36 protein-coding genes and 1 pseudogene are annotated in these 45935 nt (G+C 42.7%); 21 read left to right on the top strand and 16 right to left on the bottom strand.

The window, feature by feature from the left end; translation table 11 throughout:
• A pseudogene (locus I8748_RS07875) lies at positions 1–655 on the top strand (cobyrinate a,c-diamide synthase); the annotation flags it as partial.
• A 60-nt stretch (positions 656–715) separates the two neighbouring features.
• Here the strand turns inward: I8748_RS07875 and I8748_RS07870 are convergent.
• A complete protein-coding gene (locus I8748_RS07870) occupies positions 716–1159 on the bottom strand; it encodes a cyclic nucleotide-binding domain-containing protein (protein ID WP_198124070.1) in 444 nt (147 codons plus the stop codon).
• A gap of 148 nt (positions 1160–1307) precedes the next feature.
• On the opposite strand from I8748_RS07870, the gene I8748_RS07865 reads away from it, so the two are divergent.
• Complete coding sequence (locus I8748_RS07865; protein ID WP_198124069.1) at positions 1308–4322, top strand: UPF0182 family protein; 3015 nt, start codon at positions 1308–1310, stop codon at positions 4320–4322.
• A gap of 357 nt (positions 4323–4679) precedes the next feature.
• Positions 4680–5084 (top strand): fasciclin domain-containing protein, encoded by a 405-nt coding sequence (locus I8748_RS07860; protein WP_198124068.1) that lies wholly within the window; start codon positions 4680–4682, stop codon positions 5082–5084.
• Between the two features lie 146 nt (positions 5085–5230).
• Here I8748_RS07860 and I8748_RS07855 read toward each other — a convergent pair whose 3' ends face one another.
• The gene (locus tag I8748_RS07855) at positions 5231–7318 is read right to left on the bottom strand and encodes a PAS domain-containing sensor histidine kinase (protein ID WP_198124067.1); all 2088 of its coding nucleotides are present in this window, start codon (positions 7316–7318) and stop codon (positions 5231–5233) included.
• A gap of 102 nt (positions 7319–7420) precedes the next feature.
• Here I8748_RS07855 and I8748_RS07850 point away from each other — a divergent pair, with 102 nt between their 5' ends.
• A complete protein-coding gene (locus I8748_RS07850) occupies positions 7421–7780 on the top strand; it encodes a hypothetical protein (RefSeq protein WP_198124066.1) in 360 nt (119 codons plus the stop codon).
• A gap of 198 nt (positions 7781–7978) precedes the next feature.
• Here I8748_RS07850 and I8748_RS07845 read toward each other — a convergent pair whose 3' ends face one another.
• The gene (locus tag I8748_RS07845) at positions 7979–8728 is read right to left on the bottom strand and encodes a PEP-CTERM sorting domain-containing protein (RefSeq protein WP_225896353.1); all 750 of its coding nucleotides are present in this window, start codon (positions 8726–8728) and stop codon (positions 7979–7981) included.
• A 316-nt stretch (positions 8729–9044) separates the two neighbouring features.
• Between I8748_RS07845 and I8748_RS07840 the strand changes: the two genes are divergently transcribed.
• On the top strand, positions 9045–9452 hold the full coding sequence (locus tag I8748_RS07840) for a bifunctional diaminohydroxyphosphoribosylaminopyrimidine deaminase/5-amino-6-(5-phosphoribosylamino)uracil reductase RibD (RefSeq protein WP_198124064.1): 408 nt from the start codon (positions 9045–9047) through the stop codon (positions 9450–9452).
• 52 nt (positions 9453–9504) lie between these two features.
• Here I8748_RS07840 and I8748_RS07835 read toward each other — a convergent pair whose 3' ends face one another.
• Together I8748_RS07835 and I8748_RS07830 are read right to left on the bottom strand one after the other, a co-directional pair.
• Entirely contained in the window at positions 9505–10299 is a 795-nt protein-coding gene (locus I8748_RS07835) for an LmeA family phospholipid-binding protein (protein ID WP_198124063.1), read from the bottom strand.
• 350 nt (positions 10300–10649) lie between these two features.
• Positions 10650–10880 carry a helix-turn-helix domain-containing protein gene (locus tag I8748_RS07830; protein WP_198124062.1) on the bottom strand — a complete coding sequence of 77 codons (231 nt, stop codon included), beginning with the start codon at positions 10878–10880 and terminating at the stop codon, positions 10650–10652.
• Positions 10881–10993: 113 nt separating this feature from the next.
• Between I8748_RS07830 and I8748_RS07825 the strand changes: the two genes are divergently transcribed.
• The gene (locus I8748_RS07825; RefSeq protein WP_198124061.1) at positions 10994–11233 is read left to right on the top strand and encodes a hypothetical protein; all 240 of its coding nucleotides are present in this window, start codon (positions 10994–10996) and stop codon (positions 11231–11233) included.
• A gap of 114 nt (positions 11234–11347) precedes the next feature.
• Here I8748_RS07825 and I8748_RS07820 read toward each other — a convergent pair whose 3' ends face one another.
• Entirely contained in the window at positions 11348–12598 is a 1251-nt protein-coding gene (locus I8748_RS07820) for a competence/damage-inducible protein A (protein ID WP_198124060.1), read from the bottom strand.
• 217 nt (positions 12599–12815) lie between these two features.
• Positions 12816–14099 (bottom strand): serine hydroxymethyltransferase, encoded by a 1284-nt coding sequence (gene glyA, locus I8748_RS07815; protein WP_198124059.1) that lies wholly within the window; start codon positions 14097–14099, stop codon positions 12816–12818.
• 643 nt (positions 14100–14742) lie between these two features.
• Here glyA and I8748_RS07810 point away from each other — a divergent pair.
• Both I8748_RS07810 and I8748_RS07805 read left to right on the top strand, forming a co-directional pair.
• Positions 14743–14940, top strand: a complete 198-nt coding sequence (locus tag I8748_RS07810; RefSeq protein ID WP_198124058.1) for a hypothetical protein — start codon at positions 14743–14745, stop codon at positions 14938–14940.
• A gap of 187 nt (positions 14941–15127) precedes the next feature.
• Positions 15128–15604 (top strand): Tic20 family protein, encoded by a 477-nt coding sequence (locus I8748_RS07805; RefSeq protein WP_198124057.1) that lies wholly within the window; start codon positions 15128–15130, stop codon positions 15602–15604.
• A 2-nt stretch (positions 15605–15606) separates the two neighbouring features.
• Here I8748_RS07805 and I8748_RS07800 read toward each other — a convergent pair whose 3' ends face one another.
• A complete protein-coding gene (locus I8748_RS07800; RefSeq protein WP_198124056.1) occupies positions 15607–16380 on the bottom strand; it encodes a fumarylacetoacetate hydrolase family protein in 774 nt (257 codons plus the stop codon).
• Between the two features lie 713 nt (positions 16381–17093).
• Between I8748_RS07800 and rpsF the strand changes: the two genes are divergently transcribed.
• Together rpsF and I8748_RS07790 are read left to right on the top strand one after the other, a co-directional pair.
• Complete coding sequence (rpsF, locus tag I8748_RS07795) at positions 17094–17420, top strand: 30S ribosomal protein S6 (protein WP_198124055.1); 327 nt, start codon at positions 17094–17096, stop codon at positions 17418–17420.
• 202 nt (positions 17421–17622) lie between these two features.
• On the top strand, positions 17623–18183 hold the full coding sequence (locus tag I8748_RS07790; RefSeq protein ID WP_096558442.1) for an Npun_F5560 family protein: 561 nt from the start codon (positions 17623–17625) through the stop codon (positions 18181–18183).
• A gap of 701 nt (positions 18184–18884) precedes the next feature.
• On the opposite strand, the gene I8748_RS07785 is transcribed toward I8748_RS07790, so the two are convergent.
• Entirely contained in the window at positions 18885–19238 is a 354-nt protein-coding gene (locus tag I8748_RS07785) for an STAS domain-containing protein (RefSeq protein WP_096560279.1), read from the bottom strand.
• A gap of 472 nt (positions 19239–19710) precedes the next feature.
• On the opposite strand from I8748_RS07785, the gene I8748_RS07780 reads away from it, so the two are divergent.
• Positions 19711–20340 (top strand): DedA family protein, encoded by a 630-nt coding sequence (locus I8748_RS07780; RefSeq protein ID WP_096558443.1) that lies wholly within the window; start codon positions 19711–19713, stop codon positions 20338–20340.
• Positions 20341–20474: 134 nt separating this feature from the next.
• On the opposite strand, the gene I8748_RS07775 is transcribed toward I8748_RS07780, so the two are convergent.
• Complete coding sequence (locus tag I8748_RS07775; protein ID WP_198124054.1) at positions 20475–21677, bottom strand: argininosuccinate synthase; 1203 nt, start codon at positions 21675–21677, stop codon at positions 20475–20477.
• Between the two features lie 113 nt (positions 21678–21790).
• Here I8748_RS07775 and I8748_RS35630 point away from each other — a divergent pair, with 113 nt between their 5' ends.
• The 9 genes from I8748_RS35630 to I8748_RS07735 all read left to right on the top strand — a co-directional run bounded on the left by I8748_RS35630 (position 21791) and on the right by I8748_RS07735 (position 36203).
• The gene (locus tag I8748_RS35630; RefSeq protein WP_263975723.1) at positions 21791–21925 is read left to right on the top strand and encodes a hypothetical protein; all 135 of its coding nucleotides are present in this window, start codon (positions 21791–21793) and stop codon (positions 21923–21925) included.
• A gap of 630 nt (positions 21926–22555) precedes the next feature.
• Positions 22556–23920: an LLM class flavin-dependent oxidoreductase gene (locus I8748_RS07770; RefSeq protein WP_198124053.1), complete on the top strand. Its 1365-nt coding sequence runs from the start codon at positions 22556–22558 to the stop codon at positions 23918–23920.
• Between the two features lie 325 nt (positions 23921–24245).
• Positions 24246–25784 (top strand): amidohydrolase family protein, encoded by a 1539-nt coding sequence (locus I8748_RS07765; protein ID WP_198124052.1) that lies wholly within the window; start codon positions 24246–24248, stop codon positions 25782–25784.
• A 63-nt stretch (positions 25785–25847) separates the two neighbouring features.
• Complete coding sequence (locus I8748_RS07760) at positions 25848–26513, top strand: carboxylesterase family protein (protein WP_198124051.1); 666 nt, start codon at positions 25848–25850, stop codon at positions 26511–26513.
• Between the two features lie 75 nt (positions 26514–26588).
• Positions 26589–27587 carry an aldo/keto reductase gene (locus tag I8748_RS07755; RefSeq protein WP_198124050.1) on the top strand — a complete coding sequence of 333 codons (999 nt, stop codon included), beginning with the start codon at positions 26589–26591 and terminating at the stop codon, positions 27585–27587.
• Positions 27588–27764: 177 nt separating this feature from the next.
• Positions 27765–28817, top strand: coding sequence for an aliphatic sulfonate ABC transporter substrate-binding protein (locus tag I8748_RS07750; protein WP_198124080.1), 1053 nt, complete (start codon positions 27765–27767; stop codon positions 28815–28817).
• A 391-nt stretch (positions 28818–29208) separates the two neighbouring features.
• Complete coding sequence (locus tag I8748_RS07745) at positions 29209–31026, top strand: ABC transporter ATP-binding protein (RefSeq protein ID WP_198124049.1); 1818 nt, start codon at positions 29209–29211, stop codon at positions 31024–31026.
• A 520-nt stretch (positions 31027–31546) separates the two neighbouring features.
• Positions 31547–35158: a chromosome segregation protein SMC gene (smc, locus tag I8748_RS07740; protein ID WP_198124048.1), complete on the top strand. Its 3612-nt coding sequence runs from the start codon at positions 31547–31549 to the stop codon at positions 35156–35158.
• Positions 35159–35216: 58 nt separating this feature from the next.
• Positions 35217–36203 (top strand): PRC-barrel domain-containing protein, encoded by a 987-nt coding sequence (locus I8748_RS07735; RefSeq protein WP_198124047.1) that lies wholly within the window; start codon positions 35217–35219, stop codon positions 36201–36203.
• Between the two features lie 316 nt (positions 36204–36519).
• Here I8748_RS07735 and I8748_RS07730 read toward each other — a convergent pair whose 3' ends face one another.
• The 4 genes from I8748_RS07730 to I8748_RS07715 form a co-directional block, all read right to left on the bottom strand.
• A complete protein-coding gene (locus I8748_RS07730; RefSeq protein WP_198124046.1) occupies positions 36520–39987 on the bottom strand; it encodes a PAS domain S-box protein in 3468 nt (1155 codons plus the stop codon).
• 394 nt (positions 39988–40381) lie between these two features.
• A complete protein-coding gene (locus I8748_RS07725) occupies positions 40382–42013 on the bottom strand; it encodes a tetratricopeptide repeat protein (protein WP_198124045.1) in 1632 nt (543 codons plus the stop codon).
• Between the two features lie 241 nt (positions 42014–42254).
• The gene (locus I8748_RS07720) at positions 42255–42524 is read right to left on the bottom strand and encodes a hypothetical protein (protein ID WP_225896350.1); all 270 of its coding nucleotides are present in this window, start codon (positions 42522–42524) and stop codon (positions 42255–42257) included.
• 56 nt (positions 42525–42580) lie between these two features.
• A complete protein-coding gene (locus I8748_RS07715; protein WP_198124044.1) occupies positions 42581–43546 on the bottom strand; it encodes an RpnC/YadD family protein in 966 nt (321 codons plus the stop codon).
• Positions 43547–43559: 13 nt separating this feature from the next.
• Between I8748_RS07715 and I8748_RS07710 the strand changes: the two genes are divergently transcribed.
• Entirely contained in the window at positions 43560–43754 is a 195-nt protein-coding gene (locus tag I8748_RS07710) for a hypothetical protein (RefSeq protein WP_198124043.1), read from the top strand.
• Positions 43755–44342: 588 nt separating this feature from the next.
• Here I8748_RS07710 and I8748_RS07705 read toward each other — a convergent pair.
• Both I8748_RS07705 and I8748_RS07700 read right to left on the bottom strand, forming a co-directional pair.
• Complete coding sequence (locus I8748_RS07705) at positions 44343–44810, bottom strand: DUF4058 family protein (RefSeq protein WP_198124042.1); 468 nt, start codon at positions 44808–44810, stop codon at positions 44343–44345.
• A gap of 327 nt (positions 44811–45137) precedes the next feature.
• Positions 45138–45815, bottom strand: a complete 678-nt coding sequence (locus I8748_RS07700) for a response regulator transcription factor (RefSeq protein WP_017652699.1) — start codon at positions 45813–45815, stop codon at positions 45138–45140.
• Positions 45816–45935 lie beyond the last annotated feature (120 nt).

Genomic DNA, 45935 nt, shown 5'->3' with positions numbered 1-45935 from the left:
ATCCCCTCATCCCCCCATCTCCCCAGTCAAGATTGCCATTGCCCGCGATCGCGCTTTTAATTTTTATTACCAAGACAATCTCGATTTACTGCAACAATTGGGTGCAGAATTAGTTTTCTGGAGTCCGCTAGCAGATAATGAATTACCACCAGGTGTGCAGGGAATGTATTTTGGTGGTGGTTTTCCAGAAGTCTTTGCCCAGCAACTAGCAGAAAATACTAGCGCCCGTAATGCTATCAAAACAGCAATTCTTGCAGGAATGCCTACAATTGCCGAGTGTGGCGGATTAATGTATTTGTGTGAGCAAATTATCGATTTTGAGGGTAAACCTTGGCCGATGGTGGGAGTGCTACCGACATCTGCTGTCATGGATAAACGCTTAACTTTAGGTTATCGTCGTGCAGTAGCTTTGCAAAATAGTTTGTTAGTACCAACAGGTAGAAATATTTACGGCCATGAATTTCATCGTTCCCGATTAATCTCAACTTCTAATCAACCTCTGTTTGCAACTTACCGCTACGATTGTGACGAAAATATGGGATATGAAGGATGGGCATTACCTGTAAATGTTCACGCTTCTTATATTCATTTGCACTGGGGAGCAAGTGTAGAGATTCCACAGCGGTTTATTCAGCAATGTCTTAATAATTCGTAATTCGTAATTCGTAATTAAGATAGATGAAATGTAATTATTTGCAAGTCTTGTTAATAAAAATTAATGCTCTTGAGAGGTTGTCACATGAATGTTTTCATTCAATCTGCGAATCAAACGAGATAATTCACGAATGATATTTACCGCAATTTCAGGAGTTTCTTCAATTGCATCATAAAGTTGCTCTTGCGTCAGTTCCAAAAATTCGCAAGGTTCTAAAGTAGTGGCAGAGGCAGAACGAGGTTGAGTATCAAATACTGCCATTTCACCAAAGTATTTTCCACGGTCTACTTCTGCGAGTTTTTTATCCCCAATATGAACTTTAACTCGACCTGACACGACTATGTATAGCGATCGCCCTTCTTCTCCCTGTCTAAAGATGGTGTAGTTAGCAGGAAATGACAACTCATGCATCACTGAAGTCAGTCGTACAATAAAATCATCCCGCAATTCTTTAAAAATCGGGACTCGCCGCACAAATAATAAACGGTCAACGCTGCTGAGCATAATCTGTTAAAAGTTACACATTAACAATATCAAATATTTAAGTGAGCAAAAATCAACTATCAGATGAGTGAGAGCGCGATTAGCCATATTAACCGATAATTGGGGAATTCCCAATTCCCAATTCCCCATTCCCAATTCCCAAAGTATAATGTTCAGGAAATGGTACTTGCGACTATTTATAGTATTCCTGGGGCTGTGGCTAGTCTTAGATCTAGTTTCCCACCTAGGAGCAGAAATTTTCTGGTTTGAGGAAGTCGGCTACCTGCAAGTCTTTCTGCTGAGGGTAGTCTCTAAGGGTATTTTATGGGTAGTGGTAACTACTATAACTGCTGCCTATATGCTAGGAAACCTGGCTTTGGCACAACGGCTAAAGTATCCTAAGTCTTTGAAGATTGAGGAAGTTAGGCGTGAAGAAGTAGGATTTAGCAGGGAACTAAAAAAATTTCTCAGTCCTCGTTATTCACAACCCGATGATGTTCGTACACCTGATACCGCAGGTATTCAACCGTTAAAGTTGCACTGGCTGTCACCGCTAGTTTTGGTATTAAGCTTGTTGGTAGGGTTAATGCTGGCTCACTACGGTAGAATTTTCCTTTCATATTGGCATTCTCCAGTTAGTCAGGCTCATCTAGCTGTTCCCGTACTATTTCGACCGGAAGCTATTTGGCAACTTTTAATAGAGATTGTCTCACCAATTTGGTATTTGGGTTTGCTTGTGGGGATAGCGATCGCTATCCTAATTTATCCCCAATTTTTGCTCTTGGCGATCGCAATTTTGTTCTGCGTTGGGTTTGGGTTCATCTTCTCTCAATACTGGGCTAAGGTGCTGCTATACTTCCACCACCTTCCTTTCAATCAATCTGATCCTTTATTTAATCAAGATATCAGCTTTTACGTATTTTCATTGCCTTTTTGGCAACTATTAGAACTTTGGTTGATGGGATTATGTTTATATAGCTTCATTGCCGTTAGCCTCATCTATCTGTTGTCAGCAGACAGTCTCAGCCAGGGAATTTTTCCAGGGTTTTCGCAAGAACAGCAGCGCCATTTATACGGAATGGGGGGTTGTTTGATGCTGGTGGTAGCTTTGAGCTATTGCCTGAGTCGTTATGAGTTGGTTTATTCTACTCGTGGTGTGAGTTATGGCGCTAGTTATACCGACGTAACTGCACAATTGCCAGCTTACACCGTTTTGTGTGTTTTGGCAGTCGCGATCGCATTCTACCTGCTATGGCGAACATTACTCTGGCGACCCAAGTCTCAGTATCGACAATTAACATTTTATGGGTTAGGTATTTACTTACTACTGGTTGTAGCAGCTGGCTTGATTTTACCCGCTGCGGTGCAATATTTAATTGTCGAACCTAATGAATTGCAACGCGAGCAACCATATATTCAGCGTACTATTGCTTTAACTCGGCAGGCATTCGATTTAGATGCCATTGATGCTAAAATATTCAACCCGCAAGGAACACTGACTGAAGCTGATATTCAAAAAAATGATTTGACAATTCGCAATATTCGACTTTGGGATGAGCGACCGTTGTTAGAAACTAATCGACAACTGCAACAAATTCGACCATATTACCGCTTTCCCGATGCCGATATTGACCGCTACACTTTAGAAACAGAACAAACAGCACCCACACCAAGTACTCCCGAAAAGCTTTCACAACCGGCTAACGCCACAGAAAAACGGCAGGTATTGATTTCTGCACGAGAATTAGATTACACTGCCGTACCTCAACAGGCTCAGACTTGGGTAAACGGCCATCTCATTTATACTCACGGCTACGGTTTTACTATGAGTCCAGTGAATACAGTCGGGCCGGGAGGACTACCAGAATATTTTGTCAAAGACATTAGTGGCAATAATACCGCCCTAACTACCTCAAGTGTTGCCGTTCGTCAAAGCATTCCCATTGGGCAACCCCGACTTTATTATGGGGAAATTACTAATACATATGTAATGACTGGCACAAAAGCGAGGGAACTAGACTATCCCAGTGGCAGCGATAATGTTTACAATACCTACGATGGTCGCGGTGGTGTAAAAATCGATTTTCTGTGGCGACGATGGCTATTTGCCATGTATTTGAAAGATTGGCAAATGGCACTCACACGGGATTTTTTGCCAGAGACGAAAGTATTGTTTAGGCGGAATATCAAGCAAAGAATTCAAGCGATCGCACCTTTTCTACGCTACGATAGCGACCCCTATCTGGTAGCTGCCAATAGTAATTATGATACCAAGAATCAAGAATTTCCAGGCAGGAAAAACTATATCTACTGGATGATAGATGCTTACACCACAAGCGATCGCTATCCTTACTCAGACACTGGTAGCGAAGACATTAACTACATTAGGAACTCCGTAAAGGTAGTAATTGATGCATATAACGGCACTGTTAATTTTTATATTGCCGATGTCAGAGATCCCATCATTGCTACTTGGTCAGCCATCTTTCCTAATTTGTTCAAACCCCTCACTACCATGCCAGTTGCCCTCCGCAACCATATCCGCTATCCAGTAGACTTCTTCAATATTCAGTCTGAGCGGTTGATGACATACCACATGACCGACCCCCAAGTATTTTACAACCGGGAAGACCAATGGCAGATTCCCAATGAAATTTATGGCAGTGAAGCCCGTCCTGTAGAGCCATATTACATAATTACTAGCCTTCCCACCGTACCCTTTGAAGAATTTCTCCTACTTTTACCATACACACCCAAACAGCGGACTAATTTAATCGCTTGGTTAGCAGCGCGATCGGATGGCTATAACTACGGTAAGTTGTTGCTGTATATTTTTCCCAAGGAACGCCTAGTATATGGCCCAGAACAAATAGAAGCACGAATTAACCAAGACCCAGTGATTTCTCAGCAAATTTCCTTGTGGAATCGCCAAGGTTCAAGAGCAATTCAGGGCAATCTGTTGGTAATTCCTATTGAGCAATCCTTACTATATGTCGAGCCAATTTATCTAGAAGCCACCCAAAACAGTTTACCAACCTTAGTGCGGGTAGTCGTGGCTTACGAAAATCGCATCGTCATGGCCCAAACCTTAGAACAAGCATTGCAAGCAATCTTTAAACCAGAAGTGACACCAGCCCCGGCGATTATTCGCCCTGTGGAGGAAGATGGGGGGATAGGGAGATAGGGAGATAGGGGGATGAGGGAGTAAAAAAAGACTTATCCCATCCCTAGGGCAAGCTGGGGAAGTTGCAGGAGAAAGAGTCTATTCATCGTCTTCGATCTCCAAATAGCTTAATTAGCGTTCGTCGTTCGCGGTAGCGTCTTTGAACAAGAAGACGTTGGTGCAGCGATCGCCTGTTTTTGCTTATTTATTTTAATGCATTATTTGTGTATTTTGTCAATGCGTAAATTCTAGTCATGATTAAATTTGCTACTGTTCTCATCAAGTCATTAACAGAACTTAACCTATCTCAGGGTAGATAGTAATTATATGAACAAAAGTATATTTTTGTAATGAAATATACAGCAATTTTTCAAATATATGGCTGACATCGTTGATACTGCCGTTAGTGCTGGTTCCTTTAAGACCTTAGTGGCAGCAGTAAAAGCTGCTGGCTTAGTGGATACCCTCAAGAGTCCTGGGCCATTTACGGTCTTTGCACCCACTGATGAGGCATTTTCTAAGCTACCCGCAGGGACAGTAGACTCACTGCTTCAGGACATTCCACAACTGACGAAAATCCTGACTTATCATGTTGTTTCAGGTAAAGTCCGGGCAGCAGATGTGGTCAATTTGGACTCAGCTCCAACTGTTGAAGGAAGCAGCGTCAAAATTGACGCATCTAATGGTGGTGTGAAAGTAAATGACGCTACTGTTGTTACACCAGATGTTGAAGCTGATAACGGTGTGATTCATGTTATTGACACGGTATTGATTCCTGCCTAAGACAACCTCAAATAGTTAAGAGCGCATTTGTAGGACAGCGATTAAAATTAGTTGCTGTCCTACTACTTTTTAGATGCGTCCGTCAGGATCTAATATCGCCTACTGCTCACTTGACCCCATTCCCTATTCCCTATTTCCCATTCCCTTTACAGCTTGGGTAATGAAAAATAAAACGTGGCTCCACTGCCAACAACACCTTCTGCCCAAACTCGACCGTTATGTCGATAAATAATGCGCTGTACGTTTGCTAACCCAACGCCCGTTCCTTCAAATTGGGCATCGCTATGCAGGCGTTGAAATACTCCAAACAGCTTATGCACATATTGCATATTAAAACCAACGCCGTTATCTCGCACAAAAAAGACAACTTCGTCTTCATGGTCGATACTGCCAATGGTGATTTCTGTTAAAGTGCGAGTCTGAGTATATTTAACAGCATTAGACATCAAATTGCGAAGCACAAGCCGCAGCATGGAAGGGTCGCCCTGTACCTGGGGTAGTGATTGGATATGCCAATTGATTATGCGTCCTTTGGTTTCTGTGAGCAAATCACATTGCACTTCTTGCACGAGTTGTTCCATATTCAGGGTGACATAGCGCATTTCGGTGCGCCCCATACGGGAAAATGTCAGTAACTCCTCGATTAGTATGCCTGCCTGTTTTGCTGTTTGGGCGATCGCTTTTAAATATCGCTGGCTCGTTTCATCTAAGCTGGTTACGTTCAGCCGCTTGTGAAGCAATTCTACAAATCCGCTAATGTTGCGAAACGGTGCTATCAAGTCGTGAGAAACTGAATAGGAAAATGATTCTAGCTCTTTGTTAGCAGCTTCTAGCTGGGCTGTCCGCTCTTGTATCCGTTGCTCTAAAATCTCATTGAGTTGTTGCATGGCAGTTTCTGCTTGCTTGCGTTCATGAATGTCGCTAGCAATACCTACCCACTTGATAATTACTCCTGCGGCATCTTGAATCGGTAAACCCCTTGCAATATACCAATGATAGACACCATCGGCAGCACGGCGGTAGCGGAGTTCTACCTCGTAGTTGGTAGCTTGAATCACAGCTTGCTGCCAAGTGTGCAAAACCCGATCGCGATCATCGGGATGAATGACCGAGGTACAGCCTTCGCCAACGGTCTGTGCCATCGTCAGCCCAGTGTAGTCTAACCAGTACTGATTACAATACGTGATATGACCATCGCTGTTTGCCATCCAAATTACTAAGGGTGACACTTCGGTTAAAATCCGGTATTGTTCCTCGCTAGCACGTAGGGCATCTTCTGCTAGCTTGCGATCATGGATATCAACACACGAGCCGATATAGCCGAGAAACTCCCCTGTAAGTGTCAACCGAGGTACACCAGTATCGAAAATCCAACGGTATTCGCCATCAAAGCGTTTGAGGCGATATTCCATTTGAAAATTTTGTCGAGCATCGAAGGCGTTGGTGTAGGTGTCTAAGCAATGCTGAAAATCATCGGGGTAAACTCCCTCAGTCCACCCATTCCCCATCTCTTGCTCTAAAGTCCGCCCGGTAAAGTCTAGCCAAGGTTTATTAAAGTAGTAACAAAGCTTATCATTACCAGACATCCAGACTAGCACCGGAGCGGTATCAGTCATGTGGCGAAAGCAAGCTTCACTTTCACGCAACGCTGCTTGTGCCAACTGGTGATGCTGTTGGCTCATGTCACCAGTCTTTGCCGTATTTGCGCTCACCCCACGCAGCATTTCTATACGACGTTCACTCAACACCTGCGCTGTAGTTTCAATCACCGTCGCTAAAATGCCTCCTACTTTCCCTGTTTCATCGTGAATCGGACTGTAGGAAAAGGTAAAGTAACACTCTTGCAGATTGCCATTACGCTCCACGAACAACAGCTGATTTTCTTGGCAAATCGCCTCACCCTTTGACATCACCTGCTCAAAAATCGACCCAATGACCTGCCAAATTTCAGCGAAAGTCTCGCGCATACTTCTGCCTAAAGCTGTTGGGTGTTTGCATGGCCCTAAGATGGTACTGTAGGCATCGTTATAAATTTGAATGTAGTCTCTGCCCCAAGCAATGTACATGGGTAAAACCGCAGCTTGAACAATGCTAACGGCTGTTTTTAAGCTAGGCGACCAAGTTTTAACCGAGCCTAGAGGCGTTTGTGACCAATCGAGCGATCGCATCATTGCTACCATCTCGCCACTTTTAGCAAAGAAGTTGTTGCCAATTGTTGCTTTCGCTTCAGTCATCTCTATTTCGGCTCCGCTTCTTGGCACTCAACATCAAATCTTAAGTTTTGCCATTTGAGTCTATTAGCCAATACGGTTATACTCTATGATGGCAAATTTTTGATGTTACATGATCAAAAATTGTTGGTGTCTCAGTCGCAGGTGGCATCTGGAAATATAATTTGTCAAGTTCAACAAGCCATCGCTCCTGCTGTGAACTCGAAGATTGCACATTGTCAGATGACTTGTGGAGTTAGAAAGGCGATCGCTCCACCTCAAAGCCTCATTGTTCATGCTTTGAACTCGAAGCTTGCACTTGGGAACACAAATTGTGGAGTTAAAAGGGCGATCGCTCCACCTCAAAGCCTCATCATTCATGCTTTGAACTCAAAGCTTCCACTTGGGAACACAAATTGTCGAGTCCAAAGAGCGATCGCTCAACTCAGGAAGATATTGCAGCAGAAAAAATTCAGCAGATATTAGCTGAATTTGAGGAAGAACAAAAAAACAAATAAATCTTGAAAAGCTTGAAATTTTTATTATCTGTAAAAAATATTGCGAATGACTGGGAAGTATTACAGAATGTTTGATACTTCCCAGACATTATCTTATGAATAGTTATCTAAGTGCAGCAGATCATAATTGGGCTGTCATCTGAGGTAACAACCAAAGCCAATGTATTTACATTTCGGCTATGTTTATCGTATTATCCTGATTCTTACGACGGCGAGACATAGCCATTACTCCACCGACCATACCTAAGCCTAATAGTGTAGCTGGTTCAGGAATGGAAGTAGTAGTGAATAAACCACCAGAGAAAGCTAAATTCTTAACTGAACCGCCGCTACTGAGAATTGACTCAACATTAGCAACTTGGGCATTGTTGATTTGGAAAGTTAAGTTTCCGGCACCTTGTGATTTTGTTTCATCACCACTACTAAAGAATCCATCAAGTGCAACATCTACAGCTATGTTTTGACCGCTTTGTTTGAGTGCGTAACTTGCAGACTTCAAAGTAAATATATTAATCCCATCTGTGATTGAGGCAGTATCAGCTGAAGACTGAACAATACCAGGTATAAGAGTTTGACCAAAGTCAAGAAAAGGATTATCGGCAGATAAAGGAGAAAAACTGATAATATTACCTATATTAGCTGTGTTGAAAGCTAAGAAATTTCCTGTCTGAGCCGAAAGCGAAATTGGTGTGACTGGCTGCGGAGAGAAAATTAAGGATGTTGCTGATAATTCAACTAAGCTACTTGCTATAGAAGGCGAAGTAGTAAAACCATTACTTAGCTGAAAATCACCAATCAATGATTCTGCTTTTGCAGAATCAGCAAAGCTAAATATCCCAGTCACAGACAAAGGAATTACAACAGCGACAGCAAGAATTGCATCTAGTAACCTAGATGTTGAAGCAAACATTTTCATTTTTTGAACCTATAAAAATACCGCAGAACTAAGCTTGTTCTGTATAGTCTTCAGAAGATTTACGGTATGATTGATTTATTACTACGATAGGTTCTCATAAAGATTTACGAGAAACAATAAGCCACATTCCACACTGACAACTGGCACACTCAGTAAACTTCCCTGGCTTGAATTTACACTGTAATTGACTTTTAAGTTTTGACTTACCGAATTGGTCAGATTAAGGATTAAGGTTAAGTTGAGATTGATAATAGCGATCGCAGTTTAAAAAATTCCGCTACGGTAATTAATGTTCAACGATTTATTAAAGCATTTTATGGAGCAAGCTCTGATTGAAGGGCGAAAAGCCTTACCCCAATGCTTGCCCAATCCTCCTGTAGGCTGTGTTCCAGTGCAGGCTGGCAGTATAATTGCTCGCGGATATACTAATGCTCCTGGTAAACACCATGCGGAAGTCATGGCGCTGAGTCAGGTCGAAGGCGAACTGTCTGATGTTACAGCTTTTGTCACTCTGGAGCCTTGTTCGTTCCACGGAAGAACTCCTTCTTGTGCCCTAGCATTGGTTGAGAGAAAAATTGGGGCTGTGTACGTGGCATTAGTGGACTGCGATCCGCGAAATCAAGGCAGAGGCATAGATATATTAAAAGCGGCAGGAATACCTGTAACAGTAGGGCTGATGTCCGCACAAGCAGAACAAGACCTCAGTCCCTACCTCATTCATTAGAGATGATATTAAGTACACGACCCGAAGGAATTGCACTTAGGAAATTGTTATTTTAAGGAGTACGTGGAATACGCTCAATTTCAGCATATCCACTGAAAATTAATTTTTCACCCTCAGTTTCTAAACGATTGAGTCGCATTTTCACCCCATCCAGGTCAAAGCGATCCAAATCGACCATATTATCTAAAATTTCCGCCAGTGCCATACTCAAAGTTTGGGATATTTCTCGTTGGGCTTCTGGTACAAGATCTAGTTCAATTTGAGGGTCTTTGAAGGAAATCCGCCGCCGCCGTTCCACAGCTATGGTTAGGGTCATACTCAGCGGTATCAGTTCGCCATTGTCTAAATCTGCTTTTGCCAAAATCCGCAGACGATTTTCTGGCAAGAGTTGTACCTGAACCTCTGTAAAAGAGATTGGTTTACCACCCGATAATGCCGTCAATTCAGGTACAGTGAGGTTCACAAGGCGCTTTTTCACCAATTCCGCATTGAAGGCTTGGTTAATGCCTGCTTCTGATAAAATTACTTGAGCGATCGCTTGAGTGGGTTGCTTGAGACTCAGTTTGCCACTCAATACTGCTCCAAAGTCAATGGCAACTGCATCGGTTTCAAAAGACATCTCCTCCACTGCGAATTCTCTACGAATGACCAAGCCACGACCGCTCATTTTGAAGCTATCAATGCTGCCTTGCAACAGTTTGCTGGAGGGATAGCAGCGCACAAAGACTTCTACTGACTCGCTTTGGGTAAACAGGTGGCGAATCGTTTGGCTGGCGACTGTATTGAGCATCCGCTCCCCCCAGTCTGTGCCTTTTGGATCTGTTAAACCAGTAAGTCCGCCGAACATTTGGTTTGGGTCTCTAGAAGTTCTTTGTACTTTTGTAACAAATTGTGAATAATACAGCAAGCCTCTGAAGATTGATTGTCTTAATGGGCAAGCCTAGAATAGCTGATGATCAAACATCAACTGTGTCTTATTTTACTTAAAAATGAGTTATGGGAATACTTGAGTTGGGGACTGGGGATTGGGAGAATTATAGACGGGGATTCAAACCACGCTCATGGTGATCTAGTCTGGTTTACCCAACCGTTAATACTAGATCTTGCTATACCTATTGTCACAGCTAGCTGATTCTGGCTGATTTCGTAAGTTTCTCATACTTGCTTAAGTACTTTACCTGCTTTTTTTATGCTTGCTCAAGATTCATCTTCACTCAGGTAAAGCCTGATAAATTCCTCTGCGGCTTGTGAGTTAATTTTTTGTAAACCTTTGCGAATTTCTAATATTGCATCAGATGTTGGTGATCTAGTCTGGTTTACCCAACCGTTAATACTAGACCTTGCTATACCCATTGTCACAGCTAGCTGATTCTGGCTGATTTCGTAAGTTTCTAATACTTGCTTAAGTGCTTTACCTGCTTTTCCCATTATTTAGATTTTGTCAGGGAATTAAAAGCAAGTAAATGTACCTGATCGCGTACATGATGTACACTAAATATGTACGCAATCAGGTACATTATCTGAGAACAAGGTATACCTCAATGGCTGATGAATTTATCTCTAATACACCAGACTTTAATAATCCTTCCTCATCTTCACCAAACCGTGAAAGCGTAAAAATTTTGCTAATTGGTTCTAATCGAGGCATCAATAGCATTATTTACTGGCTGCATCGCCTTGGCTTTGCAGAAGTAACAGCTTGGAGTAAGCCACAAGTTGCACCCAACAGTGAACACAAAGAAGTGATGAGTATCACTGTCAAACAAGTTACCGTGGACTGAATACAAAGGGCGCGATCGCCCTTGGAGTTGGCGAAGCGATCGCTTTTTGAAGTGATAAAATTGCCTACCAAGAGCGATCGCAATCTTTCTTAAGCAAGCAGCATTGCAACTAAATTACCTAGTTAACAACCGCCGTCGGAGCAAATCCAAGGCTGCATTTGCGCTCACATGGCGAATTAAAGCACGTCCCCGCATTGTCCCAAACCGATACTCAAAACTTGCCACTTCGTCGTTTGGCCCAGCTAAACCGATGTAAACTAAACCCACCGGCTTGGTGTCTGTTCCCCCAGTTGGGCCAGCAATACCAGTTATACTCAATCCCCAAGTAGTTAACAGGCGCGTTTTCACTCCAACAGCCATTTGTTCTGCAACAGTAGCACTCACTGCCCCAAATTTATCTAGGTCTTCTGGGTTTACCCCTAATAGTCTGACTTTGACCGAGTTGTCATAAGAAATTACCCCACCCCAAAAGTAATCAGAACTACCAGAAATCTCGGTCAACATTTGTCCTAATCCGCCACCAGTGCAAGATTCTGCAACTGAAAGAGTTTCTTTTGATACTCGTAACAGTTGACCGACCACAGCAGCAAGAGTTTCATCATCTGCACCGTAATAATCCAATCCAGCAATATCTTTGATTTGTTTCTCAATCGGTGTAATTAAAGCTTCTGCTGCCTGTTCTGAACTAGCTTTAGCAGAAATTCGTAGTCTGACTTCACCCTTACCTGCATAAGGCGCTACCGTGGGGTTAGGCAAATTCAGATAGGCAGTAACTTTTTCTGCCAAAGCAGATTCACCAATACCCCAAAACCTTAAACTCCGGCTATAAATAATTTCTTTACCCCAGCCTTGATTTTGGAGAAAAGGTACTGCTGTTTCTTGCCACATCCGGTGCATTTCTGATGGAACACCGGGAAACGTGAAAATTGTGATTTCCGGACGCGGTTGCCAGATGATACCGGGTGCTGTGCCAGTGGGGTTAGGTAAAATTTCTGCACCTTGAGGAATCAAAGCTTGCTTGCGGTTACTGGGAGTCATCACCCGACCGCGCCCTGCAAATTTTTGAGCTATATCTTCAATAATTTCCGGACGTTCTACCAAAGGAACACCAAAAAAATCAGCGATGGTTTCGCAGGTGAGATCATCCGGCGTTGGCCCCAGACCACCAGTGAAAATGAGAATTTGCGCTCTTGATGTAGCAATTTCAATAACTTGCTTCAATCGTTCCACGTTATCCCCCACCACAGTTTGATAGTAGTGGGGAATGCCTAATTGCGCTAATTGTTGCGCCAGAAATTGAGCATTACTATTGAGGATATCTCCTAGCAGCAGTTCAGTACCAACACAAATAATTTCTGCACTCATTGGATTAGGGAATGGGGACTGGGGACTGGGGAACTCGGGCCCCCCACGACCGAAGGGAGTGGGGATTAGGGGCAATGGGGACTGGGGAACTCGGGCCCCCCACGACCGAAGGGAGTGGGGATTAGGGGCAATGGGGACTGGGAAAAATATTAATTCATCAAACGGTATTTTTTCCTAATACCCAATTCCCAATACCCAATACCTAATACCAAATTCCTTATGCTAACGCTGGTACTGGAATCTCTAGGTGAGGATACAAGGGGAAGCGATCGCACAATGCTGCGACTCTGCGCCGACAATCAGCTGCTACCGTATCAGAATCAGGAGAAAGCAGGCGATCGGCAATAATATTACCAATTTCGGTAAATTCTGCAACTCCTAGGCCTCTTGTGGTCATTGCCGGAGAACCCAACCTCAGACCGCTAGTCACAAATGGGGACTGTGGATCAAAGGGAACAGTATTTTTATTTGCTGTAATATTTACACCACTCACCAGTTGATCCGCTTGCTTACCAGTCAGTCCAATAGACCGTAAATCCACCAGCATTAAATGGTTATCAGTGCCATCAGATACCAATTTTAAACCGCGGTTTTGTAGTTGATTTGCCAAAGCACGGGCATTTTCAATCACTTGAGCAGAATAGGTCTTAAACTCTGGCTTGAGTGCTTCGCCAAAAGCTACTGCCTTGGCAGCAATCACATGTTCTAAAGGCCCACCTTGAGTACCAGGGAAAACTGATTTATCCAGCTTTTTACCAAGTTCACTATCACGGGTCAAAATTAAACCACCGCGAGGGCCGCGTAGAGTTTTATGGGTAGTTGTAGTGACTACATCACAATAGGGAATCGGGTCGGGATGAAGACCACTGGCAACTAAACCAGCGATGTGAGCAATATCTGCTAGTAAGTAAGCACCTACTTCATCAGCAATGCTACGAAACTTTTCAAAATCAATGATCCGAGGATAAGCCGAATAACCACAAATCAAAAGCTTAGGACGCTCCCTCAACGCCAGCTCCCGAATTTGGTCATAATCGAGTTGTTCTGTTTGTTGGCTAACACCGTAATGGCGAACTTGAAACCACTTACCTGATACATTTACAGGCGAACCGTGGGTGAGATGTCCTCCGTGAGACAAATCCATGCCCATGATGGTGTCACCTGGTTCTAGTAGTGTGAGAAACACTGCAAAATTAGCCTGTGCGCCAGAATGGGGTTGGACATTGGCATGAGCAGCACCAAATAGCTGTTTAGCACGGTCGATCGCTATTTGCTCTACTTTGTCGATAAATTCACAACCGCCATAGTAGCGTTTACCAGGCAATCCCTCAGCATATTTATTTGTTAGTACCGAACCTTGAGCAGCTAGTACAGCAGCAGAGGTAAAGTTTTCACTAGCAATTAACTCCAAGTGGTCGCGTTGACGCTGAAGTTCTTGGTTAAGTAATTCCGCGATCGCGCGATCGGAGTCGGCAAGAATGTCTGAGTTAGTCTTAGCCACTTAACTATCCTTGTAAAAATTTGTACAAATTTTGATTTGGACTGAATGCAGCATCTCAGTAATAGTTCAAAGTCAAACATTTTTTTGATTGCTGAGCATTGATGGTTACTGATGCTGATTTATTTATTATTAGATACCAGCCTGATTAATGTGTTAACCATCATAAACTTCTGTTGGGGAATTGGGAATTGAAAATTGGAAATTGGGCATGGGGGAGGTAGTGCATTGTGGAGGTTTCCTTCGTTGTAGCAATGCTGTCATTGAGCATTGAGGTAAAATCCGCCAGCTTCCCCTGCTTTGAAAGCTCCCCAGTCCTAGCCTATGAGGTACGCAATGGTTATTGTTGGTTATCCTTGCTAAATCTTGATGTAAAAATGTATGTATGAGTTTTTACTAAAGTACTCACTCATTAGATACACAACATACAATAAATTAAGGTTCATTAGTTGATTTTTTGATAACCCTCATTTTTGCCAAAGAAATTGCTAAGGATGCTTTTGAGCATCTTCCGCAATCAAAAATTACAATAGTTTATCATGCGCTGCGCGCCCACCCTGCCTTCAAACGCTCTTTGGGTGTCTACCAAACCTATCCTCTTTTGGACAAATGCGGGTAGCTAATGAGGATTTACAGGAGGGATTGGATGCTAGTCATTTTAACAGGCGATCAAATCATTGCCCCTGAGCAAGTATGCCAGTCTTGTTTACTCGCTGACAAAAGTGGTCATCCGCGTTGGCGTGGGGGACAACTTCGTTGTGGTCAAGCCATTGCTAAACTCACTGAACAACAGCCAGACCAGTACGAGTGTATCATGGGCTTTCGCATTGCGAACATCAAATAGCATGGGGTTCCCCACACGCCACACCCGTTACGCCGCACCCTTTTCATCGTTGAGTGTTAACCGTCAACACTCAGCAATCTGCTAAAGTCAACGTGCAATTTAAAAGCATAACAGTTTAGCAACACTAAGCAACTGCGTTATCCTAAGCTCAAGTAACTCTCGAAATTTAGCCACAGGAGAACGTACAATGACTTGGCGCGGGTCTACAACTATTTCTGACCGAATTTTTGCTTGTTTACCTTACCTGCTGCCTTTAGTAGAGGTAATCACTTTTGGCTTTTTTTTACTAGACCAGTTTCCTCCATTGGCAGTGATTTTTGCGCCAATTCTGATTTTGTGGTCATACTACAGGCGTGTGCGCTATGCAGGAATGATTATTTTCTTTGCTTTGTGGCTTTTAGTGGTGAGAAACGAAAAAATCAGTCACTTTATTCGTTTTAACACCATGCAAGCAATCTTATTGGACATAATTATCTTCTTGTTTAGTATCCTCACTGATGTTGTTGGACTGGTACCAGGTGGTGGTTTTGCTATCCAAACTCTATCCACAACGATTTTTCTGGGCATTGTAGTAGCAGTTGCATTTTCCGCCGTCCAGTCAATACTGGGGCGTTATGCAGAAATTCCGGCAATTTCTGATGCAGTGTATATGCAAGTGCGCTAGTTTTAACTGATTGCTACGGTGTTTTCTAGGCGACCGATACCTTCAATTTCGATACGGACGCGATCGCCTCGTTGCAATGAGCCAACACCTTCCGGCGTACCCGTTAGTACTACATCCCCTGGTAGCAAGGTCATAACTTGACTAATATAGGACACTAAAAGATCTGGAGAAAACACCATCTGATCGATACATGCAGATTGCATAGGGTTGGTATCGTCATTGACAAAAGTCTGCAACCTAGCTCCGGGATTTAATTCTCGGACAATCCAAGGCCCTAGAGGACAGAAAGTATCAAAACCTTTGGCTCTAGTCCATTGACCATCTTTTTGTTGTAAATCCCGTGCTGTCACATCATTGGCGATGGTGTAGCCCCAAATTTTAGTTTGAGCTTCTTCTGGCGTGCAGTTACAGGCGCGATCGCCAATTACTAGTGCTAACTCCCCTTCGTAGTCTACCCGTTGCGATTGGGGAGGATACTTAATTTCTGTTTCAGAGGCGATAATTGATGTCGGTGGCTTCAGAAAGATTAATGGTTCACTTGGCACAGGAGTTCCCATTTCTGCTGCATGGTCTGCATAGTTCTTGCCCACTGCCACAATTTTAGAGGGAGCGCAGGGAGGAAGAATTTGGTAGTTTTCTGGGGTTAAAATTAAATCTGTGGGTTGTCCTTGCAACCAGGGTGGAGCATCTAGCACCTGTACATTAAGGGATAGTTGTAGCAACCCATAGTAAACCTTTCCTTCTAGATTTTGAACTCGCACATAGCGCTGCGCCATAAGCTTGATTAATATCCTTTTGTCTGCGATGAAAAGCCGTTAGTGGGTAGCAATCTTCAGTCAGTGGTAGAGGTTTGAGCCAAAGAAACAGCAATAGGCTCTACTTGCAAGCATAGCCAAAAGCTATGCTAATAGATTTAGGAGTGACGTCAATAAGAGCCGAAATATTTATTTTCACCCAGCGGCAATTTATAAATTGCCGCTACAAAGTTTAGTTTTACGTAAGTTTTAAGCTTCATCAATTTGCCATTCACTAAAAACTATATTTTGACTTTTAAAACAAGTCCGTAGAAGCTTTTGCGGTGCTATTGATCAGGTTTCTGCTTTGGGTATTTGCCTTTGCTTGAGCTGATGCGTAGCGTCTCCAACAAAAGAAGACTCGCGGTTTGCTCTTGAAATTGGCAGTTCTTGGGGAACGGGAAACCGACTGATCCTTGGGGTAGGCTGTAGGCAGGGTGGGTTAGCTGCGTTCTTGGTTGCCCCTAAAGCAGCTGCTCATTGAAAGTGGCGCGAAACTCCATTCCTTTTTGGGTGGAGTTTTTCATTAAAGATGTGAGCGAATTTTGGCACATTTAGCTAATGATTCAAATTGAAAACTGGTAAGATTATAGTTCCTTGTTGCTTCAGATGTTGAGTAATACTAGTATTTCCTATCGAAATTTTTGTATAAACTAACATCAGCAGCCTCTCTGTCCATAAGGAGACTTAAAATCATGTCCACAGTTTACGAAACAATATACATTCTGCGTCCTGATTTAGGAGACGAACAGGTAGAGCAAGCAATTGCCAAATACCAGAACTTGCTCAAAGAACAAGGTGCCGAAGATATTCAAATTCAAAATCGCGGCAAGCGTCGTCTGGCTTATGAAATTAAAAAACAGCGGGACGGCATCTATATCCAGATGAACTACTCTGGCCCTGGATCTGCTATTGCTCCTATGGAACGTGCAATGCGTTTAAGCGAAGAAGTGATTCGCTATCTTACAATTAAGCAAGAACTACCTGAAGAAAAAACAGACAAAGTTGCCGTAACCGCTTAATTTGTAAGCAAATAGTGCTGAGTGTTGAGGTTTTAGAACTTCAACACTCAGTAATGAGTAAATTAGTCCAAAAAAATTTTTACCTTTGACTTTTTTTTGATTTGGTTGGGAATGCTAGATTAACAAGTACTTCCCTAAAGCAGTACTATCGCAGTCATACCTAAGATTTCACAAGATTCGTTAATGGGAGCTGTAAGCCACTGTGAGCCAAACTGACACACCCGACATCCAAGCTCTCTCTACAGAAGTCTCGCAACTGCGGCAAGAGTTGCAGCTTCGTGATCAATTAGTGCAACAGCTTTCTCAAGAACTCTTCCGGCTAGTGAAGGGCAATACTAATTTTATGCCCCAGCGAGCTGAGCCTGATATTGATCTAAGTCAGTTGCAGGCATTGCGAGAACAATTACAAGCTGTTGAGCAGCAAGTTACGTTCTATCAAGAACAAATTACTACTCGTGATGCTGAAATTTACCAACTACGGCAGTCAGTACAAGAACTAACGGATCGCAGTCGGATGTTGGAGCAAGTAGTACAGGAGTTACCTCAAATTTATCGCCGTAAGTTTGAGGAACGCATGATCCCTGTGAGAGAAAAAGTGGCAACACTACAACGGGAAAATCGCCAACTCCAGGCAGAACTACAGAGTGTGAGTTATCGTTTGGCACTAAAAACCCGTACTGCTAGTCATAGTGGTATTGACTTGCCAAACTTTCCTCGCCCAGCATCTGGCCAAAGTCATATTTCTACTGTACAAAATGCATAAAGCTACAAGTTGCTTAATGCTAAAAGCATAGTTTTAGCCATGAAGTTGGCAAACGCAAAAGATACTATCTATTTCTACAAATACAGCCTTAGCTAAATCAAAAACAAGCTCCACATCCGCGTTCGTTGCGGCGGTGTGGGATGAATTTTTGGGTGATGACGAATTGACTCACAACCAATTTAAACCTACGGTTTGACAGGCACAGAGAGGGTCGATATCGCGCTACCGACGCTCCTACGTCGCTATCGCGCTTCGCTAGCATCAATGCAGTGGCTGCAATCTGCGGCTTTTTGCAGAAGGTTTTACAGCACTCAGCACTTTGCTGTACAATAACAGTTAGGCAAAGGATATATGACTCTACCGAGCAGGGTAACACACTGGACATTAGCTGTAGTGAGTATTTTTGAATTCTGTCTGAATAGATACTTGGTGCAATTTAGGTTGCAAATAAATTAATTTTGCATTGACCTGCTTCGGCCATTTTTTATTGCACCAGCGCTTTACAGCCAGATTATTTATCTGTGATTCTTACTGCTGCACTACAAAGCTATTGTTGGATCTGAGACTATTATTTTTGCGATCACTAAATTGAGCCTGCTAGCACTAGAACGCCATTACTTTTAACAGTAAGTTAAGACTAGGTAAAAAACAGAAATGTTTTCTGCTTTTAGCAGTACAAACAATCTCTATCAACCCAAAAATTAGCTGGCTAGTACTAAATTGTTATCCTTAACCGTATTAACAATATCATCGTAAGTATTAAAAATTTCAAATACCGAGTCCAGTTGAGTGAGTTCTAAAATTAACCGTACAGGGGCTTTCACGTTGCAAAGAACTAAGCGACAACCACTTTGACGCGCAGTTGTTAAACCTTTAACCAGTGGAACTAATCCAGAACTATCCATAAAATCTACCTCTGCCAAATCAATAACCCAGAGTTGATGAGGCTGGGGTACTGTTTTAGCCATCTCTTCGCTCAAAGCTATACCACCCTCCAAGTCTATGCTTCCTTGGGGCTTGAATAAAACCACTTGCAATTCTTGTGAGATAGTCATGTATTTAACCAGGTAGTTGAAGCACTCAACAAAAACAAAAATTTGGCATATATATTGCCGCAATTAAACTGTCAAAACTACTGCATTATTCACATATTTGAGAATTAAAAGCGAAGTAGTTGAAACGGCTTGCTTCAGTATTTATGCCGTATAATTTATGTTAGCTTCCATAAATATAGGCATAAACGCCTAAGAATTTTAGTATCAAAGATATCTTTTACAAGATTTTTATATTTAACTGGCATTTTTATAAATTTTTTATAAAAACTTTTTGTATTGTTACTACAATTATGTGCATGTGGTATTAACTGTTGAGCAGTTAATAGTCAATACTCAATAGGTAATAAATAATAAATGTTAACTATAACTTAAGTTATAGACTATGATCTCTATGTAGCGGCTTGATTGACACCCTAGTCACAACCGAGTCAAGATATAAAAAAGTAAAAAATTGTAAAGGCGGCGGTGCGGGATGTCTCTCGATCTGATTTCACTAGAAAACATCCAGGATTTTGCCCATCAGTATGGTTACTGGGCAATTTTTTTGGGAATTTTGCTAGAAAACTTGGGCATTCCCCTTCCTGGTGAAACTGTGACGTTAGTAGGCGGATTTCTAGCTGGTAGTCATGAACTAAGTTACTGGTTAGTTCTGAGTGATGCCGTTGCAGGTGCTGTCATCGGCGGTGCTATCGGCTATTGGATTGGTAAACTTGGCGGCTGGTCTTTCTTGCTGCAAGTAGGCAAACTATTTCGGATTTCTGAAGAAAGATTGCTAAATATTAAAGAACAATTTAGTCAAAACGCTGCTAAAGCAGTATTTTTTGGTCGATTTTTCGCATTACTGCGAGTTTTTGCTGCCCCACTGGCTGGGATAGCTGAAATGCCCTTTAAAAAATTCTTTTTGTATAACTTAGCAGGAGCAGCCACTTGGGCTAGTGTGATGGTGACATTAGCTTTCTTTGCTGGCAGAGTAATCTCTTTAGAACAATTAGTTGCCTGGGTTAGTCAATTTGCGATCGCTGCCTTGCTAATCCTCGTGGTCTTGATTGTTGTTCCTCTGTGGTTAGAAGCCCGCCAAGTTAAGCGTACAGCAGGCGAGTAGTTGAGAGTTAGGAGTTAGGAGTTAGGAGTTAGGAGTTAGGAGTTAGGAGTTAAGCTGAAAATAACTTCCTGGAACTTTTACTGCTCGTATTTGTAACTATAAACTCCTAACTATAAACTCCTAACTATAAACATTTAATTTCCAGCTTGCTGTGCCCAAATACGAGTCGGTAGCCCCCAAACGTAGATAAAGCCTTCTGCTGCCTTATGGTCAAATTGGTCTTCGGCGCCGTAGGTTGCCAAATCAGGGCTATAAAGTGAATTGTCGCTCCAACGCCCGACTATGGAGGCGTTACCCTTAAAAAGTTTTACTCTTACGGTTCCTGATACTCGCTCTTGTGTCTTTTGAATAAAGGCATCCAGTGCGCTTTTGAGTGGACTGTACCATAGACCGTTGTAGACTATTTGGGTGTAAGTTTCTTCAATACCGCGCTTGTAATGGCTAACATCTGCTGTTAAAGTCAAACTTTCTAAATCCCGATGTGCTTGAATTAGCACTAACATAGCGGGCGATTCGTATATTTCCCGCGATTTGATTCCCACCAAGCGGTTTTCTATCATATCAATCCGCCCAATGCCATGATTTCCTACCACTTGATTGAGTTGTTCAATGAGTTCAACTGGGTTTTTGGCTATACCGTTGATTGTGGTGGGAATACCTCTATTGAAACCAATTTCGATATACTCTGGATCGTTGGGAGTATAAGCGATCGCTTTGGTCATCTGATAAATTTCTTCTGGTGGTTCTGCTGCTGGATCTTCTAGTACACCAGCTTCGATGCTACGACCAAGTAAATTCTTATCAATGCTGTAGGGAGAAGATTTTTTAACAGGCGCTGGAATGCCAAATTTTTCACCGTAGGCAATGGTTTCCTCACGACTCATCCCCCATTCTCGCGCTGGTGCGAGTATTTTGAGATGGGGATTTAGCGCGGCGCAGGACACGTCAAAGCGTACCTGATCGTTGCCTTTGCCAGTACAACCATGAGCAATGGCATCAGCACCGTATTTTTCGGCAGTTTCTACTAATATTTTGGCAATTAGCGGCCGGGCAAGGGCAGTTCCTAGGGGATAGCGATTTTCGTAGAGGGCATTAGCTTGAATCGCTCCAAAGGCGTAATCTTTAACGAAGCTATCTTTCACATCCGCCACCAGGGATTCACTTGCACCTGATTTGAGAGCTTTTTCTCGAATTGGCTCTAATTCATCTCCCTGACCTAAATCTGCTGCTAGTGTGATTACTTCTTCTACACCCCACTCATGTTTGAGGTAAGGAATACAAACTGAGGTATCTACACCGCCAGAATATGCCAGGACAACCTTTTTGGCGCGACCCATTGGTTTCTCCAGTTAGGAAAACAAAGAATGAGTCATTATTATATCTAACTAATACACTTCGTAAATAAACCCCAAACCCCCACCCCACAGGTTTTTTAGTTGAATTGACCAGTGTGTTTAATTATTTTTTGCAAAAAATAGCGATCGCTAGTGCTGTAGCGTTGTGGTGGAAACACCAGAAAAAAGCTAGCAGCTTGTTGTTAGACATCACTTGCTATCTGCTACTGTATATAGTACATTTTTACTAATAAGAGAAATCCTGATTGAATTATCCCCCACTGATCAGGTGGGGGTTTTTTTAATGAGGGGCATCCCCCAATAGTTAAAAATCAAGCTTTTTTGGACTATTAACTATTGACTATTGACTGCCTCAACTCAAAATTTATGACAATGTGCCTCAGTCCTAGAGAACTTAATAGGTTTTTTGCTTAAATCCTAATACTGTGTGACCAGCCATTATTTACTTTGTAATACTTAATATTTGAGAAACTAACAATTAGTACTACATGTAATTGTGATCTTCAGTACATCTTTTTTTGGATGTATTGTGTAAACTCGATCTACTGAAAAAGATTGCTACAAAATTTATGAAAATTCGAGTGCCAAGCACTAGGGATACTAGTAGCCTGCCAAAAAGATTTTGACAGGCACAGGGATTGGGTAAGGGGAAAAGGGGCGCATGTTTTTAATTTCTTTCCCTTTCCCCTTTTCCCTTTCCCCGGTCTCCAAGAGTCAAAATTTGCGTGGTGAACTACTAGTGCTGCTGTGGTATTGGCCTGACTGAAAATTTGGTTATTTCATTGCTTGTAAAGCAATTAGTTAGATTCCTACAAACAAGTTTAGTTGCCAGGAAAGCATTCCTATAGAGAAAAAAGCATATGAGCAAAAAAGGCAAGTTTCGTTTAGGTGCATTTATTCAAGCCACAGGACATCATGTTTCCGCCTGGCGTCACCCTGATTCACAAGCAGATGCGGGTCTGAATTTCGAGCATTACAAGGAAATTACCCAGACAGCCGAACGCGGCTTGTTCGATGCAGTTTTTTTGGCCGACAGCCCAGGAGTTTGGGGCGGCGCTCCAGAAACTCAGAAACGCAATGGTAAGCTTGCCCATTTTGAGCCAGTTACCCTCTTCTCAGCCTTGTCCTCAGTAACCCAAAACATTGGCTTTATTGCTACCGCCTCGACTACCTATGAACAACCCTACACCCTTGCACGTAAGTTTGCCTCCTTGGACTACCTAAGTAACGGTCGGGCCGGGTGGAATGTAGTCACTACAGGTAATGAGAATGCTGCTCTTAATTTCGGCTTAGAGCATCACCCAGAACATAGCCAACGTTACGAGCGAGCTGAAGAGTTTGTGGAAGTGGTAAAAGGACTATGGGATAGCTGGGAAGACGATGCCTTTATCCGTGATAAAGAATCTGGTATCTATTTCGACCCAAATAAATTGCACGTACTCAACCACAAAGGTAAACATTTTTCTGTCAAAGGGCCTTTGAACGTTGGTCGTCCGCCCCAGGGCTACCCAGTAATTGTTCAGGCTGGAGCTTCCGAAGCCGGACGGGACTTAGCTGCCCGTACTGCCGAAGTAATTTTCACTGCCAATCAAACCCTAGCTGATGCCCAAGAATTTTATGCTGATGTTAAAGGCAGGCTGGCGGAATATGGACGTTCCCCAGACGATCTCAAAATCATGCCTGGCGCTTTCCCTATCATTGGACGTACCGAAGAAGAAGCTCAAGAGAAGTATGAATTCCTGCAATCATTGATTCATCCCGATGTAGCCTGGGGTATTTTGAAGAACTATTACAAAGGTGTCGATCTGTCGAAATATTCTCTAGATGATGTTGCACCCGAATTACCCAGCGACACCAACACCAATAAGAGTCGCCTCAAACTAGTTAGAGATTTGGCAACTCGTGGTACTCTGACGCTGCGCCAGTTGTATCTGTCTCTTGCTACAGCCCGAGGTCATCGCACCATACTTGGTACTCCCGAAACCATTGCCGACCAGCTAGAGGACTGGTTTAACAACGATGCAGCAGACGGCTTTAATATCATGCCGCCAATTCTACCGACAGGATTAGATGACTTCGTTAACTTAGTCGTTCCCGTCCTCCAGAAACGTGGACTATTCCGTACCGAATATGAAGGCAGTACCTTGCGTGAAAACCTGGGGCTGCGCCGTCCAGGCAATCGCTTTGCCGCTAAACAAGTAGATGAGAGGTTGGTTTTGGCGTAAATAAACTTTTCATATCTGCCAAAGAGATATGCAGACATGAAAAATTATCAGCCATAACAAATCAGCAATGTGCCAGCCTGAAAAATTTTTCACGGATGCTTAATACATACCTGTTAAAGCCCACTTTCTGTAGATCACCGCCCTACAGAACTTGAAAATCGTTGTCATTAGTCATTTGTATTTACAAAGGACAAATGACCCTTCGGATTCGCCAGTTGTTCATGGAGGAAACGCCCAAGACCACACTGGCTCACCAATGACAAAGGATAACCACTAGCAGCATTAGATGCTTGGAAAAAAGTGTGATTTTTTAAAGGAAAAAAACATGACTGAATATAGCCGATTGAAGACCTCACCATCCGCCGCAGTCAGAGCAACCCTTGATTATCCAGTAATCGATACTGACGTTCACACCAACGATTTCACGCCGGCTCTTGAGGATTACATCGCTAACTATGGCGGTGCAAAACTCGTGGATGAATTACGTAAGACAGAAGCTTCTCGTCTGAACTCTAAAGTAGGGGGTAAGGACTGGTATCAACAAACTCCTGAAGAACGTCAATACAACCGCACAATTCGATCGCCTTGGTGGGCTAGAGTTACCCGTAACACCTTGGATCTTGCTACTTATACCCTTCCTGCACTACTCTATGAGCGTCAGGCAGAGCAAGGATCAGACTATTCGGTGCTGTTTCCCAACAATGTCCTAGCACCGACTGGAGCAAGCCCAGAGAACCGTCAAGCACTGCAACGTGCAGTTAATCACTATCATGCTGATATTTATCGTAAATATAGCGATCGCCTGACACCGGTAGCTGGCATCTTGATGAATACTCCTCAAGAAGCCATTGAAGAGTTAGAGTTTGCCGTGAAAGTACTGGGGCTAAAAGTAGCTAATATTCCTGGTGGCGTAAAACGTCCAATTAAAGCGATCGCGGAAAAATATCCAGCAGATAAATACTCTGAAATCGCCAAGTATGCTTCTTATATAGACTTCTACGGGTTGGATAGTGAATACGACTACGATCCTTTCTGGGCTAAGGCCGTCGAATTAGGCGTACCTATTACTACTCATTACGGCAGTCAAGGTTGGACTGGACGCTCTTCCATCAGTAACTACATGAACAACCACATCGGTCACTTCGCCGATGGTTCACAAGCATTTGCGAAAGCCTTGTTCTTTGGCGGTGTTACCAAGCGTTTTCCACAATTGCGTGTAGCCATGCTTGAAGGTGGTTCAGATTGGGGTGCCCACGTCTACATTCATTTAGTAGATCGCTTCTCCAAGCGCAATATCAAAGCACTGCAAAATTACAACCCAGCATTGACAAATTCTGATGAGTTGTTCGAGCTGTTTGAACGCTTCGGTGGCGAAATTACTCAAGGGTATTCCCTCGGCAAAGAAGAATTAACCAAGACTGTACTAGGTTCTTCATTTAGCCGTCATAGCCGTGCGCCTATTGGTAGCGAATTGGAAGATTTTGCAGCCGCAGGTATTGAAACAATCGAAGACATCCGCGATCGCTGGGTGAACAGTTTCTTCTTTGGTTCCGAGTCCGACGACCGCACTATCGCCGCAGCATTCAACGATAAAGCCAATCCGTTGGGTGTCAAGATCAACGCCATTTATTCTTCAGATGTTGGTCACTGGGATGTACCCGACCTCACCTCCCCCTTGGCTGAAAGTTGGGATCTAGTGAAAGAAGGCGTGATTTCCGAAGCGGACTTCAAGTCCTATGTATTCGCTAATCCTTACAAGTTTTATACCCAAGCCAACCCCGACTTCTTCAAGGGTACAGCCATTGAATCCAAGGTAGCTAACATCGAATCTTCACAAGTCGATAAGAGCTTAGTAGTAGCGTAAAAGTCTGGGGTAGGGGAGCAGAGGAAAATAAATTTCTATCCCCAATCTTTAGGAGTCACGATTATGCCCGTCGAACAACGCTCATACGACACCAGCAATGGTTCCTTGCCTTATCTTTTCTCGCTTGCTTCAGATGATGCTAATAAACCAGCGCCTCTAGTGCTGTTTCTGCACGGAGGACGCGATCGCGGTACTGATCTGAATGTGCTGTTGAAATGGGGCCTACCTCGTTTTGTAGATTCATCTAACTCGTTACCTTACTTCTTCGCTGCACCCCAGATTCTTGAAGGACAAACCTGGGTGGAGCGAGAGTCAGATGCGATCGCTTTACTCGATAATCTCATCGCCTCCCACCCTATCGATGCATCGCGTGTGATCTTGGCTGGGTTCAGCTTAGGTACGGCTGGGGCTTGGCATATCGCGGCTTCCCATCCTGGTCGCTTCGCTGGTCTAGTAGCAGTGTCGGGTCGTGTGCCCAAAACATTAGAACAAAACCAACTAGCTGCACTCAAGGAAATTCCCATCCAGATATTCCAAGGCGGACAGGATAAAAACCTTTCCCTTGAAGATGCACAGCATATTGTCGATACTTTGCGCGGACAAGGGGGGATAGTAGATTTGGCAGTGCTGCCTGAAGGCGATCATTTTATTGCAGATGAGGTATACGGCGATCCGAAATTGCAACAGTGGCTGGTTTCACAAAGCCGTCGCACTTCTGTAGCTGTTTAAGGGAAAGATGCGGGGACATCTTGATTCTCCGCGTCTTTGTGTCCTCTTACCCTTGCCCTTCTATTAACTAATAACATGACGTTACCAACTACTAAGCTCGGTAAAACCGGATTGACCGTTTCGCGCCTCTGTCTCGGTACCATGACCTTCGGATTGCAGACCGATGAAGAAACTTCCAGAGTCATCCTCGATACCGCCGCTGATGCTGGAATCAACTTTCTGGATACAGCCGATGTTTATCCCCTGGGCGGCGGGCTTAGCACTGTTGGACGTACCGAAGAAATTGTTGGGCGCTGGCTCAAAGGCAAACGCGAACATTTTATCCTGGCTACTAAGTGTGTAGGTCGAGTCGGCCCTGCCTCTTGGGATCAGGGTGCTTCGCGTAAACATATTCTTGATGCAATTGATGCTTCCCTCAAAAGGCTGGAAACCGATTATGTTGATCTGTACCAATTACACTCTGATGATGCATCAACGCCCCTTGATGAAACCTTAGAAGCACTGGATACGGTGGTTCATGCTGGCAAAGCACGCTACATCGGAGTTTCTAATTTCTTAGCCTACCGACTCAGCCGCGCCTTGGGTCGCGCTGATGTGCGAAATCTAACTCGCTTTGTCTCGATTCAGCCCCGCTACAATCTGTTGTTCCGCGAAATTGAGCGAGAACTATTACCACTGGCGCAAGAAGAAGGACTGGGTGTAATTCCATACAATCCTTTGGCGGGTGGTCTACTCACGGGTAAACATAGTCTAGCTCAAGGGCCTACATCAGGCACTCGTTTCACCCTGGGTGCTGCCGCAGAACACTATCAAGAACGCTACTGGCGCGATCGCGAATTTAATACTGTTGAGGAATTACGCACAGTGGCGGATCTGGCTGGATTGTCGCTCACTACCCTAGCAGTGGCTTGGGTTCTGGCCAATCCAATTGTCACTGCCCCCATCATTGGCGCTAGTCGCCCAGAACAACTTGCCGATACCCTCAAGGCTGTGGAAGTCAAACTTGACAACAATTTGAAACAAAAACTAGACGACCTCACCGCGGAATACCGCAGGGGAGATTCTCTGCGTTAGGGACTGGGAAGCAGGGGAGCAGGGGAAGCAGGGGAGCAGAGGAGCAGAACAATAATTCTTTCCCTTTTCCCAATACCCAATGCCCAATGACCCATGCTCCATGCCCAATACTTAAATTTTTTGTAAATGACAACCAGAATTAGTTCAAATCAGAAACATCTCATGGATAAATTAGCTATGATTAAACGCCGTCGTTTTCTCAATGTTGCTACATCAGGTCTGTGTGGTTTTTCTATGGCATATATGTTAGGAAGTTGTAGCCAACAAAGCCAACAGAATGTGTCAAATAGTGCTACTGCTAATCTAAATTCCCTCGCTATAAAAACTAAAGTTCTACGGATGGGATACCAAAGTGCGGGGGATTTGTTCAGAAATCGCAAAGTTTTAGAGAAACGCTTGGAACCACTGGGGATTAAGGTAGAATGGGCGCAATTTGTCCAAGGCCCCCAGCTGATGGAAGGAATGGCTGCGGGAAGAGTTGATGTGGGATCAGTGGGAGAAACGCCACCAATTTTTGCCCAAGTTGCTGGATCAAAGCTTGTTTATGTCGTCGGTACACAAAGAAACCAAAGGACAGGAAAAAGTAGTGTGATTGCCGTACCTCCAGAGTCTCCACTCAAAAAATTTGAGGATATCAAGGGGCAAGAAGTTTATTTTCAAAAAGGTTCGGCATCGCACTATTTTATTCTCAGAGCCTTGCAATCCATTGGCTTAACCATTAAAGATATCAAAATCAAAAGTATACCGACCATTGAGGCACGCGCTGCTTTTCTTGAAGGTAAAATTCCCGTTTGGATGACAGGCGATCCTCACTACGCGATCGCTGAAAAGATGGGCAGAATTCGAGTCCTTAGAGATTCTGTTGGGCTAGATTCTCCTGGTGGCTATTATATTGCTGAGAGAAAGTTTGCCCAAGAAAACCCAGGTTTGCTAAAAATTATCATTGAAGAGCTTCAAGACCTTGATAAGTGGGCAGAGACACATCGAGATGAAGTAGCTAAATTGATGATTACTGAACAAAAGCTTGATGAGGATGTGGTAGCAAGGGTGATGTCTCGTCGTACTTTTGTAGGACGCAGAGGTCTAAGTCCTGCACTGATCGCAGAACAACAACGTGTAGCAGATTTGTTCTTTGAAGCAGGTGTAATACCAAAGGAAATTAACATTCGAGATGCGTTACTACCACCTGATGTTTATGCTGCAATCACACCACCAGAAATTATGGTCTAGTAATGTATTGAGTGGTGAGAAAAAACAGATAAATTTAGCATTGTAATGAGGGATAAAACAAACCTAAGGTAGAAATTTAGATTTACTGAATTTCTACCTTAGCAATGATTTTTATGTCAATTTTTATTAAATTACAAATAGTATTAAAATTTAAACATAATGTTCGTTTGGTAGCTTGATCAAGTAAATAATAAAGAGATATCATAAAAGTTTTAAAACTGGAAATGCTAAGTATGCTATTAAAAAACTAATCATGAAAATTATATTAATCTTAAAAAAATGGATAATTTATTGTTTGGAGTTTCTTAATTACAAATTACAAATTGGTGTTACTCAGTCCTCTATTTTTATTTTGCCCAGAAGCTAAAATTATGCTACGAGATCGACTTTCATGAGGAAAAAGGCTAGCCAATCCAAACCCTTTAAACGTGCTACTGATGCGCCCAATTTACCAGCTACTCCATTCAGATTCATTTGTTATTTTGTCAGTTATTTCCGATGGTGGTATGTGGCTATGGTTATCCTGGAAGCGCTCCATGCCATCTGTGGCATCATGTTACCCTATGCCATTGGCGAGATTATGCGGGGTGTAACTCGCTCTACCGGCGACAGCAGGTCAATCCTCGAAGCAGTAAGCCAACCCCTAATGCTGTTCGCGGCTTTAAGTATCGGTGAGGTGTTATTCGGTCGTTCGTCAGGACTCTGCCATACTATTCTCCATCCTCTCCACCGTCAGCACGTCACTAAATCGTTGTATGCCTACTTGCAGTATCATTCTCACCGCTACTTAAGCAGCAGTTTTGCTGGAGCGTTAGCCCATCGCATCACCGAGACTTCTATGGGTGTCACTCAGACACTGGCAATGCTGATTAACGAATTTATGCCTGTTGTGATCGTGTTTGGAGTCTCTACTGTTTTGCTTTCTCACGCTCATCAAGGACTTGCTATTTTCGTGGGAATATGGGCGGTAGTATTTATCAGTATCTCCTTTTGGCTGGCTACTCGCTGCCGACCTTATGCACGCCAAGCCGCAGCCGCCAGAAGTAAGACAGCAGGCATAATCGTTGATTCTGTGACAAATCTTAGCAGTGTGCGGTTGTTCGCTCGTTTGGGTTTTGAAAGACGATATCTGAATGAACAATTGGCGCAAGAACTCCGAGATGTGAGAAAATCCAACTGGTATTCTGAGCGAGTCCGCTGGTTTCAGTTTATATCGGCAGCAGTACTAAAAATAGGCACGCTGTATTACTCACTCTCACTTTGGAGTAGTGGACAGATTGCTGTTGCTGACTTTGTGATGGCTACTAGCCTTTCACTGTTAATCATTAGTGAAGCACGCAATTTGAGCCGACGCTTTTTAGAATTTTTTGAACATATTGGTAATGTCGCAAATGGTGTCTTCACTATCGTTCAACCCCACGAACTGATTGATCGGGATAGAGCGATCGCACATTCAATCACCAAAGGTCGCATTGAGTTTCGCCGAGTGCATTTTAGCTACTCGGCTGGAAAAAAAGTGTTTGAAAATCTTTCTGTCACCATTCAACCGGGTCAGCGTGTGGGATTGGTGGGCTTTTCTGGTTCTGGAAAATCCAGCTTCGTCAATCTGATTTTGCGTCTGTTCGACCCACAATCAGGGCAGATTTTGATTGATGGGGTTGATGTTAGAGATATGACTCAAGATGCCCTACACGCCCAAATTAGCTTGATTCCTCAAGATCCTTCTCTGTTTCACCGGACGCTGTTAGAAAATATTCGTTACGGGCGACTGGATGCAACCGATGAGGAAGTAATCGAAGCAGCAAGCAAAGCCTATGCTCACGACTTCATCGCCCAGATGAGAGAGGGTTATGATTCTTTGGTGGGTGAACGGGGTGTCAAACTGTCGGGAGGTCAAAGACAGCGTATTGCGATCGCCCGCGTCATCCTCAAAAATGCACCCATCCTTATCTTAGATGAAGCCACCTCCAGCCTTGATTCGATTACGGAAAAAGCAATCCAGGATACCTTAGATTTAGCGATGAATGGGAAAACGGTGATCGTCGTAGCTCATCGCCTGTCAACCATCGCCCACCTAGACCGCATTTTGGTATTCGACCAAGGTCGCATTGTCGAAGATGGCACTCATACTAAACTGCTGGCACTCGGTGGTGCTTACCACAGGTTATGGAGAATGCAAGCAGGTGGATTCCTACCTGTAGGGGCTTAATGAGACTCAGTTAAGCTGAAGAGTAGGTAGCGTAAGAGGAGCAGGGGAGCGGGGGTGCAGGGGAGCAGGGGGGAAGAAATTGTATAGCAGGAGGTAAAAGTCTGACTATTCCTAGCTTTCACGTTTTCAAAATGTCTGCTCCCCATGTGACTACGGCTGTACTACTTCAAACTGCTACTTAGTATTGGGATATCAAAATAGAGGGGGAGGAAGCGAGCAACACTCGCTTTCTCCCCCTCTATAATTATCAGACTGCTGTATAAAGGATACAAACCATAAAAAAGCATCCCCGAAAGAAAAGCTGAAAATTAGCTATAGTAATACTTTAAAAACTTCCGACACAACTAAAAGGGAAATATAAAGATAATGAAAGAAGAATGAGCATGTCTTTTCAAGTTTGTCAAGTTTAAAAATATACTTGTAAGTAATACTAAATCACTGAAAACCACTCTTTTGATCATTAAACCAGCATTTTGCCTCGTTTTCAGTTACCAAATATTCATATTGCGTTATTGATTGCATGGTACATGTTAAGCGCGTGGAACTTACCAATTTCAAGTCCTTTGGCGGCACTACCCAAGTCCCTTTGCTACCTGGGTTTACTGTCATATCTGGGCCAAATGGTTCTGGTAAATCTAATATTTTAGATGCACTGCTATTTTGTCTGGGACTTGCTAGTTCTAAGGGAATGCGAGCCGATCGCTTACCGGATTTGGTAAATAACGCCCAAACAGCTAAAGCACGTTCTGCTATTGAAGCTAGCGTCACGGTGACGTTTGATTTGTCAGATGAAATTTCACGCAAAGGCGCAAAGACGCAAAGTGAAGAAGGCGCAGAGGAAAATGAAAATAATTCCAACTCAGCACTTACTACTGAATGGAGTGTAACCAGGAAACTGCGAGTTACACACCAAGGAACTTATACATCGAATTACTATATTAATGGTACAGCTTGTACGCTTACGGAATTGCACGAGGAATTAAATAATCTGCGGATTTATCCTGAAGGCTACAATGTTGTGCTGCAAGGGGATGTCACCAGTATTATCTCGATGAATGCAAAAGAACGTCGGGAAATTATTGATGAATTGGCGGGGGTGGCGGCGTTCGATCGCAAGATTAATCAAGCTAAAGATACTTTAGATGAGGTGAAGGAGAAGGAAGATAGTTGTCGGATTATTGAGACAGAATTAACTGCACAGCGCGATCGCCTTTCTCAAGATAAAGCCAAGGCAGAGAAATATCAAAAGCTGCGTACGGAATTTCTGGCAAAACAATCTTGGGAAGCTGTTTTATCATGGCGTTCTTTGCAAGCACAGCAAGAAAAGTTAGTCGCTGATATTCAATCAGGCGATCGCAATTCTGGCGAACTCACAACCCAACTCACCACTTTAAATTCCCAAATCGCTGAAAAAACTTCTGAACTGGAACAACTCAATGCCCATGTGAAAGCATTGGGAGAAGAGGAACTATTGGCGGTACAATCGATTCTTGCCACCCAAGAAGCAGAACGTAAACAACTCCAGCGTCAGCAAACGGAATTAACCACAGCTTCTACTGAAACTACTAAACGTTTAACGCAAACTCAACAAGAAATTCAACAACACCAACATGCTTTAGGTGAAATTGCTCAAACACAAGTTGTAGAACAGCAATCTATTGTCTATTGTGAACGGCAAAGGGATGAGGCGCGACAAGCGCTTTCTCATTCCCGCGAAGCAGCAGCAGAAATTGCTTCGGCTTCGGAAGCTTGGGTGCAGCAACAAACAACTTTCAACCGTCAAATTGAGACTTTACTGCAAACTCTGGAACCACAACGCACCGAACAAGCACAACTGAGAGAACGCAATACCCAATTACAACAACTTATTCAAGAGCAAACCCAGCTAATTGCAACTTTGGAGCCTCACTTAGCAGAAAAACAAACTGAATGTAGCAAAGTTGAAACAGAATTTAACACATCTAGCGAACCCATCCAAAACTTAGCGCAAAATCTCTCCGCTACAGAACAAGAACTCCAAATCCAACAGGAAACCCAAAAGCGCCTGTTGCAGGAACAACGGGAAAAACAACGCACTTTGGATAAACTAGAAGCACAAGCTCAAGCACAGCAAGAAGTGCAAGGTACCCAAGCTAGTAAAGTCATCTTGCAATCGGGAATGCCTGGTGTTTGTGGGTTAGTTGTACAGTTAGGACGGGTAGAACCGCGCTTTCAATTAGCTTTAGAAATTGCCGCTGGCGGACGCTTGGGACATATAGTGGTAGAAGATGATGGCATAGCCGCCGCCGGAATTGAACTGTTGAAACAAAAACGCGCCGGGAGAGCAACATTTTTACCGCTGAATAAAATTTCTGCGCCGAAATTTACTCAAGATGCAACGCTGCGTTTGGCTCACGGGTTTATTAATTATGCTGTAAATTTAATCGATTGCGATCGCCGTTATAAAGATGTATTCAGTTACGTTTTTGGTAATACGGTGGTATTTTCCACTCTGGAGACGGCGCGGAAAAACTTAGGGCTTTATCGCATTGTCACCTTAGAAGGGGAATTGTTAGAAACTAGCGGTGCGATGACTGGCGGTAGTAATACCCAACGTTCCGCCTTGCGGTTTGGTAATGCAGAAGCCGCAGAATCAGAAGAAGTCGCCGCTTTAAAAAATCGCTTGGTGGATATTGAGCGGATTTTAGAACGTTGTACCGAAGCGATCGCTAATTTGTCAACCAAGACAAAACAACTAACGCAAGAACTCATCGAAGCACGACAAACGCGGCGAGAACAGCAGTTGCAATTGGAACAGTTGCAAAAAGACATCAAGAGTTTGACAGCACAATTAGAAGGAACGCGATCGCAACTTTCCCAAAATAGCCAAAAGTTCGCCACTGCTCAATCGCGTTTGGAGGTATTGGATCGGGAATTACCAGGACAAGAAACTCAGCTGCAACAATTGCGACATAGTTTAGCAGAGTTGGAAGCTTCCCAAACTCCTAGTGAATGGCAGCAAATACAGGCAACCATTAAAAATCAAGAGCAAGAATTACAACAACGCGAGACAGCATTACGGGAAGCAGAGCAAAGATTAAAAAATTTGGAAAATCAGCAGCAGCGGTTGCAAGAGAGAATCCAAGAAGCAGAAGTGCGAATAGCTCAGTATCATCATGAGCAAGAAACCCAGCAAAATCAAATAACTAGCCTCAGCACTCAGCACTCAGCACTCAGCACTCAAATCGCCGAAACCCGCGCAAAGTTGAGTGAAATGGAAAAGAGTTTGGGAGAAGAAAAACAAAAACGCGACGCCACAGAACAAGAATTGCGATCGCATCTTCTACGCCAGCAACAACTGGAATGGGAACTCGAAAAACTCCAAGAAACCCAGATGAAGCGACGTGAGGAATTAGCAGCTTTACAAAATCAGTTGCGTGATCTGGCCGCAGAATTACCTGATCCTTTGCCAGAGGTGCCAGATCAAGTAGACTTAGAAGAATTGCAAAAAGAATTGCGATCGCTCTCTAAACGCTTGCAGGCCATGGAACCAGTGAATATGCTGGCTTTGGAAGAATACGAACGCACCCAAAACCGTCTGCAAGAACTCTCCCAAAAATTGCAGACACTAGAAGCAGAACGCACTGAATTACTTTTGCGGATTGAGAATTTTACAACATTACGGCAACTTGCTTTTAGAGAAGCTTTCGATGCTGTCAATGAAAACTTTCAATCGATTTTTGCTACCCTTTCCGAGGGCGATGGCTACCTGCAACTAGAAAATCCCGAAGATCCCTTTAACAGTGGACTAAATTTAGTCGCACATCCTAAAGGTAAACCTGTACAGCGGCTAGCTTCTATGTCTGGGGGAGAAAAATCACTCACAGCCTTAAGCTTTATCTTTGCCTTACAACGCTACCGTCCGTCGCCATTCTATGCATTTGACGAAGTGGATATGTTTTTAGATGGAGCAAATGTAGAACGATTAGCTAAAATGATTAAACAACAGGCACAACAAGCACAATTTATAGTTGTGAGTTTGCGTCGTCCGATGATAGAATCAGCCGAACGCACAATTGGCGTTACTCAAGCAAGGGGAGCCTATACCCAAGTTTTGGGTATTAAGTTACAATCACCCAATACATCTGCTTGAGTTTTTGTTAATAATAGTGTATAGATAAACCGGATTCGAGATCAGGACTCGGTATAGAATGACCTCTGAACAGATAATTAGGCGATCCGACATATTAAATACCCAGGTGATTACCCGCGACAATGGCAAGCGACTAGGGATCGTGAGTCAAGTTTGGGTGGATATAGATCAAAGGGAGGTTGTGGCACTTGGTTTGCGAGACAGCCTGATCTCTATTTCGGGTCTGCCGCGCTACATGTACCTCAACAACATCAACCAAATTGGCGATGTCATCTTGGTTGATAATGAAGATGTAATAGAAGATATTGAAGTTGAAGCTCTCAGCAGCCTGATTAACTGGGAAGTCATCACAGAAACAGGCGAAGTCTTAGGCAGAGTCCGGGGCTTTAAGTTCAATGGTGAAACCGGTAAGATTTACTCGATAGTGATTGCTTCTTTGGGTGTACCTCAAATTCCCGACCAATTTCTCAGTACCTATGAGTTCTCGGTGGATGAAATTGTCAGCACTGGCCCCAGTCGGTTGATTGTGTTTGAGGGAGCCGAAGAACGGGTACAACAGTTGACAGTTGGTTTACTTGAACGTCTCGGTATTGGCAAAGCGCCTTGGGAACGAGATGCAGATGAGGAGTACGGCTACAGTCCACCCAAAGCAGCTCCAGCAGATAGACAACTTCCCAGTGGAGTGCCATTGCAGCCACCCCAACCGAGAGTTCGCACCCCTGAACCAGTAGCACGGGAAGAGGAGTGGAATGAAGATTATATCGAAGAAGAAAGACCACGGCGCGAAGTCATGAGGGCGCAGCCGTATGAGTCAGTTCGATACGAAGAAGAGGAAGAAGAAGATAACTGGAGTGATGAAACGGTTAGGGACAGGTATCAACCGCCCAAATATGAAGCCCAACCCTACAGCAAGCCATACACCAATGATTACGATGACTATGACGATGTAGATGGTGATGCTTGGGAAGATGCTCCAAAACCGGTGAATATTCCTAAGAAGGTGAAGGAAAGACAGCCAGAATACGAAGAGGAAGGCGGATATTAACTAATTCGTAATTCGTAATTCGTAATTCGTAATTAAACCGGAAAATTACGAATTAGTTTCAAATTACTTTAGCCCTCTCCTGATTTGAAAGGAGGGGGCTTATTTTTTAAACACTGCTTCAGTTCTCATGGTTCAAAAATACAGCAAATAGTACGTAAATACTATAAAATTGCGATCGCGTATCAACAAAACCCCAAAAACCGAAAATTCGTAGTGTGACACTTTAGGGTGCGGAATGTGGGATATAACCTATGTGGTTAAGGCCATACAATATTTTGCAATCGCACTTGTGCAATGTGGATTCAACCCGTCGAACTCACGTTAAACTAGCGATCGCTTCTATGAGTTCTTCAGGATCTATCGGTTTGGATAAGTGCTTTTGAAAACCTGCTGCTAGAGCTTGTTTTTGATCAGATTCTCCAGCATGAGCTGTCAGCGCGATCGCTTTTATCTGTCCACCTTGTTCTTTGGGCCAAGTTCTGATCTGACGGATCAGCGTATATCCGTCCATCTCTGGCATAGCGATATCACACACCAGAATATCTGGCTGAAATTGTTTTAATATCTTTAATGCCTCACTGGCGGATGCAGCAGCTGTCACTTGGGCACCATAATGCCCAATTGTAAACACCAGTAGTTCTCGTGTATCTTGATCATCCTCAACTGTCAGCACTCGCACGCCGCGCAAATTTAACGAGATTTTAGATAAATTTTGATTTTGATTTGGTTTTAGAACTGTAGTAATCTGCGGTAATTTAACCGTAAAGGTTGCTCCTTGGTCTTCTCCTTTACTGTCGGCGTGAACTGTGCCACCATGCATTTCTACAATGTGACGGACGATCGCTAATCCTAATCCTAGTCCACCAAATTTCCTGGTTGTGGCACTATCAGCTTGACGGAAGGTTTCAAACACGTAAGGTAAAAACTCTGGTGTAATGCCCTTGCCTGTATCACTAACTTGAATCTGAGTGTAGTTATTGCTAGACTCTAATTTGATTTGTACTTCGCCAGCAATTGGGGTAAACTTCACTGCATTAGACAGCAAATTCCACACTACCTGTTGCAAGCGACTAGCATCACCCATAAAAGGCTTGACTTCAGGTGCTATCTCAGTGTGAATTTGAATCGCTTTAGCTTCTGCTGCCAATCTGACTGTTTCTTTGGCAGCTGCAATCGTTGCAGCTAAATCAACCAGAGAAATATTCAGCGTTAATTTACCTTGCAGAATGCGGGAAATATCTAATAAATCGCCAATTAGTTGAGTTTGTAATTTGGCATTGCGTTCGATTGTTTCTAAAGCGATCACTTTTTTCTCTTCATCTAATTGGCGAGTCCGTAGCAATTTTACCCAGCCAAGTATGGGATTTAGTGGTGTTCGCAATTCATGAGACAACACGGCCAAAAATTCATCTTTAATGCGGTTGGCGGTTTCGGCTGCTTCTCGTGCAGCTTGTTCGCGTAGGAGTAATTCTTCGCGTTCTTCTTCGGCTTGCTTGCGCTCGCTAATGTCGATGTTAACTCCCAAAAACCGCTCGGCTTGTCCGTTTGTATCTCGGATAATTTGCCCTTTCGATGCTAACCAAATAACTGTGTTGTCTTTGCGGACAATGCGGAACTCATCGTAGTATTCTTTACCTTCAGCTAATACTTTTTCCACGCCTGCCATGATCCGTGGGCGATCGTCAGGATGGATAAAATCAACCCAAGCTTGCACGCCAGGTTCTTCTGTATCTATTTCCAACCCCAAGATATCCCATATTCCCTCCGACCAAGATACCTCACCAGTACGTAGATTCCATTCCCAAGTGCCAATTTTTCCTGCTCTTTGTGCCAGTCGCAGGCGTTGTTCACTTTTTCGCAGCGCTTGCTCGGTTCGCTTGCGATCGCTAATATCACGAGATACAGCAATTACGCCGGCGTTCGTCGAAGATGTTGCCGAAGGCATCGTTTGCTCAGGAGTGTATAGGGGAGCCAAAATATATTCGTAACAATGCAGCCTATCAGCAGCATTATACTCAGTCTCTGCCTTCACGGGTTTCCCCGTCGTCATTACTGTTTCTCGTTGGGTGTCTACCCGACCCATCGTAGCAAACATTTCTGGAGCAAAACCCAGTTCTTGCCAAGTCTTACCTACTATCTCCTCTGGTGTCCAACCTAAAACGGCAGCACCACCTTCACTGACATACTGATAACGACCATCCCGATCAAAAATAAAAATATGATCTACCGAGGCAGAGAGAATCGCATTTAAGATATTGGCTTGATGTTGCACCTGGCTCATCAACTGACGTGTGCGTTCTTCTGTCTGCTTGCGTTCAGTAATATCTAAAAATGCAGCTACTGCTCCTCTAGGATTACCCTGCTCATTAATTAGGGGAGCAGCATAACCAAATAAATTAAATACAACGCCATCACCGCGGACAATATCAACTTCTGTACCTTTGACTTCTGTATTATGAATGGCTGCATAGCGTAGCGGATATTCTTCTGGTGAGAGTTCCTTTCCCTGCCGCAAAATGTTGTAAGATGGACACGGGGCATTAACGGGAGTATGGGAAGCATTAGCTTTGGAAGATAAACCTAAAATTTCAGCAAATGCTGGGTTAGATTTTACCTCCTTAAATTCCATATCTTCGGTGATTAAAATTCCAATGGGAATTAACTCAAATAAGGTTTGCATATTTTGGCTGAGAGAAGCGATCGCCATCTCTCGTGCTTCGAGTGCTGCGGCCATTTCGTCAATGGCTTGCGCCAGTTGACCAAGTTCTCCCGATATATGAGAAAGTCCAGTACGTGTGTTGAGTTGACCACTACCCAAGATCTTGGCTGTTTGCACCAAAGATTTGATTTGTTGGATAAAGAAGATATCTCCACCTACCCAAGCAGCAGCGATCGCTAAAAAGGTAACAGCACCCAAACTAATTAAGTTTCTGAATAATAAACTATTAGCATTAGCAATAACTTCAGACTTGGGAATACCAACCCTAATATATTCATCTGGGTTGAGTGGATTATCACCTAATGGGACAAAGGCAAAAATTCGCCGCATACCATCAAGGCTAGTTATTTCATCCATACCTTCACCCTGAGCATTTTTCATCCTTATGAAAGCATCTGGGCGTAAAGATTTGCCTACCCAAGTTTGTGAATCAGGATAGCGGACTAAAAGTGTTCCTTTGCGGTCAACCACACTCAGTACTGCGCCTTCAGGCATTTTTAATTGCACCGCCAAGTGATTTAACTGAGCTAAATCAAGTGCAGCTACAACCACAGTTTGCACTTGCACTGCTTTGTCTACAACTGGGTAAGCGAAATTTAGAGTAGCTTTTTTAGTCGCGCGACCTATTTGATACTCACCCACTGCAAATTTCCGGGTTTGTAAAGCACGTTGGAAATAACTGCGATTTTTTGCATTCGGCAAGCCAGAGTAGGGAATCCCGGTACAAATTGTGTTTCCTTGAGCATCAAGTACAGCAAAAGTAGCATAAGCTGAATGCTGTTTAAGGATATCAGACAGCAATTGATTACACTCTGCTGAATTAGCCTGACGGACAACTGGCAACTGTGCCAATATCATCAACAGTTGACGGGTTGCTTCTACAACCTGCTTTTGGTTATTAGCCGCCAATCTCGCCAGCTGTAGTGTCTGTTCTCGTGCCTCTGCTGTAGCGGTACGCCGTTGTTCGGAAGCAGTATAAAGAATTAATCCTAGTGCTGGAACAACAGCTAAAAGGACGAGAATTACTAAGCGTATGCGAAGTGTACTGTTTAACCAAGAGCGCATTATATTTAGTCTGGCTTTATACACATAATTTTGAACCAAAATCTCAAATCTGAAATTGTGAGAACTGACGCAGTGATAAGAAAAATTAGGACTTTGGACAAGGGGTGGGGAGAAAAACCTTACACTCTTATCAGTCTAAGCGATAGGTGCAAAACTGCAAATCTAGAGATTGGATCGGGTTCAGAGGTGACGCTACGAACCTCACTAATACCGTTTCACTTTCAAGTTGATACATTGAGGAGGCAGTGCGGTCTTGGGGTGTCCCCCAACGGGAGAGGCAGTCGCTCATGGTTTCTTGACTTGAGCGGACTGCCGTGGAGCTGGGGAAGCTGGGGGGAGTGAACTGTATCAGAAATTTCCTGAATTAAATTTTAAATATTCTTTGAATTAATTACTAAAAATTTAAAATATCTAATGATTCTTGTATTTCTAAATCTAAAAGTCTTTCTCGCGTATCTTTGAGTGCTTCTAATTGACCTTGTTTACGATAGATATCTGCTGCTTTTTGAAAATCTTCAATTGCTCGTTGTTTTTCTTCTAGTTCAGCGCGGACATTACCACGATTATAATAGGCATCAGCATAATTATAATTAATTTTGATTGCCTGATTGTAATCTTCAATTGCACTTGCAAAATCTCCTAACTCATAGTTAGCATTCCCACGATTATAATAAACATCAGCATAGTTGGGATTAATCTGGATTGCTTGCGTATAATCTTCAATTGCACCTTCAAAATCGCCTAAGTCAGAGCGAGCGTTACCACGGTTTTTGTAAGCATTAGCATCATGAGGATTAATTTTAATTGCTTGAGTAAATGCCTGGGGATATGTTAGTAAATAACGAGCAATACCCCGATTTTTATAAGTATTGGCATAATGAGGATTAATATTGATTGCCTGAGTGTAATCTTCAATTGCTCCTTGATTATCTCCTAAATGAGAACGAGCTTCAGCACGGTTTTTATAAACGACTGCAACATTAGGATTAATATTGATAGCCTGAGTATAATCTGCTATTGCTTCTTCGTAATTCCCTAGTTGATAATAAGCCAAACCTCGCTGATTGTAAGATTTAGCATCTTTGATATTAATTTTGATTGCTTGAGAATAATCTACGATCGCAGCCTCATAACCTCCAATCTGATAATAAGCTAAACCTCGTTTATAGTAAATATCAATCTCATGCAAATTCAGTTTTAAAGCTTGATTATAGTTAGTAATAGCATCTTCATATTGTCCATTTTCCAAACAATCATCACCAAGCTTTGCATAATTTATATCTTCTTGGTGTGAATTTCGACGGTTATCTACAACCAAATCTAAAGAAGGTTTAATTAACTGATTATTAAAAGTATATAGCGGTTGTGGCTTGGCGTAAAATTGATTAATTAGAGTTTCCGACTGAGGAGAATTATAATTATCAGAAAATAGGCATTGTTCCAAATAGTACCGCAAGCCACCACCATATAAAAGTTGCTCTATACCAAACGAGATTCTACCAGTTTTCAATTTAATCATTTGTGTCGGCAGAAAGCCAGCCAAAAAAAGGTGATACTCAGATTGTGCTTCATTCACCTCTTCTTGAATTAAAATGCAAACTACAACAGCATTTTTTTCAACTTCTTCCGAACTAATTGACCATCTGACTTTATCGGTAGTACCTTGACGTGATTTTACCTCAATGCCAATTCCGGGATGAGAAGTTAAGGTAAAATCAATCTTGCCATCGCCGCCAAATCTTTTTTCATAATCGACTTCGGTAATAAAATCAGCTAAGCGTTCCTTGACAACTTCTTCACCAAGTTTACCCTTGAGATAACTAATAAAAACGTCACGTACTGGCGAAACACGCTTGTATTTCTCAGCCATTTGCCAGCAAAATGCCCTTAGTGTTTTTAATCTCTCTCCAGAGATGATAGTTAATTCACTGTATTGACCTTCTGTCTCGCAATGCAGCAGACAACCAGACGTTAACCTTTTAATAAAATCAGACTGTAGCGATCGCAGTAAGGTAATCCAGTCCATTGAGAGTTCTGCGAATCTTTTGATGAGATTATTCTATTAAAATATCGATTCGGCGTAAACTCTTAAATTATCTTGGGTGATATTCTCAAAAAATGCTTAATTTATTGTAATTAATCTTTATTTAACTTAATATAATTAACTTTGCAGACAGGGACGTATTAAGACATAGCAGCCTGTTATCAAACATCACTGCTTTTTACAGTGGAATTTGAGTAGTAAATTATTGATAGATTTGTCGGAGTTATTCTATACCATTCACAGTTTTGATACTGGCGAGAATAGCACTCAATATCTCTACATTCTGTATCTGGGCAATCTCTGGTAATATAGTTAGTCCTTCGCTGCCAAATTTTAGTTCTAAACACACTTCAAGACTTTTAATCAGTACTTCTCTTTTTCCCTGTTCAATACCTCTTCTTTCTACGCTGGTAATATACGGCATTTTCTTGTCCTCCTCATATTGAGTTAATTCTTGCCAAAAACTGTTCTCTAAATCTTCAGGTAATCTCATCACCCATGCACTCGTTTTTCATAGACAAATATTCAACAGAAGATTTGAGTAATAAATTATTGATAAATTTGCCGTAGTTCTTCTAAATTATTCACAGTTTTAATACTGGCGAGAATAGCACTTAATATCTCTACATTCTGTATCTGGGCAATCTCTGGTAATATTGTTAGTGCTTCACTGCCAAATTTTAGTTCCAAACAGACTTGAAGACTTTCAATAAGTACTTGTCTTTTCCCTTCTTCAAGACCTTGTTCAATACCTTGTTTAATACCTTGTTCAATACCCCTTCTTTCTACGCTGGTAATATACGGCATTTTCTTTTCCTCCTCATATTGAGTTACTTCTTGCCAAAAACTGTTCTCTAAATCTTCAGGTAATCTCATCACCCAGTCAATAAACCGAAATAAGTTGATGATATCTTCGCGCTGATAACCTTTTTCATAGAGTCGTTTGGTTAAATCAACCTTCCATTGTTTGCGTCTTTGATTATCTTGGCGTGTTTCCTTGGCTTTGAGATGAGCCATTACTACTGTAGCAAAGGGGTTAGAACTTGCTTCTAATTCTGTCCATTGTTGACTATAGTCCAGTAATTTCACAATGGGAAACTTGAATTTGATTTCGCAACCCCATAACTCATCGCTAAACTGATCTGGTTTCCATGTGGGGCGATCGTCACCTAAGACGGCTAGACTAGCTATAGACCGATTGTAACGGTCAAACAGGCGGTAGTGGTAGACGTACATCCGTTGAGCAAAGTTAGTTTCTTCATTACTTTGCACTTCCAGATGAATTAATACCCATCTTTCCTCACCATTAAGTCGCCAAACTTGAACCAGCTTGTCTACAAATCTTTGTCCTAGTTCTGCATCCCGAACTACTTGCTGTAACTCTTTATCCAGAAAAGTATAGCCTCGCTTCCAGTCTATCCCCTCCCCAGCCACAGGAAAGAAAAATTCAATGCATTCTTGAAAGTAGGTTTCTATAGCTTCTTTCCAAGGGCTATCATACTCGTCGTTAGACATTGGGGTAATTTACTTGAGTTTTGCAGATGCAGCCATGTCTGATTATGCCAGAGTTTTGAGGAGTCGGGAGAGTGCGATCGCGCTCTCGATAATAGATGAAATATTAATTAGCCAACAGCGCAAAACTCACCAACTCCAGTTCCCCGCTTGCGAGGAGAGGGCTAATTATTATATGGGTTTTGATGGTGTGTGCGATCGCTTTTGGTGAGGAAGTGCGACTATATAGTACAGGTTTACTACAGATTTCTCACTTTGGCTTTGAATGTAGGTGAATAAATAACATAATGGCGTCCTAGTTAGCGGTCGAGACTTTTGAGGACTAAATGAATACTATTTATATTGATATTCTTTACCAGCTTCAAAGCGATGATTATTTTCAACCTGATCAAGTCAGTTATTATACCTTTTAAATGGCTGTTTAAATTTTTTCAAAAGCAGCTAATCGATGAAATTAATCAGAATATTACACGACAAGAAATTAGCTTGATGAGATCACGTATTACATTTTTAGAAAGCCAAATTAAGGATATGCAGTTTCAACTTCTAGATCTAAAAATTTGCTTACAGAATACTAAACCAAAGGAATGGAGTAGCAAAGCACGAAGGGATTAACAAAAAATAAATTATCCAAATTTTCATAGGGTGCGTTAACGAAGTCACGCACCATCTTAATTTCATCTATTGTGGTGGGTAACTAACCCAACAGTAGATACTTAGCTGCCAAAGAAAAATTCCAAGCAATTAATCTTTTTGATACCCTATACTTAGTTAATTAAAATATTTATAGATTCTTTTGTTACCCTACACCCTTCTCCTGCAACAGTGCATCCGTCCAAGCTGCATCTGCTTCTGACAACGCTGGTACTGGCTGTTGACTGTAATCTACTACCAAATCATAACCGTAGATGTCATATACCTCATTTAACAATGCCTGCAAATCTATAATTGGTTCCGTATCGCTAGAACGCAAAGGTAGGGTAAATGATGGAATTACATCTTGTAAATTAAAGGCATATAAATCAGCATAAGGACGGCGATCGCCACGACATACTAAAATCCGATAGTGACTTTGAATATTATTGCCAATCATCCGCATGGGGTCGCCTTTAGGCAATAAATCAATTTCTACTAAATTGCTGCGACTGGCTAATACTTGTTCGCGTTTTTCTTCATATACCTGCTGACCTTCTTCCACTGTCTCAGGTAAGGGAACTGTCACTGTTTTAGGCGAAACCGTAGGTGCAGCTATGGCTAGATTCGGCATTTGAGCATTTTTTGCTGTCTAAGTCCTGGTTTTAATTTTTTGCCGGATTTTAGAGAATTGGTATAAAATATATTATTATGATATTATTATGGCTAAATTAAAAATAATAGACGCACCCAAAGTAGTACTTGAAAAACTTTTCCAAGTTTCAGTCATTTGGTTACTAGTTTCTGACTAAGATTCCACAGCCATTTTTGTAGTCACAAAAGTCAGTGGTCAGAGCGATCGCAACATAAATCTTTACAATCAGCCCTCTGAATAATAAAAAACCAAAAATTAAGCTATCAGCTGTCAGCAGTCAGTTGACGGCTGAACGCTGATAGCTAATTAAGCCATTTGATTTTCAATCGCCCACCGCGCTAGTTCAGTGCGGTTATGGAGATTGGTTTTGCCCAACATGTTGGACACATGGCTTTCAACAGTTCGCTGACTAACATTTAATTCTTCAGCAATTTCCCGGTTAGCTAAACCCCTGGCTACAAACTGTACTACTTTCAGTTCGGTTGGGGTTAACTGCACATCAAATGGTACTTGAATGCGGGAACCGTTTTCTCCTCCCTTAGCTTGGTGTTCTTTCCAACGGATAGTTTGCTTGAGGGAAGATTCTACTTGTGCTACGAGTTCTTCGGGTTCAAAAGGCTTGACCATATATACATCAGCACCTTTATTCAGCCCTTTCACTCGGTCTGCACTTTGTCCTTTGGCTGAAAGGAAGAGAACGGGAATCCAACCGGTACGTTCGTTTTGCCTGACTTGTTCGACAAAAGTGTAGCCGTCCATTTCTGGCATCATTACGTCACAGATGATCATGTCTGGTACATCTTGTTCTAAGATTTCCAGAGCTTCTCGTCCATTTTCAGCAGTGATGACTTCATATCCTCTGAATTCCAAGTAATCCTTCACCAGCAAGATGAGGTTAGGGTCATCATCAATCAATAGAAGTCGTTTGTGATCTTTCATGCTGGGCTCTTTCATAGCAGTGGCACTTGTCGCGCTTCGGTCCATCAAGGTCTTGAATGGTTATCCTCTATGGTGGATTATTGAGATGTTGTTCTTTTTCCCACTTAACTTGCCTTTGCTTCCTCGAAGTCTCAAAAGTGTTGATTACTTTTTAGGAGACCACTA

It is taken from the genome of Amazonocrinis nigriterrae CENA67 (genome assembly GCF_016056305.1).
Taxonomy (GTDB): Bacteria; Cyanobacteriota; Cyanobacteriia; order Cyanobacteriales; family Nostocaceae; genus Amazonocrinis; species Amazonocrinis nigriterrae.
This window is presented reverse-complemented; position numbering and strand designations above follow the sequence as displayed.

Excerpts from the sequence above, each read along its gene's own strand:
- I8748_RS07705 (WP_198124042.1), bottom strand. The coding sequence starts at position 44,810 with ATGCCGAATCTAGCCATAGCTGCACCTACGGTTTCGCCTAAAACAGTG.
- I8748_RS07820 (WP_198124060.1), bottom strand. The coding sequence starts at position 12,598 with ATGAGTGCAGAAATTATTTGTGTTGGTACTGAACTGCTGCTAGGAGAT.
- I8748_RS07750 (WP_198124080.1), top strand. The coding sequence starts at position 27,765 with ATGATTAAACGCCGTCGTTTTCTCAATGTTGCTACATCAGGTCTGTGT.
- I8748_RS07850 (WP_198124066.1), top strand. The coding sequence starts at position 7,421 with ATGTTACATGATCAAAAATTGTTGGTGTCTCAGTCGCAGGTGGCATCT.
- I8748_RS07725 (WP_198124045.1), bottom strand. The coding sequence starts at position 42,013 with ATGGACTGGATTACCTTACTGCGATCGCTACAGTCTGATTTTATTAAA.
- I8748_RS07760 (WP_198124051.1), top strand. The coding sequence starts at position 25,848 with ATGCCCGTCGAACAACGCTCATACGACACCAGCAATGGTTCCTTGCCT.
- I8748_RS07715 (WP_198124044.1), bottom strand. The coding sequence starts at position 43,546 with ATGTCTAACGACGAGTATGATAGCCCTTGGAAAGAAGCTATAGAAACC.
- I8748_RS07805 (WP_198124057.1), top strand. The coding sequence starts at position 15,128 with ATGACTTGGCGCGGGTCTACAACTATTTCTGACCGAATTTTTGCTTGT.
- I8748_RS07870 (WP_198124070.1), bottom strand. The coding sequence starts at position 1,159 with ATGCTCAGCAGCGTTGACCGTTTATTATTTGTGCGGCGAGTCCCGATT.
- I8748_RS07855 (WP_198124067.1), bottom strand. The coding sequence starts at position 7,318 with ATGACTGAAGCGAAAGCAACAATTGGCAACAACTTCTTTGCTAAAAGT.
- I8748_RS07800 (WP_198124056.1), bottom strand. The coding sequence starts at position 16,380 with ATGGCGCAGCGCTATGTGCGAGTTCAAAATCTAGAAGGAAAGGTTTAC.
- I8748_RS07720 (WP_225896350.1), bottom strand. The coding sequence starts at position 42,524 with ATGAGATTACCTGAAGATTTAGAGAACAGTTTTTGGCAAGAATTAACT.
- I8748_RS07860 (WP_198124068.1), top strand. The coding sequence starts at position 4,680 with ATGGCTGACATCGTTGATACTGCCGTTAGTGCTGGTTCCTTTAAGACC.
- I8748_RS07810 (WP_198124058.1), top strand. The coding sequence starts at position 14,743 with ATGCTAGTCATTTTAACAGGCGATCAAATCATTGCCCCTGAGCAAGTA.
- I8748_RS07845 (WP_225896353.1), bottom strand. The coding sequence starts at position 8,728 with ATGAAAATGTTTGCTTCAACATCTAGGTTACTAGATGCAATTCTTGCT.
- I8748_RS07835 (WP_198124063.1), bottom strand. The coding sequence starts at position 10,299 with ATGTTCGGCGGACTTACTGGTTTAACAGATCCAAAAGGCACAGACTGG.
- I8748_RS07770 (WP_198124053.1), top strand. The coding sequence starts at position 22,556 with ATGAGCAAAAAAGGCAAGTTTCGTTTAGGTGCATTTATTCAAGCCACA.
- I8748_RS07780 (WP_096558443.1), top strand. The coding sequence starts at position 19,711 with ATGTCTCTCGATCTGATTTCACTAGAAAACATCCAGGATTTTGCCCAT.
- rpsF (WP_198124055.1), top strand. The coding sequence starts at position 17,094 with ATGTCCACAGTTTACGAAACAATATACATTCTGCGTCCTGATTTAGGA.
- I8748_RS07755 (WP_198124050.1), top strand. The coding sequence starts at position 26,589 with ATGACGTTACCAACTACTAAGCTCGGTAAAACCGGATTGACCGTTTCG.
- I8748_RS07765 (WP_198124052.1), top strand. The coding sequence starts at position 24,246 with ATGACTGAATATAGCCGATTGAAGACCTCACCATCCGCCGCAGTCAGA.
- I8748_RS07775 (WP_198124054.1), bottom strand. The coding sequence starts at position 21,677 with ATGGGTCGCGCCAAAAAGGTTGTCCTGGCATATTCTGGCGGTGTAGAT.
- I8748_RS07825 (WP_198124061.1), top strand. The coding sequence starts at position 10,994 with ATGGCTGATGAATTTATCTCTAATACACCAGACTTTAATAATCCTTCC.
- I8748_RS07735 (WP_198124047.1), top strand. The coding sequence starts at position 35,217 with ATGACCTCTGAACAGATAATTAGGCGATCCGACATATTAAATACCCAG.
- I8748_RS07840 (WP_198124064.1), top strand. The coding sequence starts at position 9,045 with ATGGAGCAAGCTCTGATTGAAGGGCGAAAAGCCTTACCCCAATGCTTG.
- I8748_RS07745 (WP_198124049.1), top strand. The coding sequence starts at position 29,209 with ATGAGGAAAAAGGCTAGCCAATCCAAACCCTTTAAACGTGCTACTGAT.
- I8748_RS07785 (WP_096560279.1), bottom strand. The coding sequence starts at position 19,238 with ATGACTATCTCACAAGAATTGCAAGTGGTTTTATTCAAGCCCCAAGGA.
- I8748_RS07865 (WP_198124069.1), top strand. The coding sequence starts at position 1,308 with ATGTTCAGGAAATGGTACTTGCGACTATTTATAGTATTCCTGGGGCTG.
- smc (WP_198124048.1), top strand. The coding sequence starts at position 31,547 with ATGGTACATGTTAAGCGCGTGGAACTTACCAATTTCAAGTCCTTTGGC.
- I8748_RS07830 (WP_198124062.1), bottom strand. The coding sequence starts at position 10,880 with ATGGGAAAAGCAGGTAAAGCACTTAAGCAAGTATTAGAAACTTACGAA.
- I8748_RS07730 (WP_198124046.1), bottom strand. The coding sequence starts at position 39,987 with ATGCGCTCTTGGTTAAACAGTACACTTCGCATACGCTTAGTAATTCTC.
- I8748_RS07700 (WP_017652699.1), bottom strand. The coding sequence starts at position 45,815 with ATGGACCGAAGCGCGACAAGTGCCACTGCTATGAAAGAGCCCAGCATG.